This is a genomic window from Stenotrophomonas sp. ASS1, assembly GCF_004346925.1.
Lineage (GTDB): Bacteria > Pseudomonadota > Gammaproteobacteria > Xanthomonadales > Xanthomonadaceae > Stenotrophomonas > Stenotrophomonas maltophilia_A.
On the sequence record NZ_CP031167.1, the window covers coordinates 114585 to 169928 of the forward strand.

The 55344-nt window shown below is 67.1% G+C and carries 54 protein-coding genes and 1 riboswitch (2 of these 55 running past the window's edge); of the genes, 27 read left to right on the plus strand and 27 right to left on the minus strand.

Annotated elements, in window-relative coordinates; translation table 11 throughout:
- Together MG068_RS00480 and MG068_RS00485 are read left to right on the plus strand one after the other, a co-directional pair.
- On the plus strand, positions 1-1448 hold the 3' portion of the coding sequence (locus tag MG068_RS00480) for a tetratricopeptide repeat protein (RefSeq protein ID WP_132808727.1). 622 nt of this gene lie to the left of the window's left edge; the window shows 1448 of its 2070 coding nt (coding positions 623-2070); its start codon lies beyond the left edge, outside the window; the stop codon is at positions 1446-1448.
- 10 nt (positions 1449-1458) lie between these two features.
- Positions 1459-2070, plus strand: coding sequence for a YbhB/YbcL family Raf kinase inhibitor-like protein (locus tag MG068_RS00485; protein WP_132808729.1), 612 nt, complete (start codon positions 1459-1461; stop codon positions 2068-2070).
- A gap of 137 nt (positions 2071-2207) precedes the next feature.
- Here MG068_RS00485 and MG068_RS00490 read toward each other — a convergent pair whose 3' ends face one another.
- Entirely contained in the window at positions 2208-3035 is an 828-nt protein-coding gene (locus MG068_RS00490; protein ID WP_049423162.1) for an META and DUF4377 domain-containing protein, read from the minus strand.
- A gap of 73 nt (positions 3036-3108) precedes the next feature.
- Entirely contained in the window at positions 3109-3903 is a 795-nt protein-coding gene (locus MG068_RS00495) for an undecaprenyl-diphosphate phosphatase (protein WP_132808731.1), read from the minus strand.
- A gap of 224 nt (positions 3904-4127) precedes the next feature.
- Here MG068_RS00495 and glnA point away from each other — a divergent pair, with 224 nt between their 5' ends.
- The 4 genes from glnA to MG068_RS00520 all read left to right on the plus strand — a co-directional run bounded on the left by glnA (position 4128) and on the right by MG068_RS00520 (position 8717).
- Positions 4128-5537 carry a type I glutamate--ammonia ligase gene (glnA, locus tag MG068_RS00500; protein WP_005420964.1) on the plus strand — a complete coding sequence of 470 codons (1410 nt, stop codon included), beginning with the start codon at positions 4128-4130 and terminating at the stop codon, positions 5535-5537.
- A gap of 394 nt (positions 5538-5931) precedes the next feature.
- A complete protein-coding gene (locus MG068_RS00510; protein ID WP_004134334.1) occupies positions 5932-6270 on the plus strand; it encodes a P-II family nitrogen regulator in 339 nt (112 codons plus the stop codon).
- Positions 6271-6291: 21 nt separating this feature from the next.
- Positions 6292-7722 carry an ammonium transporter gene (locus tag MG068_RS00515; RefSeq protein WP_132808733.1) on the plus strand — a complete coding sequence of 477 codons (1431 nt, stop codon included), beginning with the start codon at positions 6292-6294 and terminating at the stop codon, positions 7720-7722.
- Between the two features lie 248 nt (positions 7723-7970).
- Complete coding sequence (locus tag MG068_RS00520) at positions 7971-8717, plus strand: N-acetylmuramoyl-L-alanine amidase (RefSeq protein ID WP_049462230.1); 747 nt, start codon at positions 7971-7973, stop codon at positions 8715-8717.
- Positions 8718-8805: 88 nt separating this feature from the next.
- Here the strand turns inward: MG068_RS00520 and MG068_RS00525 are convergent, their stop codons facing one another.
- Entirely contained in the window at positions 8806-9507 is a 702-nt protein-coding gene (locus tag MG068_RS00525; protein WP_132808735.1) for a LytR/AlgR family response regulator transcription factor, read from the minus strand.
- Complete coding sequence (locus MG068_RS00530; RefSeq protein WP_132808737.1) at positions 9495-11204, minus strand: histidine kinase; 1710 nt, start codon at positions 11202-11204, stop codon at positions 9495-9497. The genes MG068_RS00525 and MG068_RS00530 overlap by 13 nt, the downstream gene beginning before the upstream one ends.
- A 127-nt stretch (positions 11205-11331) precedes the next feature.
- Between MG068_RS00530 and MG068_RS00535 the strand changes: the two genes are divergently transcribed.
- From MG068_RS00535 to MG068_RS00545, 3 genes are all read left to right on the plus strand, one after another.
- Positions 11332-12843: an alpha/beta hydrolase gene (locus MG068_RS00535; RefSeq protein WP_132808739.1), complete on the plus strand. Its 1512-nt coding sequence runs from the start codon at positions 11332-11334 to the stop codon at positions 12841-12843.
- Between the two features lie 65 nt (positions 12844-12908).
- Positions 12909-14075 carry a murein transglycosylase A gene (gene mltA / locus MG068_RS00540; protein WP_132808741.1) on the plus strand — a complete coding sequence of 389 codons (1167 nt, stop codon included), beginning with the start codon at positions 12909-12911 and terminating at the stop codon, positions 14073-14075.
- A gap of 108 nt (positions 14076-14183) precedes the next feature.
- Positions 14184-14477, plus strand: a complete 294-nt coding sequence (locus MG068_RS00545; RefSeq protein ID WP_014035514.1) for a hypothetical protein — start codon at positions 14184-14186, stop codon at positions 14475-14477.
- 62 nt (positions 14478-14539) lie between these two features.
- On the opposite strand, the gene MG068_RS00550 is transcribed toward MG068_RS00545, so the two are convergent.
- Together MG068_RS00550 and MG068_RS00555 are read right to left on the minus strand one after the other, a co-directional pair.
- Positions 14540-14836: a HigA family addiction module antitoxin gene (locus MG068_RS00550; RefSeq protein WP_088023180.1), complete on the minus strand. Its 297-nt coding sequence runs from the start codon at positions 14834-14836 to the stop codon at positions 14540-14542.
- A 13-nt stretch (positions 14837-14849) separates the two neighbouring features.
- Positions 14850-15131, minus strand: a complete 282-nt coding sequence (locus MG068_RS00555; RefSeq protein WP_014035516.1) for a type II toxin-antitoxin system RelE/ParE family toxin — start codon at positions 15129-15131, stop codon at positions 14850-14852.
- A gap of 139 nt (positions 15132-15270) precedes the next feature.
- Between MG068_RS00555 and MG068_RS00560 the strand changes: the two genes are divergently transcribed.
- From MG068_RS00560 to MG068_RS00575, 4 genes are all read left to right on the plus strand, one after another.
- Entirely contained in the window at positions 15271-16332 is a 1062-nt protein-coding gene (locus tag MG068_RS00560; RefSeq protein WP_132808743.1) for a two-component system sensor histidine kinase NtrB, read from the plus strand.
- A complete protein-coding gene (ntrC, locus tag MG068_RS00565) occupies positions 16325-17773 on the plus strand; it encodes a nitrogen regulation protein NR(I) (protein WP_107431370.1) in 1449 nt (482 codons plus the stop codon). The genes MG068_RS00560 and ntrC overlap by 8 nt, the downstream gene beginning before the upstream one ends.
- A gap of 93 nt (positions 17774-17866) precedes the next feature.
- Positions 17867-18436 (plus strand): superoxide dismutase family protein, encoded by a 570-nt coding sequence (locus MG068_RS00570; protein WP_004134573.1) that lies wholly within the window; start codon positions 17867-17869, stop codon positions 18434-18436.
- A gap of 31 nt (positions 18437-18467) precedes the next feature.
- Entirely contained in the window at positions 18468-19082 is a 615-nt protein-coding gene (locus tag MG068_RS00575) for a superoxide dismutase family protein (protein ID WP_049462224.1), read from the plus strand.
- Positions 19083-19204: 122 nt separating this feature from the next.
- On the opposite strand, the gene MG068_RS00580 is transcribed toward MG068_RS00575, so the two are convergent.
- A complete protein-coding gene (locus tag MG068_RS00580; RefSeq protein ID WP_049423143.1) occupies positions 19205-20092 on the minus strand; it encodes a hypothetical protein in 888 nt (295 codons plus the stop codon).
- 93 nt (positions 20093-20185) lie between these two features.
- Between MG068_RS00580 and MG068_RS00585 the strand changes: the two genes are divergently transcribed.
- Positions 20186-21481 carry an acetyl-CoA C-acetyltransferase gene (locus tag MG068_RS00585; protein WP_099551602.1) on the plus strand — a complete coding sequence of 432 codons (1296 nt, stop codon included), beginning with the start codon at positions 20186-20188 and terminating at the stop codon, positions 21479-21481.
- A 219-nt stretch (positions 21482-21700) separates the two neighbouring features.
- Here MG068_RS00585 and MG068_RS00590 read toward each other — a convergent pair whose 3' ends face one another.
- The 3 genes from MG068_RS00590 to MG068_RS00600 form a co-directional block, all read right to left on the minus strand.
- Positions 21701-22996 carry a heme biosynthesis HemY N-terminal domain-containing protein gene (locus MG068_RS00590; RefSeq protein WP_032130162.1) on the minus strand — a complete coding sequence of 432 codons (1296 nt, stop codon included), beginning with the start codon at positions 22994-22996 and terminating at the stop codon, positions 21701-21703.
- 6 nt (positions 22997-23002) lie between these two features.
- On the minus strand, positions 23003-23980 hold the full coding sequence (locus tag MG068_RS00595) for a uroporphyrinogen-III C-methyltransferase (RefSeq protein ID WP_132808745.1): 978 nt from the start codon (positions 23978-23980) through the stop codon (positions 23003-23005).
- Between the two features lie 104 nt (positions 23981-24084).
- Positions 24085-24894 (minus strand): uroporphyrinogen-III synthase, encoded by an 810-nt coding sequence (locus MG068_RS00600; protein WP_049462221.1) that lies wholly within the window; start codon positions 24892-24894, stop codon positions 24085-24087.
- A gap of 35 nt (positions 24895-24929) precedes the next feature.
- Between MG068_RS00600 and MG068_RS00605 the strand changes: the two genes are divergently transcribed.
- The 5 genes from MG068_RS00605 (at position 24930) to MG068_RS00625 (ending at position 28015) form a co-directional block, all read left to right on the plus strand.
- A complete protein-coding gene (locus MG068_RS00605) occupies positions 24930-25397 on the plus strand; it encodes a YiiD C-terminal domain-containing protein (RefSeq protein WP_005407593.1) in 468 nt (155 codons plus the stop codon).
- Between the two features lie 32 nt (positions 25398-25429).
- A complete protein-coding gene (locus tag MG068_RS00610; RefSeq protein WP_049423133.1) occupies positions 25430-25855 on the plus strand; it encodes a hypothetical protein in 426 nt (141 codons plus the stop codon).
- Positions 25856-25912: 57 nt separating this feature from the next.
- On the plus strand, positions 25913-26350 hold the full coding sequence (locus MG068_RS00615) for a rhodanese-like domain-containing protein (protein ID WP_004134671.1): 438 nt from the start codon (positions 25913-25915) through the stop codon (positions 26348-26350).
- A 100-nt stretch (positions 26351-26450) separates the two neighbouring features.
- Positions 26451-26969 (plus strand): protein-export chaperone SecB, encoded by a 519-nt coding sequence (gene secB / locus MG068_RS00620; protein WP_005407596.1) that lies wholly within the window; start codon positions 26451-26453, stop codon positions 26967-26969.
- A gap of 20 nt (positions 26970-26989) precedes the next feature.
- Positions 26990-28015 carry an NAD(P)H-dependent glycerol-3-phosphate dehydrogenase gene (locus MG068_RS00625; protein ID WP_005407597.1) on the plus strand — a complete coding sequence of 342 codons (1026 nt, stop codon included), beginning with the start codon at positions 26990-26992 and terminating at the stop codon, positions 28013-28015.
- A gap of 145 nt (positions 28016-28160) precedes the next feature.
- Here the strand turns inward: MG068_RS00625 and MG068_RS00630 are convergent, their stop codons facing one another.
- The gene (locus MG068_RS00630; protein ID WP_132808747.1) at positions 28161-28637 is read right to left on the minus strand and encodes a YybH family protein; all 477 of its coding nucleotides are present in this window, start codon (positions 28635-28637) and stop codon (positions 28161-28163) included.
- Positions 28638-28752: 115 nt separating this feature from the next.
- Here MG068_RS00630 and MG068_RS00635 point away from each other — a divergent pair, with 115 nt between their 5' ends.
- The gene (locus MG068_RS00635; protein ID WP_049398602.1) at positions 28753-29418 is read left to right on the plus strand and encodes an Ivy family c-type lysozyme inhibitor; all 666 of its coding nucleotides are present in this window, start codon (positions 28753-28755) and stop codon (positions 29416-29418) included.
- A gap of 36 nt (positions 29419-29454) precedes the next feature.
- Here the strand turns inward: MG068_RS00635 and MG068_RS00640 are convergent, their stop codons facing one another.
- From MG068_RS00640 to MG068_RS00660, 5 genes are all read right to left on the minus strand, one after another.
- Positions 29455-30837, minus strand: a complete 1383-nt coding sequence (locus tag MG068_RS00640) for a HipA domain-containing protein (RefSeq protein WP_132808749.1) — start codon at positions 30835-30837, stop codon at positions 29455-29457.
- Positions 30834-31055, minus strand: a complete 222-nt coding sequence (locus MG068_RS00645) for a helix-turn-helix domain-containing protein (RefSeq protein WP_240792106.1) — start codon at positions 31053-31055, stop codon at positions 30834-30836. The genes MG068_RS00640 and MG068_RS00645 overlap by 4 nt, the downstream gene beginning before the upstream one ends.
- Before the next feature lie 471 nt (positions 31056-31526).
- A complete protein-coding gene (locus tag MG068_RS00650; protein WP_032130168.1) occupies positions 31527-32213 on the minus strand; it encodes a L,D-transpeptidase in 687 nt (228 codons plus the stop codon).
- A 156-nt stretch (positions 32214-32369) separates the two neighbouring features.
- Positions 32370-32642 (minus strand): hypothetical protein, encoded by a 273-nt coding sequence (locus MG068_RS00655; RefSeq protein WP_012509703.1) that lies wholly within the window; start codon positions 32640-32642, stop codon positions 32370-32372.
- Between the two features lie 212 nt (positions 32643-32854).
- Positions 32855-33805, minus strand: coding sequence for a DUF2268 domain-containing putative Zn-dependent protease (locus MG068_RS00660; RefSeq protein WP_206138674.1), 951 nt, complete (start codon positions 33803-33805; stop codon positions 32855-32857).
- A gap of 206 nt (positions 33806-34011) precedes the next feature.
- Here MG068_RS00660 and MG068_RS00665 point away from each other — a divergent pair, with 206 nt between their 5' ends.
- The 5 genes from MG068_RS00665 (at position 34012) to MG068_RS00685 (ending at position 37514) form a co-directional block, all read left to right on the plus strand.
- Positions 34012-34587: an OmpO family porin gene (locus MG068_RS00665; RefSeq protein WP_043034956.1), complete on the plus strand. Its 576-nt coding sequence runs from the start codon at positions 34012-34014 to the stop codon at positions 34585-34587.
- Positions 34588-34710: 123 nt separating this feature from the next.
- Positions 34711-35478 (plus strand): helix-turn-helix transcriptional regulator, encoded by a 768-nt coding sequence (locus MG068_RS00670; protein WP_132808755.1) that lies wholly within the window; start codon positions 34711-34713, stop codon positions 35476-35478.
- 68 nt (positions 35479-35546) lie between these two features.
- Positions 35547-35915, plus strand: coding sequence for a VOC family protein (locus tag MG068_RS00675; protein ID WP_132808757.1), 369 nt, complete (start codon positions 35547-35549; stop codon positions 35913-35915).
- A 123-nt stretch (positions 35916-36038) separates the two neighbouring features.
- Complete coding sequence (locus MG068_RS00680) at positions 36039-37013, plus strand: Dyp-type peroxidase (RefSeq protein ID WP_132808759.1); 975 nt, start codon at positions 36039-36041, stop codon at positions 37011-37013.
- An 84-nt stretch (positions 37014-37097) separates the two neighbouring features.
- Positions 37098-37514, plus strand: a complete 417-nt coding sequence (locus tag MG068_RS00685) for a hypothetical protein (protein WP_071228800.1) — start codon at positions 37098-37100, stop codon at positions 37512-37514.
- A gap of 768 nt (positions 37515-38282) precedes the next feature.
- On the opposite strand, the gene pnuC is transcribed toward MG068_RS00685, so the two are convergent.
- The 7 genes from pnuC to MG068_RS00720 all read right to left on the minus strand — a co-directional run bounded on the left by pnuC (position 38283) and on the right by MG068_RS00720 (position 47054).
- Entirely contained in the window at positions 38283-38852 is a 570-nt protein-coding gene (pnuC, locus tag MG068_RS00690) for a nicotinamide riboside transporter PnuC (RefSeq protein ID WP_012509709.1), read from the minus strand.
- A gap of 8 nt (positions 38853-38860) precedes the next feature.
- The gene (locus tag MG068_RS00695; protein WP_132808760.1) at positions 38861-41050 is read right to left on the minus strand and encodes a TonB-dependent siderophore receptor; all 2190 of its coding nucleotides are present in this window, start codon (positions 41048-41050) and stop codon (positions 38861-38863) included.
- Between the two features lie 70 nt (positions 41051-41120).
- Positions 41121-41216, minus strand: a riboswitch (TPP riboswitch).
- Between the two features lie 43 nt (positions 41217-41259).
- Entirely contained in the window at positions 41260-42384 is a 1125-nt protein-coding gene (locus tag MG068_RS00700) for a phosphotransferase enzyme family protein (protein ID WP_132808762.1), read from the minus strand.
- A gap of 125 nt (positions 42385-42509) precedes the next feature.
- On the minus strand, positions 42510-42917 hold the full coding sequence (locus MG068_RS00705) for a glycine zipper 2TM domain-containing protein (protein ID WP_132808764.1): 408 nt from the start codon (positions 42915-42917) through the stop codon (positions 42510-42512).
- 246 nt (positions 42918-43163) lie between these two features.
- Entirely contained in the window at positions 43164-45155 is a 1992-nt protein-coding gene (locus MG068_RS00710) for a peptidoglycan-binding domain-containing protein (protein WP_132808766.1), read from the minus strand.
- Between the two features lie 111 nt (positions 45156-45266).
- Positions 45267-46037, minus strand: a complete 771-nt coding sequence (locus MG068_RS00715; protein WP_121505031.1) for a hypothetical protein — start codon at positions 46035-46037, stop codon at positions 45267-45269.
- Positions 46038-46415: 378 nt separating this feature from the next.
- Positions 46416-47054 carry a response regulator gene (locus MG068_RS00720; RefSeq protein ID WP_032130138.1) on the minus strand — a complete coding sequence of 213 codons (639 nt, stop codon included), beginning with the start codon at positions 47052-47054 and terminating at the stop codon, positions 46416-46418.
- A 74-nt stretch (positions 47055-47128) separates the two neighbouring features.
- On the opposite strand from MG068_RS00720, the gene MG068_RS00725 reads away from it, so the two are divergent.
- Positions 47129-50728, plus strand: coding sequence for an ATP-binding protein (locus MG068_RS00725; protein WP_132808768.1), 3600 nt, complete (start codon positions 47129-47131; stop codon positions 50726-50728).
- On the opposite strand, the gene MG068_RS00730 is transcribed toward MG068_RS00725, so the two are convergent.
- Together MG068_RS00730 and MG068_RS00735 are read right to left on the minus strand one after the other, a co-directional pair.
- Positions 50722-51123, minus strand: a complete 402-nt coding sequence (locus MG068_RS00730; RefSeq protein ID WP_032130140.1) for a c-type cytochrome — start codon at positions 51121-51123, stop codon at positions 50722-50724. The two genes, MG068_RS00725 and MG068_RS00730, sit on opposite strands and share 7 nt — an antisense overlap.
- Before the next feature lie 65 nt (positions 51124-51188).
- Positions 51189-52865, minus strand: coding sequence for an electron transfer flavoprotein-ubiquinone oxidoreductase (locus MG068_RS00735; RefSeq protein ID WP_132808770.1), 1677 nt, complete (start codon positions 52863-52865; stop codon positions 51189-51191).
- Positions 52866-53180: 315 nt separating this feature from the next.
- Here MG068_RS00735 and MG068_RS00740 point away from each other — a divergent pair, with 315 nt between their 5' ends.
- A complete protein-coding gene (locus tag MG068_RS00740; RefSeq protein WP_071228793.1) occupies positions 53181-54344 on the plus strand; it encodes an acyl-CoA dehydrogenase family protein in 1164 nt (387 codons plus the stop codon).
- Between the two features lie 376 nt (positions 54345-54720).
- Here the strand turns inward: MG068_RS00740 and MG068_RS00745 are convergent, their stop codons facing one another.
- Positions 54721-55200 (minus strand): tRNA (cytidine(34)-2'-O)-methyltransferase, encoded by a 480-nt coding sequence (locus MG068_RS00745; RefSeq protein WP_132808772.1) that lies wholly within the window; start codon positions 55198-55200, stop codon positions 54721-54723.
- 69 nt (positions 55201-55269) lie between these two features.
- Positions 55270-55344: the 3' portion of an XAC0231 family protein gene (locus tag MG068_RS00750; RefSeq protein ID WP_132808774.1), read on the minus strand. The gene runs 402 nt beyond the window's last position; 75 of the gene's 477 nt are visible here — the last part of the coding sequence; the start codon falls outside the window, past its right edge — the gene reads right to left on this strand; it ends in the stop codon at positions 55270-55272.

Sequence of the window (55344 nt, forward strand, 5' to 3'; positions counted from 1 at the left end):
TAGTGCAGTTGGCGCTGCGCCAGGGCAACCTGGAGGCGGCTGCCGAAGCGATGCAGATCGCGCTTCAGCAGGAAGGCATGGATACGCCGTCGATGCGTCGCCTGGCCGGTGAACTGTCGCTGCGCGGCGGCCAGCCGCTGCAGGCGTTGGACCATCTGCTGCCGTTGCTGGAATCGATCCCCGACGACCGCCAGGTGCTGCAGCTGCTGCTGATGTCCTGGCAGCGCCTGGGCCGCGAAGACGAGGCCCGCGCGCGCCTGGACGCGGCCCTGGAACAGCATCCGCAGCTGCACGACCTGTGGCTGGCACGCCTGGCCGTGGAAGAAGTCGGCAGCCCGACCGCCGCGGCGACCGTGGAGCGCTGGATGGACGCGATGCCGGGTCATCTGCCGGCACTGGAAGCACGCCTGCGCCTGCATGACATGGTGGGCGAACACGAACAGGCCGAAGCCATCGCCGAACGTATCGTCAGCCTCGAACCGGGCCGCGTCAGTGGCGAAACACGCCTGGTCGAAGGCCTGCTGCAGCGTGATCCGGTTGCCGCGATCGCGCGCGTGCAGGCGCTGATCGACAGGGCGCCGGACGGCCATCGCGCCGACCTGCGTACCTGGCTGGGTGAAATCCAGGACCGCGCTGGCCAGCCGGAACAGGCGCTGCAGACGTGGATGGCGCTGCAGGCCGACCAGGCACCGCAGCGCCTGCCGCTTCCACCGCAGGCCAAGGCGCCGCCGAGCTGGCCGGAGAAGGGCGAGATCGACAGTGATGCCGGCTCCGCGCCGATCTTCCTGTGGGGTGCGCCGGGTTCGGGTGTGGAGCGGGTTGCGACCGGCCTGGCGGCCGCCAGCCCGGTGCTGCGCAGCGACCGCTACACCAGCAATCCGCCGGATGATGCATTCCAGAACTACCACACGCTGCAGGACCTCGCCTCCGGCGTGCTGACCCCGGAGCGGCTGGTGCAGCGCTGGCGCGAGCAGCTGCCGGCGCGTGGCCTGCAGGGCGATGCCGTCATCGACTGGCTGCTGTGGTGGGACAACGCCCTGCTGTGGGCGCTGCGCCCGCAGCTGCCGCAGGGACGACTGGTGCTCGTGCTGCGTGACCCGCGCGACATGCTGCTGGACTGGGTGGCCTACGGCGCTGCCGCTCCGCTGGCGATGACCTCGCTGGCTGAAGCCAGCGAATGGCTGGCGCGCGGGCTGGCGCAGGTTGCCACCCTGCATGAGGAAGAACTGTACCCGCACGTGCTGCTGCGCATCGACCAGATCGGCAATGATCCGCACGCGATGGCCGAGCTGCTGGGACGCCTGTTCGAGCGGCAGATGCCGCCGGCCGCACAGCTGGGCGCACCGCGCTTCCCGCCGGGCCACTGGCGCAACTACCGCGACGTGATGAGCGCCGCCTTTGCCAAGCTCACCCCGATTGCGGTGCGCCTGGGTTACCCGGAAGAGTAAGGAGAAGCCGATGCAACTGAGCAGCCACAGCCTGACCAACGGCGCGCCGATCGACCGCGCGTTCGCTGCCGGCGATGCCACCGGCTTCGCGCCGGACCGCAATCCGCACCTGGCCTGGAACGGTGCACCGGAAGGCACGCGTTCGTTCCTGCTGGTGTGCGTGGACCCGGATGTGCCGACCGTTGCGGAAACGGTCGGCCGCAGCGACATGACCGTGCCGCGCGACCAGCCGCGCTGCGACTTCGTGCACTGGGTGATGGCCGATATTCCGGCCTCGGTGCAGGAGATCGCCGCCGGCAGCTGCAGCGATGGCTTCGTGGTGAAGGGCAAGACCGCACCGGCTGGCCCGGCGGGCAGCCGCCAGGGCCTGAACGACTTCACCGGCTGGTTTGCGGGCAACCCGGACATGGCCGGCGATTACCTGGGCTATGACGGCCCCTATCCGCCGTTCAACGACGAACGCGTGCACCGCTATTTCTTCCGCGTGTTCGCGCTGGATGTGGCCTCGCTGGCGCTTCCGGCGCGCTTCACCGCCGCCGACGCATATCGCGCCATGCACGGCCACGTGCTGGCCGAAGCCGCACTGCATGGCACCTATACGTTGAACCCGGCGCTGGGCTGAGCGGCACGATGGGGAGAGCCGGCCGCTGGCCGGCTTTGCTTCTGTAGTGTCGAGCCACCATGAAAAGGGGCAGCCGGCCAGCGGCCGGCTCTACCCACCACGAAGAAGGGCGACCTCGCGGCCGCCCTTCTGTCGTCTTACTTCTTCTCGATGGCCGACTCGACCACCATGTCCAGCACGTACGCCTGCGACGGCGCATCGGCCGGCGGGTTCTTCACTTCGTAGCGCTTCACGCGCACCACGTTGCGCACGCCGTCCTCGTGGGTGTAACCCTCGATGTTGCCGTAGAAGTTCTCGAACTTGCCCGGCTCACCCTGCTTCAGGCCCTTGTCGTCGAACTTCACTTCACGCACCTGCAGGCACTGGTAGTCCGGGATCAGCGGGTGCGAGCACTTCTCGGTCTTGGCGGCCACTTCCAGGAACACGGTTTCGCCGGCGCCACCGTAGCGGGTTTCAGCGGTCGGTTCCGGGTTGAACACCAGCACGTCGCCCTTGGCGGTGGTCAGGGTCAGCTTGCCATCGGCATCCTGCTCGGCCTTCAGCTCGCCCTGCAGGCGGCTCGACACGGCCTCGTCCAGCGCCATCAGCGCCTTGTCGGTGCAGGCCATCATGGTCGAGGCCATCGCACTGACCGTCAGCTTGCCGTCGGCCAGGGTGTAGCCGCCACCCATGTGGTTGCAGGCGTTGCTGACCGACAGGCGGCCATCAGCGAAGTCCAGGGTGACCGGCTTGTCTTCGCGGGCGAACAGCGCGTCGATGCGCTTGCCGTCGGCGGCGGTGGCCTGCTGCAGCAGCCAGTGCTGGCTCTGCAGGCGCTGCGCGTCCAGGTGCGCCAGCGTCTGCTGGTCTGCTGCCTTGGCCGCGGCCGGGGCCACGTCGTCGCCGCCGGTGCCGGCCGGGGCCGGGGTCTGGCTGCAGGCGGCCAGCAGGGCCAGCGGGAGGAGCAGGGTGAGCTTGCGGTTCATGGTGATTCTCCTTGGGGAACCGTGGGGGAAACGGGGTGGGGCCGGCAACGGGGTTACCGTGCCCCGGCGCTGTTCAGCTGCCGGACGGCAACCACAGCAGCAGCGCGGCGCCCAGCGCGATGCGGTAAAGCGCGAATGCGGTGAACCTGTGCGATTTGATGTAGCCCATCAGCCACTTCACTACGACGAAGCCGGTGACGGCCGCGGCAAGGAAGGCCACGCCCACCTCGGTCCAGTTCTCGCTGCCCAGCTGTCCGGCCTTGGCCATTTCCAGGAAGGTGTAGGCGCTGGCGGCGAACATGGTGGGAATGCCGACCAGGAACACGAACTCGGCGGCAGCGGCGCGACGGCTCAGGCCCAGCAGCATGGCCAGGAAGATCGCCGAGGCCGAGCGCGAGGTGCCGGGGAACACGCCGGCCACGACCTGCGCCAGGCCCACGCCGATCGCCACGGTCCAGGTCACCTGGTCGCGGTCGGGCAGGCGCGCGGTGTAGGCCTCCACCAGCAGCATCCAGACGCCACCGATGATCAGTGCCCAGGCCACCGGGCTGACCGTCTCCGGCAGCGACCAGCCGGCTTTGCGCACCACCAGGCCGACCACGGCGGTGACCAGGAAGGCCGCGCCCAGCTTGAATATGTACTCGCGGTTCTCGCGCTGCCCGAAACCGGTGGCCAACTGCAGCAGGCGCTGGCGGAACACCAGTACCACCGCCACGATCGCGCCGGCCTGGATGACGATGTTGAAGAAGTCCGAACGGGCACCCAGCCAGTGCTGGGCGATGAGCAGGTGGCCGGTGCTGGAGATCGGCAGGAACTCGGTCAAGCCTTCGAGGATGCCCAGCAACAGGGCGGAGAGCAGGTCGGACATGGACGGTGCGGGCACGCGCGGCAGGAAGGAAGAAGGTCGAGAGGATAGACGATCACTGCCGCACCAAACGGGTGCGTCCGCTGTCGGCTGCACCCATTTGGTGCGCACGGTTCTGCACCGCTGCGGGGCGGCCTTTTTGAAATCAATGACTTGCGGCGTTCCAAAGGTTGGCACGGTCGTTGCTGTACCTCAGCAGGCATTCATCCCCATCCGAGGTCGTACCGATGTCCGTGGAAAACGTAGAAAAGCTGATCAAGGACAACCAGATCGAGTTCGTCGACCTGCGTTTCGTGGATATGCGTGGCGTCGAGCAGCACGTCACCTTCCCGGTCAGCATCGTCGAACCGTCGCTGTTCGAAGAAGGCAAGATGTTCGACGGCAGCTCGATCGCCGGCTGGAAGGGCATCAACGAATCGGACATGGTGCTGCTGCCGGACCCGTCCAGCGCCTACGTCGACCCGTTCTACGCCGATCCGACCATCGTGATCAGCTGCGACATCCTCGATCCGGCCACCATGCAGGCCTATGGCCGCTGCCCGCGCGGCATCGCCAAGCGTGCCGAGGCCTACCTGAAGTCCTCCGGCATCGCCGAAACCGCGTTCTTCGGCCCGGAGCCGGAATTCTTCATCTTCGACTCGGTCCGTTTCGCCAACGAAATGGGCAACACCTTCTTCAAGGTCGACTCGGAAGAAGCGGCGTGGAACAGCGGCGCCAAGTATGACGGCGCCAACAGCGGCTACCGTCCGGGCGTGAAGGGCGGCTACTTCCCGGTTCCGCCGACCGACACCCTGCACGACCTGCGCGCGGAAATGTGCAAGACCCTGGAACAGGTCGGCATCGAAGTGGAAGTGCAGCACCACGAAGTGGCCACTGCGGGCCAGTGCGAGATCGGCACCAAGTTCAGCACCCTGGTGCAGAAGGCCGACGAACTGCTGCGCATGAAGTACGTGATCAAGAACGTCGCGCACCGCAACGGCAAGACCGTCACCTTCATGCCCAAGCCGATCGTCGGCGACAACGGCAGCGGCATGCACGTGCACCAGTCGCTGTCCAAGGGCGGCACCAACCTGTTCTCCGGTGACGGCTACGGCGGCCTGAGCCAGCTGGCGCTGTGGTACATCGGCGGCATCTTCAAGCACGCCAAGGCCATCAATGCCTTCGCCAACTCGGGCACCAACAGCTACAAGCGCCTGGTGCCGGGCTTCGAGGCGCCGGTGATGCTGGCCTATTCGGCCCGCAACCGTTCGGCCTCGTGCCGCATTCCGTGGGTGTCCAACCCGAAGGCGCGCCGCATCGAAATGCGCTTCCCGGATCCGATCCAGTCCGGCTACCTGACCTTCACCGCGCTGATGATGGCCGGCCTGGACGGCATCAAGAACCAGATCGACCCGGGTGCACCGAGCGACAAGGACCTGTACGACCTGCCGCCGGAGGAAGAGAAGCTGATCCCGCAGGTCTGCTCCTCGCTGGACCAGGCGCTGGAAGCGCTGGACAAGGACCGCGAGTTCCTGAAGGCCGGTGGCGTGATGAGCGATGACTTCATCGACGGCTACATCGCGCTGAAGATGCAGGAAGTGACCAAGTTCCGCGCGGCCACCCACCCGCTGGAATACCAGCTGTACTACGCCAGCTGACCGGATGCGATGGCGGTGGGTTTCCCCCTCCCACCCGCCGCCATCGCTTCCGTTTTCGCGGCTGGGGAGCCGCAGGGCGGGCCCCGGTCCGCCGTGGTAGTGCGGACCCCGACCCGCCGTGGTAGAGCGGGCCGCTGGCCCGCCGTGGTAGAGCGGGCCGCTGGCCCGCTGCAGTAGAGCGGACTGTTAGTCCGCTGAAACAGGGGCAAGAGAGACCGGATACGCGACCAGGGCCGCCCTCCCTCCCGCGTCGGTCGTGCAAGGAGAGAGGCACGGCCGTCCCGGCCCTGTACGTGTCCGGTGCAACAGCCACGGTCATCATCCTGATGACCCGTGGTTGCCTGATGCCAACGCGCGCTGGCGCGCTGGCCCCATCCACCATCGGGACATGCGCATGAAACTGATCTCCGCCATCATCCGGCCATTCAAGCTCGACGAGGTCCGCGAGGCCTTGTCCGACGCAGGCGTGTCGGGCATTACCGTGACCGAAGTGAAAGGCTTCGGCCGCCAGAAGGGCCACACCGAGCTGTATCGCGGCGCCGAGTACGTCGTCGATTTCCTGCCCAAGATCAAGATCGAAACCGTGGTCACCGACGAACGTGCCGATGCGGTGATCGAAGCGATCCAGTCGTCGGCAGGCACCGGCAAGATCGGTGACGGCAAGATCTTCGTCACCGCCGTCGAACAGGTCATCCGCATCCGCACCGGCGAAATCGGTGCCGACGCGCTGTAACCCCTTTCCGGAGACTCCCCCATGAAGATGCGCCTTCTCACCGGGTGGCAAGCCCGGTTCCATATCGTGTGCCTGTTGATGCTGTTCAGCGCGCTGGCCGCCGGTGCGTGGCCGGGCAGTGCCCACGCTCAGGCCCAGATCTCGCCGCTGCCGAGCGAAAGCGTGGCGGTCGAACCACTGCAGGACCCGGTCGCTCCGGCCGCCGCACCGGCCGCGGCTGAAGCCGCCGCGACCTACGACCATGGCGACGTGGCCTGGATGCTGACGTCCACCCTGCTGGTGCTGCTGATGGTGGTGCCGGGCCTGGCCTTGTTCTATGGCGGCCTGGTGCGTTCGAAGAACGTGCTGTCGGTGCTCAGCCAGATCCTGGTGGTGTTCTCGCTGGTGCTGCTGCTGTGGGTGGCCTATGGCTACAGCGCGGTGTTCAGCACGGGCAACCCGTTCTTCGGCTCGTTCACCGAATTCGCCTTCCTCAAGGGCTTCACTCCGGAGTCGGTCGGCAACACCCCGATCAAGGGCCTGCCGGATTACCTGTTCGTCGCCTTCCAGTCGACGTTTGCTGGCATCACCACCGCGCTGATCGTCGGCGCGTTCGCCGAGCGCATCAAGTTCCGTGCGGTGCTGCTGTTCTCGGCGCTATGGTTCACCCTCAGCTACATCCCGATGGCGCACATCGTCTGGGGTGGCGGCTACCTGGGTGAGATGGGCGCGATCGATTTCGCCGGTGGCACCGTGGTCCACATCAACGCAGGTGTGGCCGGTCTGGTCGCCGCGTGGTTCGTCGGCAAGCGCCTGGGCTATGGCCAGACCGCGCTGAAGCCGCACAACGTGCCGTTTACCTATATCGGTGCGATGCTGCTGTGGGTCGGCTGGTTCGGCTTCAACGCGGGTTCCGCCGCTGCCGCCGATACCGTCGCCTCGCTGGCCTTCCTCAACACCGTGCTGGCCACGGCCGCTGCCGTACTCGGTTGGACGCTGGTGGAAGCGATCAGCAAGGGCAAGCCGTCGGCACTGGGCGCGGCCTCGGGCGCAGTGGCCGGCCTGGTCGGCATCACCCCGGCCTGCGGCACCGTCGGCCCGCTCGGCGCGATCATCATCGGCTTCGTCGCCGGCGTGGTCTGCGTGTGGGGTGTGACTGGTTTGAAGCGCCTGCTGAAGGTGGACGACACCGCCGACGTGTTCGGTGTGCATGGTGTCGGCGGCATCGTCGGCGCGATTCTCACCGGTGTGTTCAGCGCGCAGTCGCTGGGCGGCACCAAGGCCGATCTGGATATCGCCCATCAGGTCTGGGTGCAGGTGGTCAGCGTCGGCCTGACCGTGGTCTGGTCGGCGGTAGTGACCACGCTGATCCTGCTGGTGGTGCGCAGCGTGGTCGGCCTGCGCGTGACCGAGGAAGCAGAGCGCACCGGCCTGGATGTGACCTCGCACGGCGAGTCCGCCTACGAGGCCTGAAGTAGCGGCCGAGCTACTGCATTGATGTTGTGGGTGCCGACCGTTGGTCGGCACTTTTACTGGTCTGGTAGGTGCCAAGCTTGCTTGGCACTGGGTCTGGGTCTGCTCTGGTGGGTGCCGACCGTTGGTCGGCACAGCGGCTAGCCCATCCACGCATGGCGTGGATCTACTGCATCCTCTCTGGTGGGTGCCAAGCTTGCTCGGCACGGCGGCATGCATCATCGCGCCTGATCGCGCACAATCGGGCCATGCACCCGATCCGCACCGCCCTGATGCTCTCGGCCTGCCTGCTGCTGGCCGCCTGTGCCTCCGCGCCGCAGGAAACCCACAACCCGCTCGCCACCTGGGTGCCGTCACCCAACCAGAACGCGCGCACGCCCGTCATCATCGTCATTCACCACACCGAACAGAAATCGGTGCAGCAGAGCCTGCGTACGTTGCGCACGGCCAACAGCGGTGGACCGGTCAGCGCGCACTACCTGATCGGTGCCGATGGCCATCGCTATCAGCTGGTTGCCGATGAGCGCCGCGCCTGGCACGCCGGCGCCGGGCGTTGGGGCACCATCACCGACCTCAACTCGGCATCGATCGGCATCGAGCTCGACAACGATGGCCGCAGCCCGTTCAGTGCGGCGCAGATCGAATCGCTGATTGTGCTGCTGCGCGATCTCACCGCCCGCCTGAACATTCCGCCGCGGCAGGTGATTGGCCACGCCGACCTGGCGCCGACGCGCAAGCAGGATCCGAGCCGGTTCTTCCCGTGGCAGCAGCTGGCCGAGGCCGGTTTCGGCGTCTGGCCGCGCGCGGCCGACGGTGCGGCACCGGAAGGCTTTGACGCGTGGAGTGCGCTGGCCCGCTTTGGCTATCCGCTCGACAACCGGGACGCCACCGTCGCAGCCTTCCACCGCCGTTTCCGTGGCCGCGACGACCTGCCGAAGACACTGGATGCCGAAGACGCCCGCATCCTGCATTCCCTGCTGCTGCAGACGCCGTGAACCATGCCTGGCGCGTTCGCAGCGCAGGCATCTCCATGCCGTTCCCGCTCCCCGGCAGTGCCAGACCATGCCTGGCATCCTCTGGCGATCACCCCAGACCCAGCGCATCGCGTAGCGCCACGATGTGCGCGCGGCCAACAACCAGCTCGCTACCGTCGCTCAGCACCAGCCAGTAGCGGCTGCCGGAACCAGCATGCAACGTACGCACGTGCCGCAGGTTGACCAGGTGCGATCGATGGCAGCGGACGAAATCCTGAGGCAGTACTGAGGCCAGTGCAGTCAGGGGTTTGTCATGCAGCTCGCTGCGGCCATCGCGCATGCGCACCTGGCTGTAGTCGCCATCTGCCGCGATCCACATCACCTCCGAGAGCTCGACGGTTGCCGTTCCCTGCGCACGCCAGATGCCCAGGTAGCGTGCCCGGCCTGAACGCATACCGCTGGTATCGAACAAGCGTTCCAGCGCCTGACCAAGGCGTTCGCGCGCAAAGGGCTTGGGAACGAAGTCGAGCACGCCGTGTTCAAATGCCTGCAGCGCACGATCACGGTGGGCCGACACCACTACGCACTGGTAGCGGCCGGCTACCGCACGCCGCAGCAGTTCGAAACCGTCCTCGCCCCCAAGGTTGAGGTCCAGCAGCAGGCCGTCGTAGACATTGCGCTGCAGGCGGTCGCCGGCTGCCTCCAGATCGGCCACGGCATCGAAGCGTGCGCGCGTGCCTGCCAGCTCGGCGCACAGCCGCTGCAGGCGTTGGCGTACCAGCGGTTCGTCTTCAACGATCAGGATGCGCATGTCAGTTCGATCCGTCCGCACCATTGGTTGCCGTCGATGCCTTGCACGAAGCTCCATCCGCCGGGGCTGGCGGCCGCCAGACTGGCTTCGATGTAGCGCGTGCCCGTGCCGCGACCGCGATGCGAGGACGAGCCGTGCGCGCTGTGCAGTTCCAGCACCCAGCGTCCATCGCCGCGCTGCACGCGCAGACGGAACGGGTGCTGCGCGCATGCCAGCGCACCGGCGTGCGTCAGTGCGTTTTCCACCTGTGCATGCAGGATGCCGGGCGGCAGCAACAGCGGCGCATCCTCGCCATCCACGTCCAGCACCAGGGGCTGGCCCAGTGCCTGGCCAACGATGTCCAGATGGCTGCGGCACAGGGCCAGCTCGTCCTGCAACGGAATGCTCTGCCGGCTGCTGCTGTCACGCAGCCGATCGAACTGATCGGCCAACGACTCCACCAGGCGGCTGGCACGTGAAGGTGCCTGCTCGATCAGTTCCTGCAGACTTGTGAGGGTGTTCATGAGCCAATGTGGCTGGATGCCTCGCTGCAACAGCTGCAATGAAAGCCGTGCGCGCTCTTCACGCAGCAACGCATTGTGCCGGTCCAGTGCCTGCAGCTGTGCCGCATGACGCAGCAGCAGGAACACCATCAGCACCGCCAGCAGCAGGAAGTACGGCCCATCAAGGAAGGCGCCGCGCGCGACCAGCAACGCCAGCAGACCGGCTAGCAGCAATGCCAGGATCGGCCATCTATCCTCTGTGTCGCCGCGCGCACGCAGCAGCAGCGATGCCGCAGCGAGCAGGCTTAACAAGAGCACTGCCGCCGAGCGGGTGTCAAAGCCAGGCAGGACGATGGCGAGCACCGCGATCACGGACAGATAGACGAAGCACCCGGCACGCGGAACCGCCACCTGGAATCGCCGCGCCAGATAGGCTGGCAGGAGCATGGCCGCGGCTACGTGCAATGCCAGCAGTGCAATCAGGCGCGGGACATGCCACGGGTAGTCATACCCCAGCAGGGAGCGCCACGCTTCCACTGCAGGCAACGCCAGTCCCACCACGCCCAGTGCCAGCAGAAGGCGAGCGCCGGGCGTGCGGGTCTGGCCACGCAGTACCGCCAGGAAATACAGGCTGGCTGCCGCCAGTGCGCCGATGGCGAAGGCCGCAACCAGCCATGGCAGGATGATCTGGCCATACAGCACAGCTGCGGGCGCGATCAGTGCCATCGCGTCGGCGCCATGCAGGGTGAAATGTTGTCGCTGGCTGGATGCAAGCACGACCAGCTCATCGGTGGCATTGCCAGAAGCGGGGGGAAGCACGTGGACAAGGTCGATGCGTCCTGGTTGTTCTTCTTCAGCGGTGCGGCCCACGACGCCATTGCTGATCCAGGGCGTGCCGTTCCAGTACAGCTGGCTGGCAGCGCGCAGCGACAGCCGCAACGTGCGGTCATGATCGTCGGTGCCGGTTGGCGCCGGCACCTGCCAGCGCAGCCAGTACGGGCCGCGCCACTGCGCCAGCAGCTGCTGATCCAGCGGACGCCAGGCCAGGTCCTGCGGCGGCCGCGCAGGCAGGGGGCTGGATGCCCCGGCGTCCGCAGGTGCCATCTGCGCCCCCTGCACGAACACCACGCCGGCGGGTGGCGTCGACACGACCAGCCATGCGGCCACCGCCGCAAGCAGCAGAGCAAGAACAGCCAGGGTACGTGGGATCTGCATGGCGGCCATCGTATCGGTTGCGTGGAGCCATTGGACCGCCTTTTGGAGACGTTCGGCAGGCGGGTGCCCCCACAGCCCTGTGATCGAGCCGATGCTGACCGCGCACGTCCCTCCTTTGGAGCCCACCATGAGCCGCAACGCCTGCACATTGTCCAGCAGTCTCCATCCTCGTCGCTCTGCCCTGGTCGCCACGGTGGCCACGTTCTGTCTGGCGCTCGCTGCGGCCATGCCGGCGCAGGCCACGCCTAGGGCATTGGTGTTCGAGCCGTACACGCTGCAGACCAAAGCACATGGCGCCATCCCTGCAGAGATCGCCGTGCTGGAGGTGCCGCGCCGACACAGCGAGCCGGACGGACCGCGCATGGGGCTGAAGGTGGTACGCCTGCGAGCAACCGGCGGCGATGGCCGCAGCGCCCCCGTGGTTTATCTGGCCGGTGGCTCGGGCGGTTCCGGCATCGATACCGCGCGCGGCCCGCGCTGGCCGGTGTTCGACCAGGTCCGACGCGAAGCCGACGTGCTGCTGCTCGACCAGCGAGGTGCCGGTCTGTCTGAACCACCGCCGGAGTGTCCGCATGAAACCCGCTTCGACGATGGCCAACCACTGCAGCGCGATGCGGCCCTGGCCGCATTGCAGGCGACGGCTGCCAAGTGCGTGGAATTCTGGCGTCAGGCTGGCGTCGATCTGGGCGCCTATACGACCGCCGAGAGCGCCGATGACCTGGATGATCTGCGGCGCGCACTGGGTGTGCCCAGGATCAGCTTGTGGGGCATGAGCTACGGCACCCACCTGGCGCTTGCGACGGTGCGCCTGCACGGCGAAGATCTGGAACGCGTCGTGCTGATGGGCACCGAAGGCCCCGATGACACACTGAAGCTGCCGCTCAGCAGCGATGCGCTGCTACAGGAACTGACGCCACTGGCCCGCAGGGACGGCTTCGATGATCTGGCCGGATCGGCAAAGCGCGTGCTGCAGGCATTGCGTGAGCAGCCGCGACAGGGTCGCAGCCGCATGCATGACGGTCGCCAGGTGACCATCGGTGAATTCGATGCGCAGATCCTGATTGCCAATACTCTTGGCCAGCGGCATACCCAGCAGTGGCTGCCGTTGATACTCCGCGAGGCCGAGCGCGGCAACTACGACCCGCTGGCCGATCTGGTGCTGATCGTGCGCGCACAGTTCGCCCAGTACCCGGCGATGGGGCTGGCCATGGACGTGGCTTCCGGGCAGAGCCCGCAGCGTCTGGCGCGGGTGGAGGCGCAGGCACGCGAAAGCCTGTTCGGCGACGCCCTGAACTTCCCGTTCCCCGCCATCGGCAACGGCCTGGGCCTGGCCGATCTGGGCGAATCCTTCCGCGGGCCGCTGCGCAGCGACGTGCCGGTGCTGTTCATCAGCGGCACGCTGGATGGGCGCACGCCACCGGCCAATGCCGATGCGCTGCGTCCAGGCTTCAGCCATGGCCGCTCGCTACTTGTGCGCAACGCCAGCCATCACCACGAGCTGTGGACCGGCAATCCTGCCATTGCCCGCAGCATCGTCGACTTCCTGGCCGGTCGCATCGTGAACGATGCCGAGCTGGACGTACCGCCGCCGGTGTTCGCCACCAGCAACAGTGGCCTGCTGGGCAGTGGTGGACGCTGAAGGAAGAGCGTGGTGCCGGGCACCCGACGGGTCCGGCACCGTGCTGTTTCCTCTACATTGGGGCAATGAAAGACATCATTGCCCCCCTGAATCGCACGAGCTTGAGCCTTCTTGCGCTGGCCGTGCTCGCCGGCTGCTCCACCACCGCTCCCCGCACCGGAACCGAAGTGCCGACGCCGGTCACGCCGCCCGCTGCCACCTATGCCAAGGCCGCATGGAGCGCACTGCCACCGGTCTCCGACAGCGACCTGCAGGCCGGTTTCGTCGCCTGGCGCAGCAGCTGCACCCGCCTGAAGAACGATGCGGTCTGGGCCAAACCCTGCGCCACCGCCGCGACGGTTTCGGACAAGGACCCGGCGGCGATCCGCCAGTTCCTGCAGCGCGATTTGGATGTCTATGCATTGCGTGCCGGCGGCCACCAGGCCGACGGGCTGATTACCGGCTACTACGAGCCGATCTACCCCGGCAGCCTCACCCGCACGGCTGCTGCCACTGTACCGGTGTACGGTACGCCCGATGATCTGGTGGTGGTGCAGCTGGACAGCGTCTACCCGGAATTGAAGGGCAAGCGCCTGCGCGGGCGCGTCGAGGGCAAGGTGCTCAAGCCCTATGACGACGCCGGCACCATCGCGGCCAAGGGCGCCAAGGCGCCGGTACTGGCCTGGCTGACCGACCCGATGGACCTGCAGCTGCTGCAGATCCAGGGGTCGGGCCGGGTGCGCCTGGGCGACGGCACGCAGGTACGGCTGGCCTATGCCGAGCAGAACGGCCACCCCTACCGCGCGATCGGTCGCTGGCTGGTCGACCATGGCCAGCTGAAGAAGGAAGACGTCACCATGGATGCGATCCGCGCCTGGGCCCGGGCCAATCCCGCGCGCGTGCCGGAACTGCTGCGCAGCAACCCCAGCTACGTGTTCTTCGTGCGCAACCCGGACAGCCCGGAAGGCCCACGTGGTTCACTGAACGTGCCGCTCACCGCCGGCTACAGCGTCGCAGTGGATCGCAGCGTGGTGCCGCTGGGCAGCCTGCTGTGGCTGTCCACCACGCGCCCGGACGGCACCCCGGTGGTGCGCCCGGTGGCCGCGCAGGACACCGGCGGCGCCATTGCCGGCGAAGTGCGCGCGGACCTGTACTGGGGCAGTGGCGATGCCGCCGGCAAGCTGGCCGGCGACATGAAGCAGAAGGGCAACATCTGGATGCTGTGGCCGAAGGGCGTGGCGTTGCCGAACTGAACCGGCAGGGGTCGGATCCCTTTCCGCAGGAAAGGGTTCTGACCCCGGATGCCTGATAATGGCGCCATTCCGAACTCTCCGGCCGCGCCTGCGGCCAGGACCCCTGCAATGAAGAACATCAAGAACAACAACGCAAAGAAGTACTACAAGCACTGGGCCGAATCGGGCCTGGGCAAGGGCAACGTGCTGATGGAAGCCCGTGGCGAGAAGATCGTGCGCCAGGTGGAGATCTACGGCACCAAGATGGTCTGGGCCGACGAGCACGCCCACAGCGATGACCGCTTCCTGCTGGCCGACCAGCCGGTGTCGTTCCTGGATTTCGACGAAGACGACGAAATCTCCGCGCGCGAATTCGAAAGTGCCTGGAAGAAGGCCCGGGAAGCCACCGGCTACCCGGTGTAACGCTGCCCGCCCGGGCTCGGGTCCCTTTCCGCAGGGAAAGGGCTCTGACCCCGGGCCAAGGCTCAGGCAGCCGCGTTGTAGGGTTCGATCCGGGCAAGCACGTCGGCCAGCTTTTCCTTGGTCATCGCGGCATCGAAGTCGGCCTGCAGGCCGATCCAGAACTTGTCGGAAACGCCGAAGTAGCGGGACAGGCGCAGCCCGGTGTCCGCAGTGACTGCGCGATCACCGGAGACAATCTCGCCGATACGGCGTTGTGAGACGCCAATTGCCTTGGCCAGCCGGTATTGGGTGATGCCCAGAGGCTCCAGGAATTCATGCAACAGGATCTCGCCGGGAGCGGGGTAGGGGGCGGTTCGCACTCGCACGACTCCTTCAGTGGTAATCGACAATTTCGACCTCGGCAGGACCTTCCCGAGACCAGACAAAGCACAGCCGGAACCGGTCATTGATGCGGATGCTGTACTGGCCGCGCCGGTCCCCATGCAGCGATTCCAGTCTGTTCGCTGGCGGCAGACGCAGATCCCGCAGATCAGCTGCCACATTGAGCATGGCCAGCTTTCGCAGCGCGGCAGCTTCAATGTGGCGCCATCTCTGCACGCGATGACCATCAAACAGTGCCTGCGTACGTTTGCAGGCAAATGATTGGATCGGCATATTGATAACGTGTGACGATAGTATCGTAAGGCGTTAGTATTCCTTCGGCAAGCATGGCGCGTAATTCCCGGGCGCGACGACTGGCGACGCATTCGACGCGATCCGACCCCGGACCCGCGTTTTGCACTACATTGGTGCAATGTCCGACCCCGCACCCCCGCCGTCCCTCGATGCCCTGGGCACGCCGTTGGCCTGGGCCGGGGCCGATGGCTGCATTGCCGGCTGCAACCCGGCCTTCGCCCGCTGGCTGGGCGTCAGCGTCCGGCGCCTGCTGGGGCGGCCGCTGGCCGCACTGGAAGTGCAGGGCGAGGCACTGGCCCATTTCCTGGCCCGCGATGAGCGCGACAGCCTGCGCCTGAACCGGTTGGCGCTGGCGGTGCCCGGCGAGGCCCCGCGCTTCGCCGAGGGCTGGATGAGCCGCCGCGACGATGGCGGTTGGCTGCTGGAGGCGCATCCGGTTGATGAATTCCCCGGACTCGACCCGACCCAGGCCCTGCCCAGCGCGCTCAGTGCGGCGCTGAAGGGACTGGCCCACGAGCTGCGCAACCCACTGGCCGGGCTGAAGGGCGCGGCCCAGCTGCTGGCCCGCCGCGCGGCCCAACGCGATGCCAGCGAACGTGAGCTGATCGAATTGATCGGGTCCGAGATCGAGCGCCTCAACGGCCTGCTCGACCAGCTGCTGTCGCCGGCCCCGGCCGCACCGCATGCCGAACTGAACATCCACGCCGCGCTGGAACGCGTGCTGCGCCTGGCCGAGAACGAGGCCGGTTGGGCGGTACGCCTGCAGCGCGACTACGACCCCAGCATTCCCGAATTCCATGGCGACGCCGACCGCCTCACCCAGGCAGTGTGGAACCTGGTGCGCAACGCGATCCAGGCCGGCGCCGGCAACATCACCCTGCGTACCCGCGTAGAACACGGTGTACGCATCGCCGAGCAGCTGCACACGCTGGCGCTGCGCCTGGAGATTGCCGACGACGGCCGTGGCGTGCCCGAGGAGCTGGCCGAGCACCTGTTCCTGCCCCTGGTCAGTGGCCGCGCCGAAGGCACTGGCCTGGGCCTGGCGCTGGCGCAGCAGGTCGCGCGCGAACACCGCGGTACGCTGACCTACCGCTCGCGCCCGGGCCATACCGTGTTCACCCTGCTGCTGCCGATCGGCAACGGCGCCGCCCCGGCCGAGGAGGCCCCGCGCGATGTCTGAGTCTTTTTCGTCCCCGCAGCGCATCTGGGTGGTCGACGACGACCGCGCCGTGCGCTTCGTGCTGTGCACCGCGCTGCGCGAGGCAGGCTACCAGGTTGTCGACTTCGACAGCGCCGCCCCCGCCCTGCAGGCCCTGAGCGAGGGCCCGCCGCCGGCGCTGCTGTTCACCGATGTGCGCATGCCCGGCGACGATGGCCTGGTGCTGCTGGACAAGCTCAAGGCCGCGCTGCCGCAGCTGCCGGTGGTGGTGATGTCGGCCTACACCGACGTGGCCAGCACGGCCGGTGCGTTCCGCGGTGGCGCGCATGAATTCCTGTCCAAGCCGTTCGATCTGGACGACGCCGTGGCGCTGGCGCAGCGTGTGCTGCCGGCCGTTGCACCGGCACTGGCGGCGCCCACACCTGCGGCGGAAGCGCATGGCGACCAGCCACCGCAACTGGTGGGCGATACCCCGCCGATGCGCGCGCTGTTCCGTGCCATCGGCCGCCTGGCGCAGGCACCGCTGGCGGTGCTGATCACCGGCGAAACCGGCACCGGCAAGGAGCTGGTGGCCAATGCGCTGCATCGCGAATCGCCGCGCGCGCAGGGGCCGTTCGTCGCGCTCAATACTGCTGCAATCCCGTCCGAGCTGCTGGAAAGCGAGTTGTTCGGCCACGAAGCCGGCGCCTTCACCGGTGCCCAGCGCCGCCATATCGGTCGCTTCGAGCAGGCCAACGGCGGCACGCTGTTCCTCGATGAAATAGGCGATATGCCGTTGCCGCTGCAGACCCGTCTGTTGCGCGTGCTGGCACAGGGCGAGTTCTTCCGCGTCGGTGGCCGCGAGTTGATCCGCGTCGACGTGCGGGTGATTGCCGCCACCCACCAGGATCTGGAAGGCCTGGTCGCACAGGGGAAGTTCCGTGCCGATCTGCTGCATCGCCTGGACGTGGTGCGCCTGCAGCTGCCACCGCTGCGCGAGCGTCGCGAGGACATCGCGCAACTGGCCAGCACCTTCCTGGCCGCCGCCGCACGCAAGCTGGATACGCCGCCGAAGCGCCTGACCGCTGCCGCACTGCAGGCGCTGCGCGAACACGACTGGCCGGGCAACGTGCGCGAACTGGAAAACGTGTGTTGGCGGATGGCGGCGCTGGCCGCCGCTGACACCATTGGTGTGGCCGACGTCGATACCGCGCTCAACCGTACGCGCGGTCGTCGCAGCAGCACCACCAACGCCGATCCGGGGCAGTGGGAGGCGCTGCTGGCCGAATGGGCACGCCGTCAGCTGGCCGAAGGCGTGGAAGGGCTGCACGCGCAGGTGCGAGAGCGGGTCGACCATGCCCTGCTGGAGGCCGCGCTGCAGATCACCCATGGCCGCCGTGCCGAAGCCGCGGCCCGCCTGGGCCTTGGCCGCAATACCCTTACCCGCAAGCTGGGCGCCGGGCGCCGTCGCGGGGGCCATTGAACGGTCCCTGCACGCGATCCTCGCGCCCGCTTGCCGAACCGTTGATCGTTCATGGACGATGCCGTCCGTAGTGTCACCTGCAAGGAGTCTTCGATGCGTCTGTCCTTTGCCATCCTGCCGTTGTCCGCCGCCGCGCTGCTGTCTGCCTGTGGCAGTGCGCCGAAGAAGGCCGAACCCACCCCGCCACCGCCGACCGTGGTCAGCGCCGCCAAGCAGGCCGAGGCCAATCTGTCGCCGGCCTCGGCCAGCATCGTCAGTGGCCGCATCGCGCTGATGGTGGAGCCCGGTGGCATCCACATCACCGGGCTGATCGGTGGCCTGCAGCCGATGCAGCAGGCCGGTTTCCACATCCACGAGCGCGGCGACTGCAGCGCGGTGGATGCCAGCAGTGCCGGCAACCACTTCAATCCCGGTGGCGCTGCGCATGGCCGCGCCGGCACCGGCAAGCACCACCTGGGCGACATGGACAATCTGCGTGCCGACGCCCAGGGCCGCGCCAACGTCGATATCCACCTCAAGGGCGTTACCCTTGGCGGAGGCGCCGCCACCGATATCGCCGGACGTGCACTGGTCGTGCATGCCAACGCCGACGACTATCGCAGCCAGCCCGCCGGCAATGCCGGCGTCCGCATCGCCTGTGGCGTGATCCGGGTTGTCCGCTGATCACTGCAGGCATCATCCAGGGAGAGATTCCATGCGTTTGATCCACACTTCGCTGTTCGCAGCCATTGCTGCACTGGGCCTGGCGGCCTGCAACCAGCAGCCGGCCGCGCCGCAGGCTGAAACCGCGCCGGCCGCTCCGGCCGACGGCGCCACCGCCGAACCGGCCGCAGCACCTGCACCGGCTGCCGATGCCTCGGCCACGGCCGAGCTGGCGCCGACCCAGGGCAATGAGACCAAGGGCAGCGTCACCTTCAAGGTGGTTGACGGCAAGGTCCACGTGACCGGCCAGATCAGCGGCCTGAAGCCGGGCAGCGAGCACGGCTTCCACATCCACGAGAAGGGCGACTGCAGCGCGCCGGACGGCATGAGCGCCGGTGGCCACTTCAACCCGGGCAAGCAGGATCACGGCAGCGTGTCCGCCGATCCGCACCACGGTGGCGACATGCCCAACATCAAGGCCGACGACAAGGGCGTGGCCACCATCGACGGCCCGGTGTCGAGCAACGTCAACATCGGCAAGGGCGATGACTTCGACATCATCGGCCGCGGCCTGATCGTCCACGCCGATGCGGATGACTACAAGACCCAGCCGACCGGCAACGCCGGTGCGCGCCTGGCCTGCGCAGTGATCCAGAAGGCGCAGTAAGCCATCAGAAAACGCCGGCGCAAGCCGGCGTTTTTCTTTATCGGTAGTGCCGGCCGCTGGCCGGCAATCGCAGATCCGGAGGTCGCCGGCCAGCGGCCGGCACTACCAACAGGCCACCCGCATCAGCGCGCCAGCAATTCGCGCGCGTCCTGACCGGCCTCGCAGTGCACGAACAGCACCGGCACGCCGTGCGCTTCCAGCACCGCGGCCATCTGCCGCTGGCGCATCAGGAACTGCTCGTAGATGCCCTTCAGGCGGTCGCAGTCGTTCTTGCCGTGGTTGTAGTGCGCGCACCAGCCGGCCGGATCGAACAGCGCCATGCGTGCCTCGCCGTGCGTGTAGCGCAGCAGCGGCTCGGGCGCGGCGTTGAGCCATTCGTCCTCGCCCGGGGCCATGATCGCGGTCTCGATCAGCGGCCACAGCGCGGCCAGGCCCTGATTGTCGTACTGCATCGACATCATCGCGGCCAGATCATTCACGGTGAAATAGCGCGCATGCTCGATGCGGGCACCGAAGGTGTTCTGCGCCATCAACGCGGTGTCGGCATGCGCCATGCCGTTGGCCAGCAGCGTGTCTTCCAGCGCCTCGGCCACTGCATTGGTCGTCGCCACGTCGCTGCCGGTCAGCAGGAACGGCACCACGCGCAGGCCACCGCCCACCAGGCTGGCATCGGCCTGGAACGGCAGCGGCACGTCACCGTTGGCATCGGTACCGAAGGCCAGCAGGCGCGGGCCCTGGTTACGGCCCGGGGCACGCATCTGCAGTTCTTCCAGGCGGCGATGGATCGGCCAGCCCGGGCGCAGTACTTCGGCCGGGTCGAAATGGGCGGCGGCGAACACCAGGTCCAGCTCGGCCACCTGCGGCACCAGCTTGGACAGGTCGCGGCCGACGCGATCGGCCAGTTCACCGGCCTGTTCGGCGCTGAGCACCGCCTGGCGGGGGATTTCGCCGCCGGCCAGTTCCAGGGCCAGCACGCCAAGGGCATTCATCGCGGGGTCGGGTTTGCTCATGGTTCCACGGTTGGCCCATCACAGGGCGGCAGCTACACTTGGCTCCATTATGCCTGCTCCGTCGTGCAGGCCATGTTGCAGACACCCTCATCCATGCCAGGTATCTCCATGCCCAACGCTCGTCCCGTCGCCATCCTCGGTGGCGTCCGCATTCCGTTCTGCCGCCAGAACACCGCGTATTCGGATGTCGGCAACCTCGGCATGTCGGTCCGTACGCTGGGCGCGCTGGTTGAACGTTTCGGCCTGCATGGCCAGCAGCTGGGTGAAGTGGCGATGGGTGCGGTGATCAAGCACTCCAGCGACTGGAACCTGGGCCGCGAAGCCACGCTCTCTTCTGGCCTGTCGCCGTTGACCCCGGGCATCACCCTGCAGCGCGCCTGCGGCACCTCGCTGGACAGCATCATCACGGTTGCCAACAAGATCGCGCTGGGCCAGATCGAATCGGGTATCGGTGGCGGTTCGGACACAACCTCCGACGTGCCGATCGTCTACGGCAAGAAGCTGCGCGCGCGCCTGCTGGCCGCCAACCGTGCCAAGAGCACCGGCGACAAGATCCGCGCGCTTACCGCTGGCTTCAAGTTCTCCGAGCTCAAGCCCGAATTCCCGGGCGTGGCCGAGCCGCGCACCGGCAAGAGCATGGGTGACCACTGCGAGGACATGGCCAAGGAATGGAACATCTCGCGTGACTCGCAGGACGAGTGGGCGGTGTCGTCGCACAAGAAGCTGGCTGCTGCCTATGAGCGCGGTTTCTTCAACGACCTGATCGCACCGTTCCGTGGTGTCGAGCGTGACAACATCCTGCGCCCTGATACTTCGCTGGAGAAGCTGGCCACGCTGAAGCCGGCGTTCGACAAGGTCTCCGGCCGCGGCACGCTCACCGCCGCCAACTCCACGCCGCTGACCGACGGCGCCGCCGCCGTGCTGCTGGCCAGCGAAGAGTGGGCGCGTGCCCACGGCCATGAGCCGCAGGCCTATCTGCGTGACGCGCACGTCTCGGCGGTGGACTTCGTGCATGGCGAAGGCCTGCTGATGGCGCCGACCGTGGCCGTGCCGGAGATGCTCAAGCGCAACGGCCTGACCCTGCAGGACTTCGACATCTACGAGATCCACGAAGCTTTCGCCGCGCAGGTGCTGTGTACCCTGCGTGCGTGGGAGAGCGAGGATTACTGCCGCAATCGCCTGGGCCTGGATGCACCGCTGGGTCGCATCGACCCGGACAAGATCAACCTGCTGGGCTCGTCGCTGGCCACTGGCCACCCGTTCGCGGCGACTGGCGCACGCGTGATCGCCACCGCGGCCAAGCAGCTGGCCGAGCGCGGCGGTGGCCGCGCGCTGGTGTCGATCTGCACCGCCGGCGGCATGGGCGTAGTGGCGATCGTCGAGCGCTGATCGCTGCGACCGCGCGCCAACCAAGGTTGGCGACTACCGGGAATGCGCGTTGGATCTGCTTTGGTAGATGCCGACCTTGGTCGGCCATGCGATGTCATCGTTCGGAAGATGTCAGAGCGCCAACCAAGGTTGGCGACTACCGGGTTCCACAGATGAAAACGCCGCCCAATGGGCGGCGTTTTTCTGCTCCGGTGGGTGCCGACCGTTGGTCGGCACGCTTCACGGCAACCGTGGATTGCCGAATTCGTCGCGCTCTTCGTTGGCGTCATACACCGGCGGCTGCACCGTAACCGGCTGCTCCTCCACCGTGGCACGCAGCGGCGCTTCGGTGCCGCGCACCAGTTCCACGCTGTCCTCGCCACGCTGCAGTCGCAGCGCATTGGCCAGGCACTGCGCAGCCAGCGCGTGCTCGCCACGCTGTGCGAACAGCTCACCCAGTGCCTCCCACGCCGGGGCACCGGCGCCCGCGGCGATGGCCTCGTGCAGGAACGCATCGGCGGCATCCCACTGCTGCTGGGCCAGGGCCACGCGGCCCTGTGCCAGGCGCAGCGCAGCCGAGCTGTCGTGCACGTTGCGCCAGCGCGCGAGGTTGGCCTGACGCGTGGCCAGGCGCTCGGCCGGCAGGCGGCCATACAGCGCCACCAGTTCGTCATCCCAACGCTGGTCCAGTGCCTGTTCCAACGCCAGCAGCGCCGGTTCGTCCCAGTTCAATGCAACCGCACGGCTGGCATACGCACCCACCACGTCCGGGGTTGGCCGCAGCGCCTTCGGCGTGGCTTCCCACTGCGCGGCCAGCGCATTGACGTCGGCTGCTTCCAGCAGCGCCTGTGCGGCCAGGCGTGCTTCCAGTTCGCTGTTGGCGTCGGCCGGCAGCACCTTGCTCTGGCGCAGTGCACCCAGCTGGCCATACGCCTCGTGGGCGCGGCCGGCCTGTGCCAGCGCTTCGGTACGCAGCCACAGGCCGCGCGGCGGCAGCGGCTGGATCGTCGCCACATCCAACGCGTTGATCGCATCCACCGGCAGATCGCGCGCCAGCAGCTGTTCGGCGCGCAGAAGCGCCTGCAGGGTGGCATCGCTCTCGCCCAGGCGCTGCAGCAGGGCTTCACCGGCGGGGCCGTCGGCACGTGCCTGCGCACTGCGCACGGCATTGGCCAGCGCCACCGCGCTCACTTCCGGATCCTTGGCGGCACCATCCAGCAGCTTTTCCGCGCGCTGCCACTGGCCGTGCTCATAGGCCTGCAGGCCGTCGATCAGGCGCACCCGGCCCTGCTTGCGGCGGTAGCGGCCCCAGGCGCGGAACGGTGCAGCGATCAGGCTCCACAGCAGCCACAGCACCAGCACCGCGATCACCGACAGCAGTGCCACCTTGGGCAGGTTGCTGTGGTAGTCGTAGCCGCCGTAGCGCAGGGTCACTTCGCCGAAGCGGTTGAGGTCATCGGCGCCGAGCCATTGCGCGGCCACCACGCCGATGGCCACGGCCAGCAACAGCACGACCAGGGATTGCAGGGGTTTCATGGGGGATTACCTCCGGTCGGTCTGGGTGCGCAGTTGCTGCAGGGTGCTGCCAAGAACGCTGTTGCTGGCCTGCAGCGGAAGCTCGCGCAAGGCCTTCAGTTCAGCACGTTGCGCGCGCAGGGCCGGTGAATCCGGCCAACGCCGCTGTGCCCAGTGTTCCACGCGCGCCAACGCGGTATCGCGACCGGTGCGGTCGCCACGTTCGATTGCGGCACGCGCCAGGGTCAGTTCCAGTTGCAGCGCATCGTCGGCATTGCGGCGTTCGGCGGCGGTCAGCGGGCCATTCTGGCGGCTCGGGGTGATATCCACGAACGGAGCCAGCGTGGCCTGCCACCAAGGCTTGCCGGCGCCGGGCGCGGTGCCACCCGTCACCTGCGAGGGCAGGCCCTGCAGGGCCTTGGCCAGGGCATCCAGGCGTTGCAGCGATTGCACGCGCGGGCCGGTGCCCAGCGCATCCAGTGCATCGCGTTCCTGTACCAGTGCCTGGCGCAGGTTCAGGCCGTCGCTGTCGGGCAGATCGGCTAGCGCGGTGGCGGCCTGTGCATACAGGCGGCGTGCGCCTTCCACGTCGTCGGCGTAGTTCAGGCGTTGCGCCGCCTGGGTCAGCAGCAGTTCGGCCTCATCGCGCTGTACCGCCTGACGCCCCTGGTTGGCGCTGTCGGCCAGCTTGGCCAGGTTCTCTTCCAGCAGCGCACTGCGCTGGGAAAGGCCCAGCATCTCGTCGCGCAGCACGCGGTTGGTGGTCGCCGCATCCTGCAGGCGCTGGCTGGTTGCGCGCTGGTCGCGGCGCAATGCATCCAGCGTCGCCTGCAGGCCCTGCAGCTGTACGGCCGTGGTCTGCGCCTGCGCTTCCTGTTCGTTTTGTTGCTGCTGCCAGACGTACCAGCCGGCATAGCCGCCCACGCCAAGCACGACCACCCCGGCCAGCGGCAGCAGCCAGCGCACGGGTCGACGGGGCGGGGAAACGGGCGGAGTCTCGTTCATGGGGCTTCCTTGTCGGCACCGTCGCCGGTCAGGTTCCGGCAGGCCGCGTTGTGCACAGCATCACTGTTGCCGACCACAGCGGCAAGCGTGACCCACGTCCCTGTTCAGTTCGCTGCCGGGACGGTGAGCGTGGCGTGTGCAGCCGCCACCAGCTGCGCGGTGGTGGGCCCGGCCGCGCGCACCACGCGCTGCAGCCCCAATGCGTGCGCCTGTTCGCCCAGCCGTTCGCTGGCCACGACGGCGGTGGCATGTGCCTGACAGCGTTGCTGCAATGCCGGCGGAAGCTGCTGCCAGAAATGCAGCAACGCCTCACCACTGCTGACCGCCAGCACCCACGGATACGCTGAATGCGCCAATCGAGCCAGCGTGCGTGGCGACAGGCGCAGCAGGCGACGCTGATAGACATCGGCGCGCTCGATGCTGCCGCCGGCCGCCTGCAGTTGCGCAGCAATCAGGCCGCGCCCGCCGGGGGCGGTCACCAGCCCGATGCGCAGGCCGCGTACGTCCGCCAGTACCGGCAGCGCCAGCAGGCCCTCGCTGTCCATCCGCTGCGGCGCATGCACCTCGGCGACACCCTGCGCCCGCAGCGCGCGCGCGGTGCCTTCGCCCACGGTCAGCCACGGGCTGCGTTGTGCCTCGGCCAGTGGCAACAGGGTGGCGGCTGCGGTAACGGCGGCCGGGCTGGTGAACACCACCCGATCGCAGTTCAGCGCGCGTTGCAGCTGGTGCACCACTGGCGTGCCGTTCAGGCGCTGCAGGCGCCAGGGTGGCAGGGCCAGCACATGCCCGCCCAGCCCAGCAACGGCGCGGCGCAGCGCGGAATTCTGGCCCTGCGGTCGCAGCGAAATGAAGGTCCAGCCCGGCTCGGAACCGGCGGCGCCAGTGGGTATCGTATGGTCGGCCATTGCCTGCATTATGCGGGCCCTTCGTTGTCGTGGTCCCTGCTCCGATGTCCGTTGATGCTCTGACTTCCTCGCTGGCCGCCCTGCAGGACGTGCTTGACTGCATGCCGGCGGTCCGCGCCATGCAGATCCAGCTCGACGGCTATGCCGATGGCGTGCTGCGCATCACCGCGCCGCTGGCCGCCAACGTCAATGACAAGGGCAACGCCTTCGGTGGCAGCCTGGCCTCGGTGCTGACCCTGTCCGGCTGGGCACTGGTCAGCCTGCGCCTGCGCCTGGCCGGCCACGATGCCGAGGTCTACGTGGCCGACAGCAACCTGCGCTACCTGGCACCGGTCTACGAAGACCTGCACGCCCATGCCGAAGCGGCCGAGGCCACTGGCTGGGATGCCTTCCTGAACACCTTCCGCCAGCGCCGCAAGGCCCGCATCAGCATCATCGCCACCCAGCCCGGTGCCGATGGCAAGCCCGCCGCCGAGTTCAGTGGTCGCTTCGTTGCCTTCGCCAAAGGGTAGGATGGCAGGCTGACGTTCTGGGGAAACCACCGATGCGCCGCCTCATCCAGTTCCTGATGTGTTCCCTGCTGCTGGCCAGCGCCGTGGCTTCGGCAGACGACCTGAGCCGCAAGCAGCGCAAGCTGCTGGAAGAGACCCAGATCGCCTACGGCGCCACCATCCGCTGGGGCAGCATGGACGATGCCATCGGCTATCTGGACCCCAAGCTGCGCAAGGAAAAGCCGCCCACCGAGTTCGAGCTCAACCGCTACGCGCAGCTGCGCGTGTCGTCCTACCGCGAGCGCAGCAGCGCCGCGCTGGACGGGGGCCTGGTCGAGCGCCGGGTCGAAATCGGGGTGATCAACCAGAACACCCAGGCCGAACGCACCGTGGTGGTGGTCGAGCGCTGGCGCTGGGATGCCGAGGCCAAGCGCTGGTGGCAGACCGCCGGCCTGCCGGACCTGTGGAAGGGGCAGTGACGGGCCGCGTCCGGCTTGTGCGACAATCGGCGCCCGCTTAATCGACCCGTGACCTGAGTGAATTACGAAGAGTTGCTGGCCTTTGCAGGCCGAAACCCGATGCTGTCCGCGGCCCTGGTCGGCCTGACCGTGGCCATCATCGTCACCGAGATCCGCCGCCTGTTCCGGGGCTTCAAGGGCATCAAGCCCGCCGAACTGACCCAGCTGATCAACGCGGGTGGCACGGTGGTGGTCGACCTGTCGGCCAGCGGTGACTTCGAGAAGGGCCACATTGCCGGCAGCCGCAATGCCCAGGCCAGTGCCTTCGGCCCGGACAACAAGCTGGTGGCCAACGCCAAGCAGTCGCCGGTGGTGCTGGTGTGCCGCAGCGGCAACGCCTCGGAAACCGCCGCCAAGGCGCTGAAGAAGGCCGGCTTCGAAAAGGTCTACGTGCTCGACGGCGGCATTCCCGCCTGGCAGCAGGCCGAGCTGCCGCTGGTCAAGGGCCGCAACTGATTGCCGCAGGTGGCGGATCCGGCCTTGTATGGGCCTGATCCCGCCCCCATCGCAGTAGTTCGACCATCGTTTTCATTGCATTCACCTGGAGTTACTGGAAATGTCCGAAGAGATCACCAACGGCGCCGCTGCGCCGGTCGATGCCGCCACCGGCCCTGCTTTCACCGTCGAGAAGATCTACGTCAAGGACGTCTCCTTCGAGTCGCCGAACGCTCCGACCATCTTCAATGACCAGGTGCAGCCGGAACTGCAGCTCAACCTGAACCAGCAGGTGCAGCGCCTGGGCGAGAACGCCTTCGAAGTCGTGCTGGCCGTGACCCTGACCTGCCAGGCCGGTGAGCGCACCGCCTACGTGGCCGAAGTGAAGCAGGCCGGCGTGTTCGGCCTGGTCGGCCTGGACCCGCAGTCGATCGACGTGCTGCTCGGCACCCAGTGCCCGAACATCCTGTTCCCGTACGTGCGCCAGCTGATCAGCGACCTGATCCAGGCCGGCGGCTTCCCGCCGTTCTTCCTGCAGCCGATCAACTTCGAAGGCCTGTACGCAGAAACCCTGCGCCAGCGCCAGGAGCAGGGCGACGCACCGTCGCTGGCTGACTCCGAGCCGGCTGGCAACGCCTGATCCCTGCCGCGACGTCACGGATGAGCACTACCGCTGACAAGATCGCCGTGCTTGGCGCCGGTTCCTGGGGAACCGCGCTGGCCAGCCTGCTCGCACGGCACGGTCACCCGACCGTGCTGTGGGGGCGCGACGCTGCCGTGGTCGAGGCCATCGACCAGCGCCACGAGAACCCGCGCTACCTGCCGGGCATCCCGCTGCCGGACAGCCTGCGTGCCACCACCGACCTGGCGTCGGCAGTGGAGGGCGCCGCCTGGATCCTGGTGGTCACCCCGTCGCATGCCTTCGGTGAAACCGTGCGTGCGCTGGCGCCGCTGCGTCCGGCCGGTGCCGGCGTGGCCTGGGCCACCAAGGGCTTCGAACCTGGTTCGGGCCGCTTCCTGCATGAAGTGGCGCGCGAAGTGCTGGGTGAGGACGTGCCGCTGGCCGTCGTCACCGGTCCGTCGTTCGCCAAGGAAGTGACCCAGGGCCTGCCGACCGCGATCACCGTGCACGGCGACGTGCCCGAGTTCGCGCAGACGGTGGCCGAGGCGATGCATGGCCCGGCGTTCCGCGCCTACACCGGCGACGACATGGTCGGTGCCGAGCTGGGCGGCGCGATGAAGAACGTGCTGGCCGTGGCTACCGGTGTGGCCGACGGCATGCAGCTGGGCCTCAACGCCCGTGCCGGCCTGATCACCCGTGGCCTCAACGAGATGCTGCGCCTGGCCGCGGCGATCGGCGCCAAGCCGGAAACGCTGATGGGCCTGGCGGGCCTGGGCGATCTGGTGCTGACCTGCACCGGCGACCTGTCGCGCAACCGCCGCCTGGGCCTGGCCCTGGGCCGTGGCCAGACGCTGCAGGATGCCGTGCGCGAAATCGGCCAGGTGGTCGAGTCGGTGCAGACCGCCGACGAAGTGATGCGACAGGCACGCCGTCATGGCATCGACCTGCCGATCTCGGACCGCGTGCGTGCCGTGCTGCACGGCGAGCAGACGCCTGAAGAAGGCCTGCGCGCGCTGCTGGCACGGGAACAGAAACCGGAGTATCCGGACACGCTGTTCAAGTGAATCGAAAAACCCCGGCTACGTGCCGGGGTTTTTTTATGTGTGTGGCCCATCCACGCATGGCGTGGATCTACTCCGGAATCCGCTTCTGGTAGCAGCCAACCTTGGTTGGCGCCCGGTAGCGCCGGGCCATGCCCGGCGGAATCCATCACCGCGCCCGCGGCGGTGCGTTGCCGTTGTCCATGTCCGAGAAGATCAACCACGGCCCGTCGCCCACGCGCTTCAGCGTCAGCGTGAACTTGCCGGTGTCCCCCACGTTGTTGCCGTAGGTGTAGGCACCGATGATGTAGCCGACGTTCCCCTCCACCGCGTACGCCAACGCACGCAGCCGCAATGGGCTGCCGCCCTGGCCGGCATACGCGGCTTCGATCGCGCTGCGCCCGCGCACCGGTAGCTGGTTGCTCTGCAGCACAAAACCATTCTCGGCGAACAGCGCAGCCAGCGCCCTGGCATCGCCCGTGCGCCACGCCTGCTCGTAGTCGCGCAGCACGCGGTCCAGCGGCGCGGGCAGGGCCGCATCAGGAAGAGGCTGTGCAGGTTTCGCGCCTTCAGCATCGTGGGCGATGGCCGGCGATGCCAGCAGCAGGGCACTGCAGAAGATCACGGCGAGTCGTGTGCGGGCCATGCGTCCGGCTCCAGGCGATGACGGGAACGTGCGAACGCATCCTAGCGCGCTGCTGGTTAGAATCACGCAGGCGCCCGCGCGGCGGCATGCACCGCAGATCAGACAAGGACAAGGAATGAAGATTCGAATCACAGGGATGGCACTGACGGTCGCACTGCTGGCCGCCTGCGGACAGGCACCAGCGCCGGATGCAGCACCGACCGCACCGGCACCAACCACCGAAGCACCTGCGGCCACGGCAACGGTGGTCGAGCAGGCGCCGTCCATCGAAGACGGCGTAGACCCTTCGGTGTGGGACAACGAAGGCGAACCGGAAGACCCGGGTGCTGGCGGAGAACTCACCTGTGCGGACAACCCGCTGGCGACGCATTTCTTCACCCTGGTGGGCGGTAACACCGTGGACGACTGCGGCCGCAAGGACCCGAAGGTGCTGGCCGCGTTCAACGCCCTGATGAAGAACACAGCCGCGGCCGAATCTGCTGACAAGGAGATTCCGTCGCTGCGCGAACGCCTGTTGAGCGGGCCCAGCGGGCCTGGCGAACTGATGGTGCTGCAGGGCGAGCCATGGTGGTTCTACACCGCCTGCCAGGCCCACGACTGCCCCGGCACCGCATTGGCGATGCTGTACTCGCCCGATCAGTCGAAGATGGTCGGCCGCCTTACCGCGCGCTGCAGAATCTGGTGGCTGGGTGAACCCAGCGACGAGCAGCGCGCGCTGATCGAGCGCGAGCAGCCGGTGGACAAAGCGATGCTGAAGGAAGAAGGCGAGTCCTGCGAGTAATCGGTGGTGACGCCGGATGATGTTCCGGCGGCCGCATCATGCCGGTGAAAGCTGCCTCACCATGTCGGCGATGATCACGTGGACCAGTGTTCTCAGGAAATGCACTTCGCCTTCCAGGGTTGGGCCGATGTCGAAACGGGTCAACCATTGCTGGTTTTCCTGCAGCACCAGCGCGTAAAGCGCCTGGGCTTCGCTCGTGATGCGGTCGATCTGATGGCGCAGCTGCCGGGTGGCAGCCGGCCTTCCCAGGCCCAGCGCTTCACCGGCAGAAACCAGATGCTCGAAACGAAGGTCGTGGAAGCGCGCGACACCGAGAATGGGCCACGACAGTTCCGAGCGTTCTGGCCAACGTGCGCCCTCGTCGGCATACGCGCGGGTCTCGTAACATGCGGTGGACAGCAGGTCGTAGTGGGGGGCCAGTTCGATGCCCCTGCTGTCGACCAGGAAGCTCAGGTTCTTCAGGTGCGCATCGTTGTTGCCGGTGAGTGCATTGAAGATCAACCAGTCGAACAGGCGGACGCGCGTCTTGAGCTTGCTTCTGCATTGCTCGACGATGACCTTCAGGGTGTCGATGCTGCCGAGCGTGTACTTGAACTGCCGGTCGAGGTTGAGCAGCTGGCAGGCGTCGATGGCATGACGGCGATGGATGGCATCGGCGGTGATTTCGCGATCAAAGCGCTCGATGATGAAGACCGGCTCCGGTACGTAGCGGCGCTCGATCTTCGGCACCTGCAGCCCCATGCGCTGTGCAAGGCGCATCACGAACCACTCGTTGGCCACGCTGTGGGGATAACTGCTGCTGGTGCTGTCAGGCTTGAGGATGTGGGTCGAGGGCTCGGCGCCCAGAGGTTGGTAGAGTTCTCCCCCTGTCTCGATGATTGCCAGCTTGTGCTGGGCACCTGCCAGTGACATGCGCTTGGCGGCACCCGCCGCAAGCGACGTGCGTGGCAGGCCTTGGATACGCGTGGAGAGTTCCGCATCGGGCAGTGGTTTTCTGCCGCCGGGTGGCAGGCGCTGGCCTGGAGGCAGCAGCGTCAACGAGCCTGCCGATTCCGCGCCATAGGCGGCCAGCAATGCGAACGCGTCCGCGCCATCCACCCTGGCATCGGTTGCCATCAGCGTGCGTTGCTGCTCTTCCGGCAGCAGATTGTCGAAGTACCACTGCACGGGGCGTTGGCTGGAGCCATCGAGGATGGCGGTGTCTTGCAGTGGCAACGCAGGCGCCAGTGGAAACCGATGTGCGCTGCCGAGCCACTCCGGCGCATAGGTGAAGCGCCACAGGTTTGCTGCTTCGGTCAGGCGGCCCACCGGCGCTTCGTCGATGCTGACCTGCAGTTCGCGTGGTGGAAGCGGATAGTGCAGTCCAGACAGGACGGTCGTTGTAATGACGTCCTTGAGATCGATACGGGGGGCGCTCATGGCACCTTCCAGTTGGCACGTTTGGCCAGCAGGGCCATCGCTTCGTCCGGCACGTCGATTTCGACATGCAGCCCCAGCTCGTCAAGCACGGTGAACAACTTGCCCCATTGCACCGTGGTACCGCCGCGTTCGACCTTGGCCAGGAAATTCTCGCTGACCCCGATGCCTTCGGCGGTTGCATCCTGGCGCAGTCCCTGATGCTTGCGGGCGGCTCTCACCAGTGGTCCCAAGGCCTCAGCCTTCTCAAGCCTGATCTTCAATGGGAACTCCCCCAGCAGAGCCTGACGCTCTGGATTCGACCCATCGTCTATACCATAGAATCCTCACTGCAGTGAGGATTCTTCGCGCAAAACCCAGGATTCCTTAGAATCCTTTCGATCTTGAGGATTTTTTCGCAAAAGAGCTGGATGCAAGAAAATCCTCATTGAAATAAGGATTTGTCTGCAAAGGCGTCCAGCCTGCAAAAAATCCTCATGAACTCAAGGATTTTTTGACGCCGTGAGAGCGCGATGCCTCATCCGGTCCATATGGGCAGCGCCACGAGGGTGGGACGTCCGCGATGAGTGGGGTCCAGGTGGGGCCTGCCAGGAGCGTGCCCGGGAACCTCTGCCTGCAGCGCAGGCTCGCATCGTCAACAGGCCTGGCCGCACCCCGGCCATAACCAGCCATGGCCGCAGGCAAAGCGTCTGTTACTTGCTCGCGCGCCGCGCGCCCTTCTCGTCTTCGTCCTTTGCATCGCCCCGGCTCTGCGCGAACTCCGGGAACGTCTTCGCGATCGAATCCTTGTCCGGAAGGATGTAGAACACGCCGCCCTTCTCGAACGTGGATTGCACGATCTGCTCGTAGAACGCAGGCGTGACGTTGATGCAGCCGTGCGTAACGCGGTTGTCGTCCGGCGAAGGTGATGCCAGCCGTTCGGCGCGCTTCTCTTTCGGAGTGCCTGGCGGCAGCGGGTGCATCGAAACGGCGGAATCGTAGTCCACCCACAGCACGCGACCGGCATCGTCGGAGGGGCCATAGCCACCAATGAAACGGCCCGCCGGGGTAGTGCGGTCATGGCCTGGAATCGCACTCAGCGCGAGCTTGGCAACGCCGGGTGCGGAGTGATCGCCGATGGCCGAACCGAACAGCGCCGGTGCGGCACCGCGCAGCTTGCCGTCTCCACCGAAGACCAGTACCTGCGCAGCCGCCTTGTCCATGATCGCGAACGGATAACCCTGGTTGTCCTTGCTGGCGACTACCCAGCCGGCCAGTTCGATCACCGTCTCGGACACGCTCTGGTCAGCGGGCAGTTCATCGACTGCGGCGACCGGGGGTGCAGGTGCGTCCTTGTCCCTGGCGTTGGCTACGCCGCTGCACGCAACGGCCAGTGCCATGGCCAGTGCGGCATGGAGGGCGCGGCGCGCAGGGGAGGAGGAGGTACGAATGGGACGGCTCCTTGCAGTGCAATCTTGGTGGAAGGATGCCAGTGGCCGGCGAAGGCCACTGGTTCCCGATACAGAGGTGGATCAGTTCAAACGGTGAGGGAGCGATCAGCCGCGCGGCTTGCGGCCCGCTGGTGCCCTTTCAAGCTGCTGCACGCGACCTTCGATCTGGTCCAGACGCTGGTTGGCCTGCTGCGCCGACTGGTTGGCGGACTCGGCACTCTGGGCGGCGCCCTGCACCTTTACATCGAGCTGATCGAGACGCGAGTTGATCGTTGCAAACTCGTTCTTGTAAGAGGCGCAAGCGCCAAGGCTCACGGTGGCGATGAGCGCCACGCTGAGTGCACGGGCCATCTTCATGTGTTGCGAGGTCAGTTTCATTCCACTCCCTCCTTCGTCTGGGGAAGCTGGAATATAGCGGCGTTTGTTCCCGGCGCTACCAAGCGCTTTCAGCTGGAATTTGAGTACGTGGATGGGCTGTGAAGGCCTGTAAATCAACGAACCTTAACAAGCGGGATCAAGCGAGCTGATCTGCACCGGCGTATCGCCTTGTGCCTGTTCAATATCACCCATTCACCTGCATGAAGCCGGCATCACGGCATGTGCGTCTGTGTGCTTTCGCCTGCTCCGCACGCAGGCTGCCATCCACTTGCTTCCAGCAGCGCTGCAGCGTTTCCAGGCTGGACATCCAGCAGTTCGGCGATGGCGTTGGGCGTGTCGGGCGCGCGCGCAACATAGGCGTGGGCAATGCGGTAGCCGATCCAGTAGCCGAGATCTCCGCGGCGCGTATCGTCGCCGGGGCCGTTGTACAGCCACCTCGAAAGATCGGTACCCATGCTGTCCTGCAGGAACGCGCGCTCCAGCGCACACTCGCGACCCTGCGCCCAACGCTGCAGATGCGCGTTGGCCGGTTGCCCGGAGATCCGTTCGGCCACGTATTCGGCGCCGCCTTCCAGCAGCGTCTGATAGAGCAGGGTGGGCTGCTCGACATCAACGCGCGCGCCGGGCTGTTGCACGTGCACGTACTCATGGGCGATCAGGTGCACGAAGCGGTCGCTTGCATCGGCCTGCATCCAGTCCGCATTGCACAGCGCTTCCAGTCCAATGATCACACCTGCTTCGGTGGTAACGCCACCACTGTTGCCGCGGCCCACCAGTACGGTGACCGGAGGAAAGCGCGCAGATGGCAACAGGGCGCCGAGCTGATCGACGGCAGCGGCGACGCGCGTGCGGATCGATGGCAATGCGGCCGCGCAGGTTCTCGCTTTCGCAAACAATGCCGACTTGTCCTGGATGGCCCTGGCCAGCCGCTCCATCGAGCCGATACGGCTGTCGGTGAAGCTGCGCAGGGCATCCGTACCCGCATCCAGATAGCCGTGCTGCAGATCATCGGCGCTTGGGCGCCCATGGTTGGCGTCCAGCACCTTGAAGAAGCGCGTGACATCGTCTGTCTGTACGACGATGTGCCCGGCAGGACCGACACGCTCAGCCGCCTGTGCCTGCAGCAGCGCGATCGGCGAGGCGATCAGGATCAGTGCCCGCATCAAGCATCGAGCGTGATGCGCGTAAGAAGCCGACAGCAATGCCATGCGGAGTTCCCTGAACGCCAGCCTTATTTATACACCAGTCAGTTCAATATTCAGGGTTGATTAGACCCCCTAACGGATAATTCACACCTGTCGACCGCCTCCTCTCTCTCCCCCTCCCGGGAGGCGGTCGACGAAACCAAAATAATTAAAGGTGTGTCCCGATGAACAAGAATTCGCTGCTTGCCCTGGGTCTTCTGGCTGCTCTGCCGTTCGCTGCATCGGCAACCGATGGCCTGTCGTACAACTACGTTGAAGGCGGCTACGTGAACACCGATGCCAAGGGCGGCGACGCCGATGGCTGGAAGGTGAAGGGTTCCGTTGCGGTGCACCCGAACTTCCACGTCTTTGGCGACTACAGCGCCCAGGAAACCGACAAGTTCAAGAATGACGTCGACCAGTGGCGCCTGGGTGTCGGCTACAACTACGGCATCGCACCGAACACCGACCTGGTGGCCCGTGTTGCGTACCAGAAGTACGACGAGAAGCGCGGCCTGGACTTCAACGGCTACTCCACCGAAGTGGGCGTGCGCACCGCGTTCAACCCGTACGTGGAAGGCTACGTGATGGCCGGCTACGAAGATTTCAGCAAGAAGCACGGCATCAACCCGGACGGCGAGTTCTATGGCCGTGTCGGCGCCACCGCCAAGTTCAACCAGAACTGGGGCCTGAGTGGCGAAGTGAAGCTGGCCAAGGCCGGCGACCGCGAGTGGTTCGTGGGCCCGCGCTTCACCTGGTAACAAACGCCTGTCGTTAGTGCGTGTTGTGCTGGCGTGTGACTCTCTCTCTCTCCCACACGCCAACCGAAGCCCGGCCTCGCGCCGGGCTTCACTTTTATGGGCCCCGTGGCGCCACAATGCGGCATGGGCGACCCTTCCTCCCTCGCAGGTACTGGCATGGCCTACCAGGAGCATCTGGCGCCTGCGCCGCTGCGTGGCCACTTCGGCCAGCTGTGGCAGAGCCAGCTCCCTGCCGATGCCGATGGGCACATCACCGTATTGCCCGATGGCTGCGTGGATATCCTCTGGCGCGACGGCGCGCTGTTCGTGGTCGGCCCGGACCGCGTGGCCGCGCACCCAGCGCTGGCACCCGGTGCGCAGGTGCTGGGCGCACGCTTCCGTCCCGGCCAGGCATTGGCCGCGCTCGGCCTGCCCTTGGCCGGGATCATCGGCCAGGCCGTGCCACTGGCCGACCTGAAGGGCACGTGGGCGAAGAAAGCTGCGGCTTCCATCGGTGACACCGTGCCTGCGCAGCGCCTGCAGCGGATGGCGTACTGCCTGCAGCAGCATATGGGCGCGGCCGCACTCGACACCCCGGCGCAGCGTGCACATGTCCTGTTCCAGGCGCTCGCCGGGGGTCACGCCACGCTGGATACGCTGGCGGCGCACTTGGGCCTGAGCCCGCGCAGCCTGCGGCGTTTCAGCCAGTCGCAGTTCGGCTACGGCGCCAAGACGCTGGAGCGCATCCTGCGCCTGCAACGCTTTCTTCGCCATAGCCGCGCGCTGCCGCAGCACTCGTTGGCGATGCTGGCCGGTGATGCCGGCTATGCCGACCAGGCCCACCTCAGCCGTGAGGCGCGCGAGCTTGCCAGCATGACCGCACGGCAGCTGCGCCTGGAATGGGGCCGATGATGGCCGTTTTGTTCAAGACCGCCGTGCCGCGCTGATCGAAGCTGGGGCTCCCACCCAGGAGTTACGCCATGAGCCACGCCGCACCCCGCGATGCCGAGCGCCGCATCGACAACATCGAATTCAACGTCGCCGACATCGCCCGCAGCAAACGCTTCTACGGCGAGGTATTCGGGTGGTGCTTCACGGACTACGGCCCGGCCTACACCGAGTTCGACGACGGCCGCCTGAAAGGCGGCTTCGTGTCCGACACATCGGTACGTGCGCAGGGCGGCTCACTGGTGATTCTCTACTGCGCGGACCTTGCGGATGCACAGCAGCGCGTGGTCGCCGCCGGTGGCGAGGTGGTGCAGGCGGTGTTCGCCTTCCCCGGTGGCCGTCGCTTCCACTTCCGCGATCTGGATGGCTACGAGCTGGCGGTCTGGAGTGATATGGATTGAGGTCTTCGTACCTTCGCCGGTGGACGGAACGAGAACCGCTCCGTCCCCGGTCAGGCGGTTCCGCTATGATCGCCCGCACATCGCCACGCGCGATGCGCCCGCCTCAAGCCAGCAGGAACCGCCGTGAACTCCCAGCCCGCACCGATCACCGCCCTCAACCACACGCTCGACAACGAGCCGCAGCAGATCACCGCGCCGCTCACCCATTCGGCGGCGTTCCTGGTGCTGAAAGTGAAGGATGACGAGGCGTCGATCGCCAAGGCGCGCGAGGTGCTGGCCAGCACCGACGACCTGATCAAGAACACCGCCATCCGCGAGATCGAGCGCACCTTCACCTGCAACGTGGCCATTGGCCACCGCGTGTGGCAGCCGTTGGTGGGCACCACGCCGCCGCGTGAACTGAAGCCGTTCCGCGAGATCAAGGGCGCGACTCACACCGCGGTGTCCACGCCGGGTGACCTGCTGTACCACATCCGTGCGCGCACCATGGACCTGATCGTGGCATTCGAGCGCAACCTGCTGATGGCGTTCGGCGATGCGGTGGAAACGGTCGATGATGTGGCCGGCTTCCGTTATTTCGATGGCCGTGACCTGCTCGACTTCGTCGACGGCACCGCCAATCCGGAAGGGCTGTCGCTGCCGGAAGCCACCATCGTGGGCGATGAAGACCCGGCGCATGCCGGTGGCAGCTACGTGGTGGTGCAGAAGTACCTGCACAACCTCGATGCCTGGCGTGCGCAGAAGACCGAGGCACAGGAAGCGATCATCGGCCGCACCAAGCACGACAACATCGAGCTGGACGATGCACCGGCCGATGCGCAGAAATCGCACAAGACGCTGTGCACCATCGAGGATGCCGACGGCGAGCACGAGATCCTGCGTGACAACATGCCCTTCGCCAACCCGGGGCGCGGCGAGTACGGCACCTACTTCATCGGCTACACGCGCCGCCTGTGGGTGATCGAGAAGATGCTCGAGCGCATGTTCATCGGCAATCCTGCGCCGCTGCATGACCGCATCCTCGACTTCTCCACCGCCACCACCGGCGTGACCTTCTTCGCGCCCTCGCGCAAGGTGCTGGCCGACCTCGGCGATTGATCGCGCCGGGCAGTGCCGACCGCCATCTGCCTGTCATCTAACGCGCCGACCATCAGCCGTTGGATGAGAGCGCAGGGGCGGGCGATGGCGATGGCAAGGAACACAACCGGTGCACGCCGCTGGTGGCGGCCGTTGGCCGCGCTGTTCGGTGCGCTGGCACTGGGGAGCGCCGCGGTGTCCGCGCAGGAGGCTCCCGCACACTGGATGGCCTATGCCGCCGCCGTGGGCGGCCAGTTGCAGCAGCGCCTGCAGCAGGAGCAGAACCCGCAGGCGCAGCGCGTGCTGGAATGGCTGCAGGCACACCCTGATGCACCGACGCCGTTGCCGGTGAGCGTGTGGATCGCTGCGGATGGCCGCATCTCGAAACTCGAATTCGACAGTTTGGGCGACGCCCAGGTCGACGCCGACCTGCGCGCGACATTGCAGTCCGCGCCGTTGCAGGCCGCGCCACCAGCCGACATGCGTCAGCCGCTGCGGCTGGGCCTGCTGCTTACCCAGTAGATCCACGCCATGCGTGGATGCGCCTGGTAGATGCCGGCCTTGGTCGGCAGGTGTGCGCCAACCAAGGTTGGCGACTACCGGTAAGCCCCAAGCCACGCATGGCGTGGCGCTATTGATCTTGCGGGTGCAGTAGATCCACGCCCTGCGTGGATGTGTTGGGTAGATGCCGACCTTGGTCGGCAGGCGTGCGCCAACCAAGGTTGGCGACTACCGGTAGCCCCAAGCCACGCATGGCGTGGCGCTACTGATCTTGCGGGTGCAGTAGATCCACGCCCTGCGTGGATGTGTTGGGTAGATGCCGACCTTGGTCGGCAGGTGTGCGCCAACCAAGGTTGGCGACTACCGGTAAGCCCCGGCCACGCATGGCGTGGCTCTACTGATCTTGCGGGTGCAGTAGATCCACGCCCTGCGTGGATGTGTTGGGTAGATGCCGACCTTGGTCGGCAGGCGTGCGCCAACCAAGGTTGGCGACTACCGGTAGCCCAAGCCACGCATGGCGTGGCTCTACTGATCTTGCGGGTGCAGTAGATTCAGGCCCTGCGTGGATGTGTTGGGTAGATGCCGACCTTGGTCGGCAGGTGTGCGCCAACCAAGGTTGGCGACTACCGGTAAACCCAAGCCACGCACGGCGTGGCTCTACTGATCTTGCGGGTGCAGTAGATCCACGCCCTGCGTGGATGTGTTGGGTAGATGCCGACCTTGGTCGGCAGGCGTGTGCCAACCAAGGTTGGCGACTACCGGTAAACCCCGGCCACGCACGGCGTGGCTCTACTGCGTTGCCACCTGCGGTTCACGCGCGGCTGCGCTCCATGCGCGCAGCCCGAACACGGCCAGGCCGAGGAAGAACACGTACAGCGCTGCGGTCACGTGCAGCGACTTGAACAGGTAGGCACCCACGTACACCACGTCCACCGCGATCCACACCCACCAGCAGGCCACGTGGCGGCGCGCCTGCCACCACTGGCCGACCAGGCTCAGCGCGGTCAGCATCGCGTCCAGCCAGGGCAGTGCGGCATCGGTGAAGGTGTGCATGGCCGCACCCAGTGCCACGCCGCCGCACAGGCCGATGGCCAGGTCGCGCAGCAGCTTGCCGCGCGCCAGTGGCACGATGCGGACGCTGCCCTCGTCGGCGGCGTGCTGCCGCCAGTTGAGCCAGCCGTAGACCAGGAAGCCACCGAAGGCGACCTGCAGCAGGGTGTCCGAGTACAGCTTGGCCTCGGCGAAGACCAGCCCGTACAGCGTCACCGACAGCAGGCCGACCGGCCACGCCACCAGCCGGCGCTTGGCCATCAGCCAGACGCCGAGGATGCTGCACAGCGCGGCGGTCCACTCGAGCATGACGCCGCTCACAGCGCGAACGTCACCGACAGGCGGGCCTGTCGCGGTGCGCCGGGGAACAGGTAGTAGTCACCGCCGCTGCTGCCGGTGTCGCGCCAGTAGAAGCGGTTGAACACGTTGTCCACCGACAGGTTCCAGGTCACCGCACGTTCGTGCAGGCGATGCTGGAAGCGCAGGCCGGCATCGAACACCGAGTAGTCCGGTGCGCGCACACCACCATCGGCGCGGGCGACGTTGGCGCCTGCATAGCGCCAGCCACCGGTCACATCCAGGCCCTGCACGAACGGCAGCGCGTAGGCCACGTGCACGCTGGCGCGCACCTTCGGCACGTTCACCAGCTGATGGCCTTCATAGGCCGGCGTGCCGGTGTCGCGCGCTCGTGCCTGCAGCATGCTGGCGCTGGCCACGATCTGCAGCGCATCGGTCAGCTGGCCGTTGGCGGTCAGCTCCAGGCCGGTGTGGGTCTGCGTGCCTTCCTCGACGAAGGTGTAGCCGACGTCGCTGTTGTCCGGCCTGGCGTACTGGTACGGCTGCGAAATGCGGAACACGGCTGCGCCCAGCGTCAGCGCCTCGACCGGCACGTACTTCACGCCCACTTCCAGCTGCCGCGACTGCACGGACGGCAGGAAGGTGTCGGCGTTGCTGGTCCAGAAGGGCGCTTCCTGGCCCAGCGAGATGCCGCGCACGTAGCTGGCATAGGCGTTGAGCTGGTCGGTAGCCTTCCACACCACGGCGGTCTGCGGCAGGAAACGCGACAGGCGGCTGTGCCGCTGCGGGGTACCACGCTTGTCGTAGGCACGCTCGTCCAGGCGCACGAAGCGGCCGCCGGCCAGCCACTGCCAGTCATCACCGAAGCTCATCCGGTCCAGCGCGAAGAACGCGGTCTGGCGGCTGTCCAGGCGTCGTGCGGACGGCTCTGGCATCTTCGGCGACGGCGCGAACACCGGCACCTGTGCGTCGTGGATGTTGCTGGTGCCGACGTACTCGTTGACGCTCGGGCGCTTGTCTACCGTGCGGCGGAAGTAGTCGGCACCGATGGTCAACTCATGGCCGACGCTGCCGGTCTCGAAGCGGCCACGCAGCTCGGCACGGGCCTGCTGGTTGCGGCGGGTGTCGTCCGGGCTGCGGTAGTCGTACACGTCGTAGTCGCCATTGGGCGCGAAGTAGTTGCCTGGCACGCTGCCATCGGCGCATTGCGTGGCGTAGTAGCAGCCGTAGGCGAAGGCGACGTTGTCATCGATCACCGAGCGGCTGTGGCCGACCGAGACGCGCGACTGCCAGGCATCGTTGAAGTCGTAGGTGTGCAACGCGGTGATGTTGGTGCTGGCGATATCCACCGGGCGCTGCCACGGCTGGTAGCCGAGCAGGAATTCGCGATCCACGCCGTGCGGCAGCTCACGCGCGCCCAGCAGCTGGTAGCCGGACACCGAACGCTGCGAGCTGGTCTGGTAGTTGGCATCCACTTCCAGCTTGCCGCGTTCGCCAATCAGCCAGTCGGCGGCCAGCGAGTAGAAGTTGCGACGGCCATCGGCGTGCTCGACGTAGGAATTGCTGGAATCCCATGCGGCATTCAGGCGCAGGCCGAAACGCGGGGTGATCCAGTGGCCGACATCGACGGCGACGTAGCGCGAGCCTTCCGAGTCGGTACCGAGCGTGGCGGTGCGCACTTCGGCCGGGCGCTTGCCGATGTAGTTGATGATCCCGCCGGGCGCCATCACACCCGCGGCCAGGCCGGCTTCACCCTTGAGGATCTCAACCGACTGCACGTTCTCCAGCGCCAGGCGCTGTTCGCCGGCGATGGACAGGCCGTTGAAGCGGTAGCCGGTGGCGGCATCCAGCGCAAAGCCGCGGATGGCGACGTTCTGGTAGTAGCCCACCGGCGCATACGCATCACCCAGCGAGGCATCGTTGCTGGCCAGCTCGGACAGCGAACGCACCTGGCGGCGGTCGAGATAGTCGCGCTCGAGCACGTTCACCGAGGCCGGGGTGTCCTTCCAGGACCCACCACCGAAGGCGTTCACGCGTGAGGTATCGGCCTTCGGTTTGCCGGCCTGCACGCGTACCGCCGCCAGTTCGGTGGGCGAGCGCTCGGCGCCGGTGGCAGCCGCATCGGGGGACGCCTCGGCCTCGCTGGCGTGCAGCGGCAGCGCGGCGCAGAGGGCGAGGGAGAGCAGAGTGGGGCGCAGGCAGCGGTTCATTCGGTTCGTCTTCGGACAACAAGGGAGACGAAGCGACGGCGCGCAGGTGCACCGGCCCATGACGGGGGTGTGGCTGCGGCTCAAAGCTCCCTACGCCGGTGCAAACCGGATCAGGTTCCAAGGGACTCTCTCAGCCTGGCAGATCCAGGCACCCCCGCTTCAGGTGACCATTTCACTACAAATGGTACGGATTTGCGAGCCGGTGCCCTTCAGGCTGCCGCGTGCAACGCCTGCAGCAGTGCCTGTCCCGGCGCGCTGTGGAACCACGCCGGATGCCCCAGCATGAACGGCTGCCACGCCACATCCGCGTTTGCGGTGGAGCCAGTGATGCCTTCGAAGTACTCCACTTCGGACAGTGCGAAGTCGAAATGGACCATCGGCAGCAGGTCGGCCAGCAGCTGCACGCGTGCCGCCGACAGCGGCAGCACCTCGCGGTAGCCGTCGAGCAACGCCAGTGCGATGTCGATGCGCACCGCCTCCATGCCGCGCTCCAGTTCCAGCCACGCCACTGCGTTGCGCTCGATCGCGGTGGCGAGGTCAAACAGTGCGCTGGTGGGCGAAGCCAGGCCGAAATCCAGCACGGTGCTGACCTGCCCGTCGCGCCACAGCAGGTTGGAGACATGCCAGTCGTTGTGCGCCCACAGCCGTGGCTCGTCGCGCAGGCGCTCGGCCAGGCCCGTGTGCCAAGGCAGCACGTCGCGCTGCAGCTGTGCTTCCCACGGAATGCGCGCGAGATAGCGGGCCAGCCCCGGTCGTGTGGGCAGTTCGGCTTTGATCGCGGCGATGGGATCGTCGGCGCGGATCAGATCGTCGCGCGCGACCAGCAGATGGGTACTGCGCTGTGGCGCGTGATAGCTGGCGGCGGCACGGTGCAACCGGGCCAGCATGCGGCCGGCTTCGCGGGCCTGCGCGACATCGGTCAGCAACGACCACGACACGGCATCGCGGTACAGGTCCTCGCCCACGCCCACGGCATGCAGCTCGAAGGTCCATTCGCCGTGCTCGACTGCGGTGTGGCCATCGGCTGCCGCAAGCAACTGCACCACCGGTACGCCGGCGGCAGCGAGATGGGCGATGAAGTGGTGTTCTTCTTCCAGGCAGGCCGCACTGCGCACACTGTGGTGGTGGCGCTTGATGAACACCGCGCCGCCCCTGCCATTGACGATGGCAGCGGCCGAGAGTGGCCGCGGGCTGTGCCAGTGCGGATGGCTGTCCGCATCCAGCTGCGGAAAGCGCCGGCGCAGCCACGCGAGGTCTGCGGTGCTGATCGGCGGCCAGTCGGCAGCGACCTCGTCGTTGTTGAGGCCCTGCACCCGGTGGAAAGAAGAAGTCATGCCGCAGCCCCAGTGGGGAAAATCACATCCAAGGCTGCGCATTCAACGCCATGGCCGCCCGCAACGCAAACGGGCGGGTCATCGACCCACCCGTCCGTGCATCGGCATGGGGGATGCCGCGCTGCTTACCAGCCGCGATGGCGACCGCGGTCGTGGTAGTAGCGGTTGTCGTAGTAGCGCTCGCGCTGCCAGCGACCGTCGTCACCGCGGTCGTAGTAGCCGCTGCGGTAGTAGCCACGGTCGTAACGGCGATCGTAGCGGTCGTCGTAACGGCGATTGTCGTAGTAACGACGGTCGCGGCGGTCGGAGGTGGTCAGGTTGCCGATCGCGCCGCCAGCCACGGCACCGCCGACAGTGGCAGCGGGATCACCGTTGGAGAGCAGGTTGCCGGCCACGCCACCGACCACGGCGCCGACCAGGGTGCGCTTGTCCTTCCTCGACATCGCGCTGGCATCGCTGACCACGGCCACACCGGCCACCAGTGCCAGAGCCATCGCCAGACCGCGGAAGCTGAGTGCGGAAGTACTGAGCATGTTCGTTCTCCTGTGAGGTGCATGCCACGCTGGGCAGGGAGGGCGCGGGGCGCCCCGGCTGCCGTGATGTCCACGCTGGCGTTCCAACATTGCCGGAACATTGCCTGGTCCACCGTGCGGCTTGCGCATTCATCTAGCGGCAGGCGGCATGAAGCAAGGCTGAAAGCGGCCCCGGCCGCTCAGCTGGCAGAAAGGGAAAGGGCCACGCGAACGTGGCCCTCCCTTCTCTCCCAAGGTGCCGCGGGCTTAGACGCCCATCGCCTTCTGGGCCTGCCGGGCCTGCTCCTGCTGGGCGTCCTGCTGCTGATGCAGCACGTTCGGCGCGCCCTGCACGGCACCGCTGCTGAGCGCCAGGCTCTGCTCGCTGGCGGCACGGGTCTCCACCGCCACGCGGCTGGCGGCGGGGTCGCCGATGGTGCCCTGCACGGCGAACAGGCGCTCACCGTTCGGGCTGGGCACCACCGAGTCGATGCGCTGCAGGCCGGCGGCATGCGCCTCCTTGGTCAAAGCCGCAGCAGCGCTTTCCAGCGTGTGGCGGTCCTTGAAGGTCCCGGCCGGCAGCAGTTCCAGACCCTTGCTGGCCTGGATGAACAACGGATTGCGCGGGTGCCGCTCGTCGTTCAGCAGCGGGCGCTCGCGGGCTTCCTTGATCGCGTCCAGCGTCTTCGCACCGACGATGCCATCGGCGACCAGGCCGTTGTCCTTCTGCAGCTGGCGCACTGCCGCGTCGGTGTTGCGGCCGAAGCGGCCATCTTCGACCAGCGGCTTGCCGTCGGCGCCGACGTAGCCCAGGTGGCCCAGCTGCTCCTGCACCTTGCGCACGCCCTCGCTGTGCGCGCCCTGCTTGTACAGTTCGGCGTGCGGCGTGGCAGCGGCCTTGTGCTCGGCCGCAGGCTTGCCCTGGGTCTGCTCGTGCGACTGGGTGCGGTTTTCCAGCAGGTCGCGGGCCTTGGACAGCGGATCGGAGGCGTACAGCTTCCAGTTCGGGTGGTCCTTCACCTGCTTGAGGTAGTCCTCGACCGGCATGGTGTGCACGCCCTTGCTGCCGGTGGACTGGCTGATCAGCAGCTTGTCGGTGTTGGGGTCGCGCACCACCATCACGATGTGGTCGATGCCGTTCCAGTGCTCATGGCGGGTCTTGGCCGTATCCAGGCCGATGATCATGCCTTCCTTCAGCGCATCGGGCTTCAGGATCGCGTCGCGGTCCAACAGCACGCCGGACTGGTCGAACGCCTTGCGCACGATCCCACCGGAACCGAGGTTGCCCAGGTCGATGCGATCAGCCTTGCTGAACACCGCGTGCCCGGCCTTCTGGTTGATCTCGTCCATGGTCCGGTTCTGCAGCGTGCCGACCCAGCCGGAACAGTCGATGTAACCCTGCTCCACGTTCTTGCCGGTCTTGCCCGGTACGTACAGTGCGTGGCCCGGAATGTTGATGGCGTACTTGACGTCGTCGTACTTCACGCCGGCCTCGTAGGCGGCCTGCAGTTCAATGCCTGGCTTCGGCGTGGCAGCCGCCGTTGCGGTTGCCGCCAGCGTGGCTGCACCCGCCGCCACGGCTGCGCTGGCCTGTGCAGGCGCTGCCGGGGTCTGGCCCTGGCCCTGCGCCACCGCCTGCGGTTCGATGTTCTTTTCCGGAATGCTGATCGCCGCGTACTTGTGGATGTAGTAGCTGGAGAACGTCCGCGCCAGGTCGCCATCGTTCATCCCGCGCATCTCGGCCAGGGTGTGGCCGGTCAGCGCCTTCGCGTCGGAGCCGATCTGGTTCAGCACGTTGCGGCGCATGTTGATCTCGTCGCCGTGGCTGTTGCGGACCACACCGAAGGTGCCGGTGGCAATGGCAGTCTGCACCGAGCCGTAGCCGGCGCTGCCCTGCTGGTGGGCCAGGTACAGGTCCAGGCCGGTGGGCGTGTTGCCCCCGGACAGGTACGGGTTGCCGGTGCGCTCGTTGCGGCGCGCCATCGAGTCCAGGTTGTCCTGGTACATCTGTGCGGCCGCTTCGGTGTTGCGGGTGGGGTCGAACTCGTGGCCGGTCAGGTGGTACTGGCGCGCGGAGCCGGGCACGAACTGGAACAGGCCCTTGGCGCCGGATGAGGTGTTGTGGGCGCGCTCGTTGAAGGTGCCGCCGGTCTCGATGTGCGCGAAGCGCATGAAGTCATCCACAGGGATGCCCTTCTGCCTGGCGACCTGCTCGACGATGTCCAGGACTTCCTTTCTGCTGTAGTCATGCTGTGCCATGACGTTTTCCTCGGGGTTGATGGAGCGGCGCGTGCCGCGAATCGCCAACCGGACTCATCCGTGAGTCAAGAACATGTCGGTCAACAGGGAACCCGCGCGTGGCGGGTGCTATCAGGGCGCGACGTACTGCTGGGTCGCGCTGTCGAAGGTGTAGTGCACGGCGTCGCCGGCACCCAGTGCGCGGGTCTTGCCGGGGCCTTCGATGGTGGTGCCCTTGAAGGTCACGGTCAGTCGCGGCAGGCCGTTGCCGTCGGCAGCGAAGGCCAGTTCGCCATCGCTGTCGGTGCAGGGCATCACGTTGCCGTCGTCGCAGGCGGCACTGTTGTCCTCACCCGTGCGCACTGAACCGACATAGCGCCAGACCTTGCTGTCCACGTCGTCTTCGCTGCGCCTGGGGTTGAACAGCAGCAGCGCATAGCCGGTGCTGCTGATGCCGCGGTCGAAGCTGCTGGTCGGCACCGCCAGCAGCAGGCGACCATCGGCCGTGCGATGTTCAAGCGGCTTGCGCCGGGTATCGACATCGTCGGCCTTGTCGTACGCGCCCAGTGCGCCGATGGTCCATTCCTGGCCACGGAACTTCCATGGCTTCCTGGCGTCGGTGCCGGCCAGCACGAAGGTGGCCTCGGCAAGGTTGGCGCGGTCATCCGGACCGGCCGGCGTCTGCTCGCCCGGCTTGCCGTAGTGCTCGCGGGTATCCCAGGAGAAACCCGTGTAGTACGTGGTGCCATCGAGAATGAAGGTGTGGCCGAACCAGAAGGTCGCCACGCTGCCGTTCTGGACCTCATAGGAGGTCGCGCCATCGCCGTCCACCTGATAGGTGAAATACATCACGGTCGGCGCGTCGGGCGGGGTGGCGGCGGCATCGGGGGTGGGGGTCTGCATCGGGGCAACATCCTGTCGGGGCGCATTGGCAGCCTGCGCAGGGGCGCCGGGCTGGGAGGACGAGGGGGCCGGATCGGCGGCGCTGCAGGCGGCAGCGGAAAGAGAGACGAGCAGGCACGCCGCGAATGCGCGCAGAGGCCGCAACGGCAGGGTCCAACATAGCTTGGGGGGATGATGCATGCGCCTCTCCATGGTCAGCGTTGCCGGGCCAGACGGCCGGCAGGAAACCGCGCCACGTCCACCAGGAACGGGAGCGAGGACATGAGCCGGTCGATTCCTTCGACCTCGCATTGAGAACTCATGACGGACCATCTTGGCACAGATCGGCGGCCGGTCAAAGAGGGCGGTGGCAGCTGCCCTTCTTGTGTGATCTGGCTCTCAGATCTTGCCGTCGCGCAGGTAATCGAACAGTTCGGCGTCGCCCTTGAGGCCCAGTTTGAGCATGGCGTCACCCTTCTGCCGGCTGATGGTGCTGACGCTCTTGTGCAGCTGCAGCGAGATTTCCTTCACGGTCATGCCGGTGCCCAGCAGCCGCAGCACCTCCACCTCGCGTGGCGACAGTGGCTTGCCGTCGCCCTCGCGCATGCGCCAGCTGCCAGCGGCCTCGACCCGCTCGCGCAGGCTGCGGCTGATGTAGGGCTGGCCCCGGTAGACCGCCTGGATGGCCTGTGGCAGTTCGTCCATCGACGAACTCTTGTCGACCAGGCCGAGCACGCCGCTGTCGAGCACCATGCGCAGGATCGCCAGGTTGTTGGAGACACTGAGCATCAGCACCGGCAGGTCGGGATGACGGCGGCGGATCATGCCGATCATGGCGAAGCCGTCGGCCTGGGGACTGCCCGGCATGGAGTAGTCGGTGACCAGCAGGTCACAGGGTTGGCTGCCGAGCAGGGCCATCAGCGCCTGCGCGCTGTCGGCTTCGCCGACCACGCGGCCCACCCCGCTCGATTCGATGACGGCACGGGTACCGATACGGACCACCGGGTGGTCGTCTGCGATGATGATGCGCAAGCTCATGCTCTAGTATGGCCACCGGGCACGCCGGACCGCGACCATCGCGGTTCCTGGCAGATTCTAGGAGATCAACGCCGATGCGTAGCTGGGCTGTTCGCGGGCTGGTCCTGCTGCTGGCCGTGCTGGTGCTGCCTGCGGCGCTGGCACAGGCGGTGCCTGGGCTGTTGCCGCTCAGCCCGCTGCAGCGCGAGTACCTTGCCGCGCATCCGAGCATCGTCGTGGGCCAGTATGACAGTGGCTGGCCGCCGTTCGAGTCCCTCCGTGACGGCCAGCAGGTCGGCCTGGGCCCGGATTATCTGTCGCTTCTCGCCCGTCAGCTGGGCGTGAAGGTGGAGGCACGGCGCTATCCCGACTGGACATCCGTGCTGGATGCGGCATGTCGTGGCGAGATCGATGTAGTGATGAATGTCGGTCTCAGTGCCGACCGCACCCGCTGCATGGTCTATACCGCCGCCTATGGCGAGGCACCGCTGGCCCTGGTGGGACGCCCGGATGACCTGCGTGCCTCCGACATCCCCGACCTGGATGGACTGCGGGTGGTGATCGAGCAGGACTTCCTGACCGGCCCGCAGGTGCGGGCGCGCTTTCCCCGGGCACGACAGCTTGTCGCAAACAGCTCGTTGGCGGCGCTGGAGATGGTCAGAGACGACAAGGCAGACGTTTACATCGGCAATGCCTACGTGGCCACCGAACTGATCGCACGCGAGGACCTGCAGGGGGTCGTGCTGCTGCGCCCCAGCGATCTGCCGCCCGAACGGCTGCACTTCGGTGTTCCCAACAGCAAGCAGCCGTTGGCCGAAGCATTGGACCTGGCACTGGCTGCGACCAGCCAGGCCCAGCGCGATGCGCTGGTGCAGCGCTGGCTGCCACCTCCGCAGTGGTCGGCATCGGCACAGCTGGCGTTGAGCCAGGCCGAGAAACGGGTATTGGAGCAGCCGTTGAAGATCGGCTTCGCGCCGAACGCGGCGCCGCTGTCGTTCGCGGACCAGGATGGCAACCCCAGTGGCCTGGCCAGCGAATACCTGCGGCGCCTGCTGCAGGCTGGCGCCAACCTGCAGGTGGAAAACAGCCATGACTGGTACGAGGTGCGCGAGAAGGCGCGCCGCGGCGAGCTGCAGGCGGTGATGGGCATTCCTGCCGATTCTCGCTACCTGGGCCCGGACTGGGTGTTCAGCCAGCCCTTCATCAGCGTGCCGAACGTGATCGTCAGCCGGCGTGACAGCCCGGCGTTGCTGGGCCTGTCCGACCTGCAGGGCAAGCGGGTGCTGCTGTCCGATCCGGAACGTGTGCGTGGCTATGTGCTGCAGCAGGCGCCGCAGGCGCGGATCATCGCGGCACGCAGCGCGGAACAGGCCCTGCAGCGCCTGATCAATGGCGACGCCGATGCCTACGTAGGCAACCTGGCACTGGTTGACCATCTGCTGCGCAACCGCTTCCCGGGGCGCCTGCAGGTGGCGGCACCGGCAGGTTTCAACGATCAGCTGGTGCTGGCGGTTGAGCGCCGCCATGCCGCCCTGGCCACCACCTTCGACCGCCTGCTGCTGCAGATGACGCCGCGCAAGCGCGAGGCCCTGCGCGGGGACTGGCTGGCCGTCGAGTACCGCAACGGCCTGGACTGGAACAGCGCGATGCGCTGGGGCGTGCCGCTGCTGCTGGTGCTGCTCACCGCGCTGCTGGTGCACGCCATCGGGCATTGGCGGCTGCGCCGCGAGGTGGCCGGACGGCGTCACCTGGAACAGCGCCTGGCCGAAGTCACCGACAACCTGCCCGCCGTGGTCTATCAGGCTCGCCGCGCGGCAGACGGAACCCTCAGCTTCCCGTTCATTGCCGGTGACCTGCAGGCGTTGTTCGGGGTCAGCCGGCAGCAGGCCGAACAGGATGCAATGTGCCTGCTGGACCGCATCGAGGAAGACGACCGCGAGCACATCCTGCATGCGGTCGAGCAGGCGGCGCGCCAGTTCGCACCGCTTGTTCTCGAGTTCCGGCTGCGACCTGAAGGCACCGGCGCGCGCTGGGTGCGCAGCCAGGCCCATCCCTATGCGGCGGAAGCGGGCGTGGTCACCTGGAGTGGATACTGGGTGGATGTCAGCGAGGCGCGTGCACAGGCCGAGGCCCTGACTGCGGCCAAGGCTGACGCCGAACAGGCGGCGGAGGCGAAGTCGCGTTTCCTGGCGACCATGAGCCATGAAATCCGAACGCCGATGAGTGGCGTGCTGGGCATGCTGGAAGTGCTGGCGCATTCGCCACTGGATGCCGAGCAGCAGCGCATCCTCGGGGTGATCGAGGATTCGGCGCAGATGCTGCGGCAGATCCTCGACGATATTCTTGACTACTCGCGGCTGGAGGCCGGCGCACTGCGCCTGGAACCGGTGCCGCAGCCGCTGCGGCCATTGCTGGAAAGCGTGTGCCGGTTGTTGTCGGCGCAGGCCAGTGCACGTGGGCTGGACCTGCACGTGCAGATCGACCCGCAGCTGGCGGCCGCGCACGAAGTGGATGGCGTGCGCCTGCGCCAGATCGTGTTCAACCTGCTCAGCAACGCCATCAAGTTCACCGTGCGCGGCGAAGTGCGGCTGCAGCTGGACGTGCTGGGGCCGACCGCCGAAGACGGCAGCCAGCCGCTGTGCCTGAGCGTCACCGACACCGGCATCGGCATCGCGCCGGAACAGCTGCAGCACCTGTTTGCGCCGTTCACCCAGGCCGGTGCCTACATCCAGCGCGACCATGGGGGTACCGGCCTGGGCCTGAGCATCTGCCAGCGCCTGGTGCAGATGATGGACGGCGAGCTGGAGCTGCACAGCACGCTGGGCGAAGGGACCCGCGCCGAGGTGCGGCTGTCGCTGGTGGAAGCCGGCAGCGGTGATGTGGAAGCGCTGGTCGCCGAGCAGGAACAGGCCTCGCTGCTGCCGCCGGCGCTGCGCCAGGCGCGGGTGCTGGTGATCGAAGACCACCCGACCAACCAGGCGATGATGGCCTGGCGACTGCAGCAGCTGGGGGTGCCGCATGTGATGGTCGGTGACGGCCAGCAGGGCTTGGATCGGCTGTCGTCGGAGAGTTTCGATCTGGTGATCACCGACTGCCGGATGCCGGTGCTCGATGGCTTCGGTTTCACCCGCCTGCTGCGCGAACGCGAGGGCCGCAACGGCCAGCCGCGGCTGACCGTGCTGGCGCTGACCGCCAGCGTGCTGGATGACGATGCACGGCGCTGCCGCGAGGCCGGCATGGACGAAGTGCTGGCCAAGCCGCTGTCACTGGCCACGCTGCGCACCGCACTGCTGCGCTGGTTGCCGCAGGCGCAGGGACAGTCGTTTGAGGAGCCGCAGGCCGAGTCCGCCGTCGACGATGCTGGGACGCTGCCCGATCTGGACAGCCTGCAGCGGCGCTTCGGCTCACGTGCGGTGGCCGAGCAGCTGCGCGACAGCCTGTTGCAGGCCAGCGAGGGCGATCTTGCCGCCGTGCAGCGCGCGCTGCAGGCTGGAGATCGCGAGGCGGCCGCACTGCACCTGCATCGTCAGGCCGGTGGGTTGGGCGCGGTGGGAGCGACAGTGCTGGCCGGGCAGGCCAATGCGTTGGTGGAGCGTCTGCAGGATGCGGCGGAAGCCGATGTGGCGCCGTTGTTCGCGGCAGTGGCGGAATTTGTGGCACGGCTGCAGCAACAACTGCAGCGCCTGGCTCACTGAGCCGACTGCTGCTGCAGGTAGGCGATCACCAGCGCGCGGCGTTCGGCGCTGGGGAAGGCGTTGTACATGCGTGTGCCGGGCACCACGTGGGTGGGCGACTGCAGGAACGCATCCAGGGTCTGCGCGGTCCAGGTGATATCGGCGCGGCGCATGCCGTCGGAATAGCCATAGTCCGGCAGGCTGCCGGCGCGGCGGCCGATCACGCCGTGCAGATTGGGTCCGAAGCGGTGGATGCCACCAGGTTGCACGGTGTGGCAGCCGGCGCACAGCTCGAACGCGCGCTGCATGGCCTGCTGCTGCGCCTGTTCCGGCGTGGCCGGTGCCGCAGGCGGGCGCTGGCAGGCCGTGGCCGCCAGGGTCAAAGCAATGGTGATGAGCAGGCGGAAAGCACGCATGGGCGGGCAGGATAGCGACGCAGCGGGGCAGGTGGGCTGCGACACGCGGTCGCAGCCCGGAGCAATCACATGCCCGAATAGTTCGGGCCGCCACCGCCCTGCGGGGTCACCCAGACGATGTTCTGGGTCGGGTCCTTGATGTCGCAGGTCTTGCAGTGCACGCAGTTCTGCGCGTTGATCTGCAGGCGCGCGTTATCGGCTTCACCGACGAACTCGTACACACCCGCCGGGCAGTAGCGGGCTTCCGGGCCGGCGTACTCGGCCAGGTTCACCTTCACCGGAATGCTGGGGTCCTTCAGCGTCAGGTGGCTGGGCTGGTTCTCGTCGTGGTTGGTGCTGCTCAGGAACACCGAGCTGAGACGGTCGAAGGTCAGCACGCCATCCGGCTTCGGGTAGGCGATACGGGTGTGCTTGGCCGCCGGCTCCAGGCAGGCATGGTCCGGCGTCGTGCGGTGCAGGGTCCACGGCGGATTGCGCACGCCCAGCTTCGGCAGCAGCCACTGCTCCACGCCGGTCATCAGCGTGGCCACGGTCTGGCCCTTCTTGAACCACTGCTTGAAGTTCTTGGCCTGCTGCAGTTCGGTGAACAGCCAGCTGGCTTCGAACGCCTTCGGGTAGGCGCTCAGTTCATCGTGCTGGCGGTCGGCGGCCAGCGCGTCGAATGCGGCATCGGCGCACAGCATGCCGGTCTTGATCGCGGCATGGCTGCCCTTGATGCGGCTGGCGTTGAGGTAGCCGGCCTCGCAGCCGACCAGCGCGCCACCGGGGAACACGGTCTTGGGCAGCGACAGCAGGCCACCGGCGGTGATCGCACGCGCGCCGTAACCGATGCGCGTGCCACCCTCCAGGTGCTTGCGGATGGACGGATGGGTCTTGAAGCGCTGGAACTCTTCGAACGGGCTCAGCCACGGGTTCCTGTAGTCCAGGCCAACCACATAACCGATGGCGACCTTGCCGCCGTCGGCGTGGTACAGGAACGCACCACCGTAGGTGTCGCTGTCCAGCGGCCAGCCGGCGGCGTGCACCACCAGGCCCGGCTCATGCTTGGCTGGGTCGATCTGCCACAGTTCCTTGATGCCGATGCCGTAGGCCTGCGGGTCCTTGCTTTCGTCCAGCTTGTAGCGCGCGATCAGCTGGCGGCCGAGGTGGCCGCGTGCGCCTTCGGCGAAGATCGTGTACTTGGCCTGCAGCGCCATGCCCCGTTCGAAGGCCGGGCCGATGCTGCCGTCCTTCTCGATGCCCATGTCGCCGGTGGCCACGCCGATCACTTCACCGTTGTCGCCGTACAGCACCTCGGCTGCGGCGAAGCCGGGGAAGATCGCCACTTCCAGCGCTTCGGCCTGCTGCGCCAGCCAGCGGGTCACTTCACCCAGGCTGATGATGTAGTTGCCTTCGTTGTGGAAGCACTCCGGCAGCAGCGCATTGGGCGTGCTGCGTGCGCCGGTTTCGCTGAGGAACAGGAATTCGTCGCGGGTGACCTTCTGCTTCAGCGGTGCGCCGCGCTCGGCCCAGTCCGGGAACAGTTCGGTCAGTGCGCGCGGATCCATCACGGCGCCGGACAGGACGTGCGCGCCCGGTTCGGAGCCCTTCTCCAGCACGCACACCGACAGTTCGCGGCCGGCTTCGATCGCGCGCTGGCGCAGGCGGATCGCGGTGGCCAGGCCGGCGGGGCCGGCGCCGACGATCACCACGTCGAACTCCATTACTTCACGCGGGGGCAGGGCGTTGGCTTCAGCGCTCATCGATTGCATGACTCGTGGGTAGGGCCGGCATCGGGGCCACCGGCGGTGCCTGGGAATCGCGCGTGCAGCCACGAGCGAAACGGTTGTTTGAATGTGTCAGGGTACCGGGCCGCGCGTGATCGAGCTAGATCGACGATGTTCACGTCATGATTGCTGCGGTGCAGCGTAATGCACGTGGCCGGGTATGTGCCAACCTTGGTTGGCACATTGTTTCACCGCCCGGACCCGCTTCCGTGTGGACCAAGGTCCACACCTGCCAGACGCGATGCTTGCGGATGACCGACAATGGCCGGGTCCTGACTGCGCGTGAGTGCCATGGCTTTGCATCCGTACGATCTGTTCGATGTCCGTTCCCTGCTCAACGAGGAAGAGCGCGCGGTGCAGGAGAGCGTCGCCCGCTTCACCAACGAGCGCGTGCTGCCGATCATCGGCGATGCCTTCGACCAGGCCCGCTTCCCTTCAGAGCTGGTGCCGGAGATCGCCGCGCTGGGCCTGCTCGGTGCCACCCTGCCGGCCGAATACGGTGGCGGCGACCTCGGTGCGGTCAGCTATGGCCTGATCTGCCAGGAGCTGGAGCGCGGCGATTCGGGCCTGCGCAGCTTCGTCTCGGTGCAGAGCTCGCTGTGCATGTACCCGATCTATGCCTACGGCAGCGAGGAGCAACGCCAGCAGTGGTTGCCGGCGATGGCGCGCGGTGAGCTGATCGGCTGCTTCGGCCTGACCGAGGCACACGGCGGTTCCGATCCGGCCAGCATGAAGACCCGCGCGGTGCGCGACGGCAGCGACTGGCGCATCAGCGGCAGCAAGATGTGGATCACCAGCGGCCCGGTGGCCGATCTGGCCATCGTCTGGGCGCAGACCGAGGACGGCATCCAGGGCTTCGTGCTGGAAAAGGGCATGGCCGGCTTCACCACGCAGGAGATCAAGCACAAGATGAGCCTGCGCGCGTCGCTGACCGGCGCGCTGTTCTTCGACGACGTGCGCGTGCCCGACAGCCACCGCCTGCCGAACGTGAAGGGCCTGAAGGGACCGCTGGGTTGCCTGACCCAGGCCCGCTACGGCATCAGCTGGGGCCCGATCGGAGCGGCCATTGCCTGCCTGGATGAAGCGCTGGGCTATGCCAAGGAACGCGTGCTGTTCGGTCGCCCGCTGGCGGCCACGCAGAGCGCGCAGATCAAGCTGGCCGAGATGGCCCGCCGCATCACCACCGCGCAGCTGCTGGCGCTGCAGCTGGGCCGCTTGAAGGAAGCCGGCCAGCTGCAGCCGCAGCAGGTCAGCCTGGCCAAGTGGAACAACTGCCGCATGGCCATCGACATCGCCCGAGAGTGTCGAGACCTGCTGGGCGGGGCCGGTATCACCACCGAGCATGTGGCGATCCGGCATGCACTGAACCTGGAATCGGTGATCACCTATGAAGGCACCGAGACCGTGCACCAGCTGGTGATCGGCCGCGAACTGACCGGCATCAACGCGTTCTGAGTGCACCGGTAGTGCCGGCCGCTGGCCGGCATTGCCCAGTAGCGTATTCGCAGGCGAGCGATCGGTGTACCGAACCGCGCACCGTACCGAGATGGGTTCAAGGACAGCCTGTACCGCGCGGCTGTTGGGTCCGCCTTGAAGCGAGCCGAGCACCGCAGGTCCGGCGGGGGCGAAGAGGCGCGGGTGTCTGAGCGCAGCGAGTTCCGCGCCGTCCCCCGGCGGGCCGAGGAGCGCAGGGCACCGGTGCGCAGCACCGGCTCGCGGATGGCGGCGCGTTTCTTTTGGTTACTTTTCTTTCCGCGCGGAAAGAAAAGTAACGCCCATGAACGCATGCGCCCGCCACAGCAACGACCAGGCAGAAGAGAGACGCGTGGCGTTACGCGCCGCCCGCAAACCCGTGCTGCCGCCACGCTTCGTACATCACCACCGCAACGGTGTTGGAAAGATTGAGGCTGCGGTTGTCCGGCCGCATCGGCAGGCGCAGGCGGCGGCCATCGGGCAAGGCATCGAGCACGTCCTGCGGCAGGCCGCGGCTTTCCGGGCCGAACAGGAAGGTATCACCATCTTCAAAGGCCACGCTGTCGTAGCGCACGCTGGCACGCGTACTCAGGGCAAACAAGCGCTTCGGTGCGATCCGCGCCAGCGCGGTGTCCAGGTCGGGGTGCACCTGCAGGCGCGAGTATTCGTGGTAGTCCAGGCCGGCGCGCTTGAGCTGCTTGTCTTCCAGTGCGAAGCCGAGCGGCTCGACCAGGTGCAGCTGCGCGCCGGTGTTGGCGCAGAGCCGGATCACATTGCCCGTGTTGGGCGGGATTTCCGGTTGGAACAGGATCACATGGAACTGGGGCGCGGCATTCATCGGCGCAGTGTACCTGCGACGACCGCCGCCTTTACGGCGCACGCCCTGCGCTGGGCAGGGCGGCACCGCTTACGGGCGCAGCAGGACCTGGGCGGTTTCGGTGGCCAAGGCCTGCAGGTCGGCGGCGCTCGGGCGCACCTGCAG

Bases quoted from the DNA above. Each gene is read 5' to 3' on its own strand.
- MG068_RS00485 (WP_132808729.1), top strand. From the start codon at position 1,459: ATGCAACTGAGCAGCCACAGCCTGACCAACGGCGCGCCGATCGACCGC.
- MG068_RS00490 (WP_049423162.1), bottom strand. From the start codon at position 3,035: ATGAACCGCAAGCTCACCCTGCTCCTCCCGCTGGCCCTGCTGGCCGCC.
- MG068_RS00495 (WP_132808731.1), bottom strand. From the start codon at position 3,903: ATGTCCGACCTGCTCTCCGCCCTGTTGCTGGGCATCCTCGAAGGCTTG.
- glnA (WP_005420964.1), top strand. From the start codon at position 4,128: ATGTCCGTGGAAAACGTAGAAAAGCTGATCAAGGACAACCAGATCGAG.
- MG068_RS00510 (WP_004134334.1), top strand. From the start codon at position 5,932: ATGAAACTGATCTCCGCCATCATCCGGCCATTCAAGCTCGACGAGGTC.
- MG068_RS00515 (WP_132808733.1), top strand. From the start codon at position 6,292: ATGAAGATGCGCCTTCTCACCGGGTGGCAAGCCCGGTTCCATATCGTG.
- MG068_RS00520 (WP_049462230.1), top strand. From the start codon at position 7,971: ATGCACCCGATCCGCACCGCCCTGATGCTCTCGGCCTGCCTGCTGCTG.
- MG068_RS00525 (WP_132808735.1), bottom strand. From the start codon at position 9,507: ATGCGCATCCTGATCGTTGAAGACGAACCGCTGGTACGCCAACGCCTG.
- MG068_RS00530 (WP_132808737.1), bottom strand. From the start codon at position 11,204: ATGCAGATCCCACGTACCCTGGCTGTTCTTGCTCTGCTGCTTGCGGCG.
- MG068_RS00535 (WP_132808739.1), top strand. From the start codon at position 11,332: ATGAGCCGCAACGCCTGCACATTGTCCAGCAGTCTCCATCCTCGTCGC.
- mltA (WP_132808741.1), top strand. From the start codon at position 12,909: ATGAAAGACATCATTGCCCCCCTGAATCGCACGAGCTTGAGCCTTCTT.
- MG068_RS00545 (WP_014035514.1), top strand. From the start codon at position 14,184: ATGAAGAACATCAAGAACAACAACGCAAAGAAGTACTACAAGCACTGG.
- MG068_RS00555 (WP_014035516.1), bottom strand. From the start codon at position 15,131: ATGCCGATCCAATCATTTGCCTGCAAACGTACGCAGGCACTGTTTGAT.
- MG068_RS00560 (WP_132808743.1), top strand. From the start codon at position 15,271: ATGTCCGACCCCGCACCCCCGCCGTCCCTCGATGCCCTGGGCACGCCG.
- ntrC (WP_107431370.1), top strand. From the start codon at position 16,325: ATGTCTGAGTCTTTTTCGTCCCCGCAGCGCATCTGGGTGGTCGACGAC.
- MG068_RS00570 (WP_004134573.1), top strand. From the start codon at position 17,867: ATGCGTCTGTCCTTTGCCATCCTGCCGTTGTCCGCCGCCGCGCTGCTG.
- MG068_RS00575 (WP_049462224.1), top strand. From the start codon at position 18,468: ATGCGTTTGATCCACACTTCGCTGTTCGCAGCCATTGCTGCACTGGGC.
- MG068_RS00580 (WP_049423143.1), bottom strand. From the start codon at position 20,092: ATGAGCAAACCCGACCCCGCGATGAATGCCCTTGGCGTGCTGGCCCTG.
- MG068_RS00585 (WP_099551602.1), top strand. From the start codon at position 20,186: ATGCCAGGTATCTCCATGCCCAACGCTCGTCCCGTCGCCATCCTCGGT.
- MG068_RS00590 (WP_032130162.1), bottom strand. From the start codon at position 22,996: ATGAAACCCCTGCAATCCCTGGTCGTGCTGTTGCTGGCCGTGGCCATC.
- MG068_RS00595 (WP_132808745.1), bottom strand. From the start codon at position 23,980: ATGAACGAGACTCCGCCCGTTTCCCCGCCCCGTCGACCCGTGCGCTGG.
- MG068_RS00600 (WP_049462221.1), bottom strand. From the start codon at position 24,894: ATGCAGGCAATGGCCGACCATACGATACCCACTGGCGCCGCCGGTTCC.
- MG068_RS00605 (WP_005407593.1), top strand. From the start codon at position 24,930: ATGTCCGTTGATGCTCTGACTTCCTCGCTGGCCGCCCTGCAGGACGTG.
- MG068_RS00610 (WP_049423133.1), top strand. From the start codon at position 25,430: ATGCGCCGCCTCATCCAGTTCCTGATGTGTTCCCTGCTGCTGGCCAGC.
- secB (WP_005407596.1), top strand. From the start codon at position 26,451: ATGTCCGAAGAGATCACCAACGGCGCCGCTGCGCCGGTCGATGCCGCC.
- MG068_RS00625 (WP_005407597.1), top strand. From the start codon at position 26,990: ATGAGCACTACCGCTGACAAGATCGCCGTGCTTGGCGCCGGTTCCTGG.
- MG068_RS00630 (WP_132808747.1), bottom strand. From the start codon at position 28,637: ATGGCCCGCACACGACTCGCCGTGATCTTCTGCAGTGCCCTGCTGCTG.
- MG068_RS00635 (WP_049398602.1), top strand. From the start codon at position 28,753: ATGAAGATTCGAATCACAGGGATGGCACTGACGGTCGCACTGCTGGCC.
- MG068_RS00640 (WP_132808749.1), bottom strand. From the start codon at position 30,837: ATGAGCGCCCCCCGTATCGATCTCAAGGACGTCATTACAACGACCGTC.
- MG068_RS00650 (WP_032130168.1), bottom strand. From the start codon at position 32,213: ATGGCACTGGCCGTTGCGTGCAGCGGCGTAGCCAACGCCAGGGACAAG.
- MG068_RS00655 (WP_012509703.1), bottom strand. From the start codon at position 32,642: ATGAAACTGACCTCGCAACACATGAAGATGGCCCGTGCACTCAGCGTG.
- MG068_RS00660 (WP_206138674.1), bottom strand. From the start codon at position 33,805: ATGCGGGCACTGATCCTGATCGCCTCGCCGATCGCGCTGCTGCAGGCA.
- MG068_RS00665 (WP_043034956.1), top strand. From the start codon at position 34,012: ATGAACAAGAATTCGCTGCTTGCCCTGGGTCTTCTGGCTGCTCTGCCG.
- MG068_RS00670 (WP_132808755.1), top strand. From the start codon at position 34,711: ATGGGCGACCCTTCCTCCCTCGCAGGTACTGGCATGGCCTACCAGGAG.
- MG068_RS00675 (WP_132808757.1), top strand. From the start codon at position 35,547: ATGAGCCACGCCGCACCCCGCGATGCCGAGCGCCGCATCGACAACATC.
- MG068_RS00685 (WP_071228800.1), top strand. From the start codon at position 37,098: ATGGCGATGGCAAGGAACACAACCGGTGCACGCCGCTGGTGGCGGCCG.
- pnuC (WP_012509709.1), bottom strand. From the start codon at position 38,852: ATGCTCGAGTGGACCGCCGCGCTGTGCAGCATCCTCGGCGTCTGGCTG.
- MG068_RS00695 (WP_132808760.1), bottom strand. From the start codon at position 41,050: ATGAACCGCTGCCTGCGCCCCACTCTGCTCTCCCTCGCCCTCTGCGCC.
- MG068_RS00700 (WP_132808762.1), bottom strand. From the start codon at position 42,384: ATGACTTCTTCTTTCCACCGGGTGCAGGGCCTCAACAACGACGAGGTC.
- MG068_RS00705 (WP_132808764.1), bottom strand. From the start codon at position 42,917: ATGCTCAGTACTTCCGCACTCAGCTTCCGCGGTCTGGCGATGGCTCTG.
- MG068_RS00710 (WP_132808766.1), bottom strand. From the start codon at position 45,155: ATGGCACAGCATGACTACAGCAGAAAGGAAGTCCTGGACATCGTCGAG.
- MG068_RS00715 (WP_121505031.1), bottom strand. From the start codon at position 46,037: ATGCAGACCCCCACCCCCGATGCCGCCGCCACCCCGCCCGACGCGCCG.
- MG068_RS00720 (WP_032130138.1), bottom strand. From the start codon at position 47,054: ATGAGCTTGCGCATCATCATCGCAGACGACCACCCGGTGGTCCGTATC.
- MG068_RS00725 (WP_132808768.1), top strand. From the start codon at position 47,129: ATGCGTAGCTGGGCTGTTCGCGGGCTGGTCCTGCTGCTGGCCGTGCTG.
- MG068_RS00730 (WP_032130140.1), bottom strand. From the start codon at position 51,123: ATGCGTGCTTTCCGCCTGCTCATCACCATTGCTTTGACCCTGGCGGCC.
- MG068_RS00735 (WP_132808770.1), bottom strand. From the start codon at position 52,865: ATGAGCGCTGAAGCCAACGCCCTGCCCCCGCGTGAAGTAATGGAGTTC.
- MG068_RS00740 (WP_071228793.1), top strand. From the start codon at position 53,181: ATGGCTTTGCATCCGTACGATCTGTTCGATGTCCGTTCCCTGCTCAAC.
- MG068_RS00745 (WP_132808772.1), bottom strand. From the start codon at position 55,200: ATGAATGCCGCGCCCCAGTTCCATGTGATCCTGTTCCAACCGGAAATC.